Genomic DNA, 48,005 nt, shown 5'->3' on the forward strand with positions numbered 1-48,005 from the left:
TAGACTAGCTTTCCGCTTTTTTAATAGTGTTAGTGAAGTCTCAATCGTATGAGGATGGAGTCGAACGTCCGCATCGATAAACAAAAGATAATCACCTGTGGCACTTTGACTAAGCTGGTGACAGGCATGAACTTTACCAGCCCAACCGGCAGGAAGGTTCTTTCCTTGAAGAACAGTAAAACGGCTATCGTTATCAATGTGCTTCAACAGCAAGTTATAGGTTTCATCATCTGAATGATCATCCAATATGGTAAAAGATATAGGACGATGAGTCAGTCCTTTTAAAGTGCTAACAAGACCAGCTACGTTATTCTCTTCATTACGCATCGGTACAAAAACAGCAACCCTCTCTGAATGAGTAGCCCGTAAAGAGGGCTTTTTTAGAGAGGGTAAAAAGAGACTATTTAATAGGGTTGCCGCTAAAAAGAGAATGGCAGCTGCAATAAATAAGAGAACCATCATTATCACCTTTTCCCCGGGCTATAAGCTATACTGCGATTTAGAGAAAGTGGTTTATTGTTAATGCGATATAAACTCAACAAGACGATACTAGCGAGAGTCACACCGATTGAAGCTAGATACAGCTCTGATGTTAATCCTAGTACCACAAACATGCTCGTGACCATTAAAAACACAGCGACCGTACGAGAATGCCAATAAGGATGCGGAGTGGTTGCTGTTTTTTTTGTAATGTTCAATCCTGTAACTAAAACGATATGAAAGAAGCTAGCCAAAAGAAACCAGCCAACAAAATTCTGCAACGGTATTCCGTAATACATCCCTGAGCCATCCCAGAACCAGTAACCTTTAACAAGGTAAGCGACAGGATCGATAATCCCATCCATGACAACAGCGATGAGACCACCTGTAACGACATAGAGTGGAACTTTTATCGCTGTTTGACCTTTATATGGATTAACGATTCCACCAGCAATCGCGTGTGAGACAGCGATAATCATCACCCACGCGAATCCGATGGCAACAGGAACACCTAACCATTGTAAACCGAGCTGATCGCTATAATTATAGTGACCGAAAATCAGGCCGGTTTTGACGCCGATACTTTCAGCTACGATGCTTCCAAACAGAACGAATAAAGCAAAAATAGCGCCAAAATTTCCGTAAGTTCGGTAAAAATAAAACCCTCCGAGTATACCACATGCGATTAGAAACACGCTGTTTGCCCACTCCAGAGAAGGAGGAAGAATATCAAAAACAAGAAGTATTAATCCTACGCTGTACCAAAAGATAAAGAACCGAAAAAGTACTTTATCGATGGTGCCATGCTGCTGTGCTGGTTGCAATATTACCCGATCTCCTTTGAAACATTTTTTAAATCTTCCCCTATTAAATCAGCTGTCAGCTGTCCAGATAGTGTTACCATTGGAACGCCTCCGCCAGGGTGTGTAGAACCGCCTACGAAATATAGATTTGTAAACTGATTGCTTCTGCTCGGAATCTTAAATCCGCCGTTCATCTTACGGTCTGTTCGAATGCCGTAGATAGATCCTCCGTTCGGTCCGTACAGTTCTTTTAAAGTGTCAGGTGTAAACGTGTATTCCCACTCCACGTGCTGGCGTAGGTCTTTAGCTCCCATGCGCTCAAGTTTGTTCAAGACAAGCTCACGATAGCTTTCAAGGTTGCTTTCCCACGTTTCGCCTTCTTTAAGAGGTGGTACATGCGTTAGGACGAACCAGTTATCTTTACCTTCAGGTGCTTGAGTCGGATCCGTTTTTGATGAGATTCCCACATAGACTGTAGGGTCATCTGCAAGAATACCAGTATTAAAGATTTGATCAAATTCTCTTTCCCCACTTTGAGAGAAGAAGAAGTTGTGATGCGCAAATTCATCATACTTTTTATCGACTCCAAGCAATAAGACGAGACCTGAAACAGTAGGTTCGTATTTACTTAGATCTTCTGCTGCTTTTTTAGCTTGCGGATGATTTGAGAGAAGTGTCTTGTATGCTGGTATCGCTTCTAAGTTAGAAACAACGATATCTGCATACATCTCTTCGCCGTTCTCAAGCTTTACTCCTTTAGCCGTAGTGCCTTCTGTTAAGATACCTACTACTTTTTGATTCGTTCGAACATCAACGTTATATTCGTTTAAAACACTTAAGATCGATTCAGCAATTTTGTACATTCCGCCTTCCACATAATAAATACCAAGGCCGAGCTGAACGTGTATCAACTGAGAGAGAACAGCTGGTGCCTGATAAGGGGAGGAACCGATATACATGATGAAGAAATTAAATAGTTGTTGAAGGTGTTTGTCTTTAATGAACTTTTTCGTTGCTTGGTCCATTGATTTTACAGGATCCATCGCAAGAAGCTCTTTAAAGCTGTGAAGAGTGCGCAGATCGTTTAATCCAGTTAAACTTTTCTTATAAAAACTCTTCATGCTAAGTTCGTACATTTGGCTGCAATAATCCAGATATTTAAAGAACGAAGCAGCATCTTGCGGATTTACTTTACTGATTTCTTTCAGCATCTCTGGCAGGTCGCTCGTCACATCAATTACCGTGCCATCTTCAAAGAACGTTCTCCACTGTGGCTCGATACGCTGAATGTTTATGTAATCGTGGATGTTCTTTCCAGCAGATTCAAATAGCTGTTCAAGCACCCATGGCATGGTTAAGATGGAAGGCCCTGTATCAAAGGTATAGCCTTTTCCAGAACGCTGATTCAATTTGCCGCCAATACGTTCATTTTTTTCGAGTACAGTTACCTCGTGTCCATCAGCTGCTAATCGAAGAGCTGCTGATAGTCCTCCAAGTCCGCCGCCTACAACTAACACTTTTTTCTTCATCAAAATCCTCCTCGGTATTGGGAATGAAAGGTTAAGGTTGTTTCTTAGCTGTTGCTGTACGACTGTTCCTCTGTATTGTATAGTTTATGTACAACCATTGTAAAATTATTGAACGCTTTTTCAACATATTCAGAAAGTCATTCTTTATTTTCAGTTCTTGACTGAATATAAAAACTCCTCTTTTTTTAAGAATTGTTTGAAAAAAGAATACAAAGCCCAAGCTGTAACTACAACTTATTTTCTAAAGGAGACAGTCGACATGCTTTCTACCATTTTGTATCTATCAATCATGTGGCTTTGTGGATGGTTCATGCTATGGAATATTCGCACTCTAAGTGATAAAACTCCTTATGAACCACACTCTGTTTCAGTTATTATTCCCGCAAGGAATGAGGAAGCAAACTTAAAAAATTTATTGCCCACGTTGAGTAACCAAAGTATGAAACTTCATGAAGTAATTGTTGTTAACGATGATTCTGATGATCGAACAGAAGAAGTCGCTCGGGAATTCGGTGTAACTGTTGTGAAACCAGAGCGTCTTCCGATCGGTTGGCTTGGAAAACCATGGGCATGCTGGAATGGAGCAAAACATGCAACAGGTTCTCTATTGTTATTTTTAGATGCAGATTTAGAAATTGAGAGAGACGGAATAGAACGCTTATGTGGAGAATGGGAAAGAAACAGGGGAATGATCAGTGTCCAGCCTTTTCATCAGATGAAGAGTGCACGAGAAAAATTATCTTCTCTATTTAACATTATCGTAATGGCGGCCATGCAATGTTTTACACTATTTCGTAAAAAACCTGCTGGTGCGTTTGGTCCGTGCTTAATGATCGATAGAAAAACCTATACAGAGATCGGTGGCCATGAAGGGATTAAGCACCAAGTTCTTGAACATATGGAAATGGGAAGAGTGGCTATGAATCAAGATGTAAACGTTACTTGTTTCTCAGGATACAAGGCGGTTTATTTCAGAATGTATTCAGAAGGTCTAACAGCACTATTTTTCGGATGGTGTAAAAGTTTTGCACTTGGTTCTGCCAAAACGCCTCTCCTGCCCTTAGTGCTGACAGTAGCATGGATAACAGGCGGAATAAGTCTAGCCATTCAGCTTCCTTTCTTGTTGGTTCAAGAAATCAACGAAGTTTTGATGTGGGGAATCTTCTATCTGCTTTTTGCGATTCAGATTAAGACCTTAATGAAGAAAATAGGAACGAATTCAATACTGTCAGCTCTATCACACCCGTTTCACTTCTTGTTTTTTTCTTTAGTGTACATCTGGTCTTTTATTTTGAGTATGATCAAAAAAGAAGTAAAGTGGAAAGGTAGAGAAATCTCGGTTTCTGAAAAAGGAGATGCGTAAATGCTGATTGAACTTTCTCCGTTTTGGACGGTAACGATCAATATTCTTGCCTGGCTCATCTTTCATTTAACTGTAGCTTATATCATTCATCGAATTCCTTTTTCTTCCTTCACGAAAGAGAGTAGATGGGATACGGCTTTTGGCTGGGAAAACAGTGGAGGATGGTATGAAAAAATAGGAATACGCAAATGGAAAACGATACTGCCTGATGGTGGAGATTTTTATCGGGGAGGTTTCGCTAAGAAAACACTGGAGGGGGATTCCCTAGAGTATCTAGCCCGTTTTTTAGCAGAAACACGTCGTGCAGAACTAACGCATTGGCTTTCCATGCCACCAGCTTTGTTGTTTTTCTTATGGAACCCTGTTTGGATCGGCAACATCATGATTCTGTATGCCGTTCTGTTCAATCTTCCTTTTATATTTATCCAGAGATATAACAGGTTCAGGCTGATTCGAATCCTGAACCTTAAGAACAAAACGCTTGAACGAAAGAGGAGGAAAGTTGTTGGATATTTCGAAGGACCTTACGGAAAAGCGGAAAACTGAACATATTAGAATTAGCTTGAATGAAGATGTGGAAGGTAAGAACATTACGACAGGGCTTGAAAGCTATCGGTTCGTACCCAACGCACTGCCTGAATTATCATTCGATGAAATTACGCTTTCAACTACATTTTTAAATAAATCGATGCGGACGCCTTTTTTGATTTCTTCCATGACTGGTGGAACAGATACCGCCTATCAAATCAATCAACATTTAGCAATGGCTGCCGAAGAAAAGGGATGGGCGATCGGCCTCGGTTCAATGAGAGCAGCGGTAGAGAACGAGGATCTTGCCTATACGTTTCAGATTCGAAAGTATGCTCCTAATATTCCGATTATCGCGAACATCGGAGCGGTTCAGCTGAATTATGACTTTGGGGCAGTTCAATGTAAAAAAGCGGTGGAGATGGCTGAAGCAGATATGCTTGTACTGCACTTAAACACGTTACAGGAAGTGTTTCAGCCAGAAGGAGATACGAATTTCTCGAAATTGCTTTCTAAAATTGAAGAAATCGCAAATTCTCTTCATGTGCCGGTCGGTGTGAAAGAAGTAGGAATGGGTATCGATGATAAAACGGCAGATCGCCTTACTTCCGCTGGTATTCAGTTCATTGATGTAGCTGGAGCAGGTGGAACGTCATGGATACAAGTAGAAAGTTATCGTTCAAACGACAGCATTCGAAAAGAAGCTGCTGAAGCTTTTCTAGATTGGGGACTGCCGACTGCTGAAAGTATTCTTGCTGTGAGAAAGAACAATTTTGATATTCCCTTGATCGCAAGTGGAGGACTAAAAAACGGTGTTGATGCTGCAAAAACGATTGCTCTAGGTGCTAATCTTGCTGGTTTTGGAAGGCTGCTACTGCCATCAGCTGTAGAAAATGATGTTGAAGCGTTGCTCATACAGATGGAACGAATCGAATTTGAGATGCGTGCGGCTATGTTTGGTATAGGTGCTAGTCGTATAGAAGAACTTGCACATTCAGATCGACTCATAAAGAAAATTTAAAAAAGCGCTCCTGAGTAGTCAGGAACGCTTTTGTTTGTATTTATTTTAATTCATCAAGTGTTTCTTCCATGTCATCAAATTGGTTTTGAACCTTTTTAGATGGATTTTTCGTTAATAAGCTTACAATAATAATGGCGATTAAGCTTAAGAAGAATCCAGGGATCATTTCATACACTTGTTCTTTTAGATCAGGGAACTGAACCCAAGTAAGAACTGTTACAGCACCAACGATAATACCTGCTAGAGCTCCCCACTTCGTCATCTTCTTCCAGAACAGGCTTAATAGGACGAGTGGTCCAAATGCTGAACCAAATCCTGCCCATGCATAGCCTACAAGGCTAAGAATAGTATCACTAGGGTTCAAGGACAACAATACTGCAATTACAGCTACAATTAGTACCGCAATACGTCCGATCATAACAAGTTCCTTCTGAGAAGCATTCTTCTTTAAGAATTGCTTGTAAAAGTCTTCTGTCACAGAAGACGAAGTTACTAACAGCTGAGATGAGATGGTACTCATGATTGCAGCTAGTATGGCAGCTAATAAGAAACCAGTAATAAGCGGATGGAATAACAGATTCGCAAATTCGATAAATACTGTTTCAGGATCAGCAAGTTCTCTTCCTTCTCTAGCAAACCAAGCTACACCAATCAATCCTGTAAGAGAAGCACCGATAAGAGAGATGATCATCCAGCTCATACCGATTCTTCTTGCTGTTTTAATGTCTTTAACAGATGTGATAGCCATAAAACGAACAATAATATGTGGTTGACCGAAGTAACCTAATCCCCAAGCTAGTAAAGAGATTAATCCAAGAGTGGTCAATCCTTTTGATACTTGAAGAAGGGATGGATCAACACCGCGAATTGTGTCAATTACTGTTTGTGAGTCACCAATGTCTGTAAATGCAACGATTGGCACTAAGATTAAAGCGATGAACATGATACAGCCTTGAACGAAATCCGTCCAACTTACTGCAAGGAATCCACCAAATAGTGTATAAGCTACAACTACCCCAACCGTAATTAACATACCAGTTAGATAAGTTGTACCGAATGCACTTTCAAACAGCTTACCACCAGAAACAAGTCCGGCAGATGCATAAAGTGTGAAGAAGATAATGATAACGAGCCCTGAAACGATACGTAGAATTTTCTGTGTATCATTAAAGCGATTCTCAAGATAATCAGGAATCGTAATGGAATCATCCGCAACTTCTGTATACGTACGAAGACGGGGTGCTACTAGAAGATAGTTTAAATATGCACCAATCGTGAGTCCAACAGCGATCCAAATACTGCTTATTCCGTCAGTGAACATCGCACCCGGAATACCCATCATCATCCAACCACTCATATCAGATGCGCCAGCTGAAAGTGCAGTAACAGCAGGACCTAGTCCTCGTCCACCTAACATGTAGTCATTTAAATCAGATGTTTTTTTGTAAGCCCAGTACCCGATATAAAGCATACCGGCCATGTAAATAACTAAAGAAATAATAACTCCTGTTTGCATGTAAAAATTTCTCTCCTTTTCTTTTTTCATGAAATGGGTCATGTTAGTTTGCTCAACGGATGACTTGTTTATGAAAAAGTTGGCAGGTTGTTTCTTAGAGCTTTTTATTTGCAAAAAGAGCTTGCGGGGAATAGCAGAAAAAAACTTGAAGTCAAAAGCGCGGTCGAAAAACGCATTTAAAAAACTTGCTGGATTAAATAAACCCAGCATCAACTACAAGAAAAAAGCAAAGCCGATGTGTGAATTGAAAATAGGTGGCATCCGTTTTGAGCAAAAAACGTGCCCACTTCTTTTCAGAACATGTTTATCACTATAACAAAAATTCCGAAAAGAATGCAAATCATAACCGAGAGATGCTATTCTGACACGGTTAAGATACAATAGATAACAAAGACATTAGCCTAAGGAATGATATGGTTTTGAGTATTTTATTAGTTGAAAATTTATATAAAACATATGGTGAAAAAACGCTGTTCGACGATATTACTTTTTCGATAAGCGACAAGCAAAGAATCGGACTCATCGGACCGAATGGAACAGGTAAGTCCTCATTATTGAAAGCAATAGCAGGATTCGAGCCAGCTGAGCGAGGTACGCTGTCACATGCGAATTCATTTCAGATCGAATATGTGGCCCAAGAGCCAGAACTTGATGAAGAGTTATCCGTTTTAGACCAGATTTATTATGGAGATTCTCTCATCATGAAGACGATGCGTGAATATGAGCAAGCCTTACTCGATCTGGAATCGGATCCGTCCAACGAAAAGAAGCTGAAGCGTTTAATGTACAGTCAGCAAAAGATGGATGAAAATGAGGCATGGGAAGCAAACACCATCGCGAAAACAGTGCTTACTAAGCTTGGTCTTCGTGATTTTTCTCGTCAATTGAAGCATTTAAGCGGTGGACAAAAGAAGCGAGTAGCGATTGCAAAAGCACTCATTCAACCTGCTGATTTGCTCATTTTGGACGAGCCAACAAATCATCTTGATAACGAAACAGTTGAATGGCTAGAAACATTCTTAGGAAACTATAAAGGCGCCTTACTGATGGTTACCCATGACCGGTATTTTTTAAACCGCGTAACTAACAATATCTTCGAGCTCGATAATGGGAAGCTATATGTATATGAGGGAAATTACGAAACATACTTGGAGAAAAAAGCTGAACGAGAAGAAATCGCTCTGCAGAACGAAGATAAGCGGCAAAATACTCTACGCCGCGAATTAGCCTGGTTGCGCCGTGGTGCAAAAGCACGAACGACAAAACAAAAAGCTAGAATTCAACGTGTAGAGAGTTTGCAGGAAGAAACTGGTCCAGCAGTTAAGGGCTCTGTTGAATTTGCGATCGGGTCTCAACGACTTGGTAAAAAAGTGATTGAAGTTGAAGGGTTGAGTAAAAGTTTAGATGGAAAAGAGCTAGTTAAAAACCTCGACTATCTGATCGTTCCGGGTGAACGACTTGGAATTATCGGACCGAATGGAAGCGGGAAAACTACTTTGTTAAATATGTTAGCAGGTAGAATGACTCCTGATTTTGGTTCTGTTCAAGTAGGGGAAACGGTTAAGATTGGCTACTACACACAAGATCACGAAGAACTCGACGGCAACTTGCGGGTTGTCGATTATATCAAAGAAACCGCACAGGTTATCACGACAGTAGATGGCCAGTCGATTACAGCTGAACAGATGCTCGAACGTTTCCTGTTTCCTCGCTATATGCAATATACGTATATTCGGAAGTTATCAGGTGGAGAGAAACGCCGCTTATACATGCTCAAAGTGTTAATGGAAGAGCCGAACGTTCTGTTTTTGGATGAACCAACAAACGATTTGGACATTCAAACTTTAGGGATCTTAGAAGAGTATTTAGAAAATTTTCCTGGTGTAGTGTTGACGGTTTCCCATGACCGCTACTTTTTAGACCGGGTTGTCGATCATCTTCTCGCATTCGAAGGGAACGCAGAGGTTGAAAGATTTCAAGGCAGCTATACGGACTATATGGATGAGAAAAAAGAGCGTGATGAAATGGCTGCTGCGGTGAAGAAAGAAGCCTCTGAAAAACCGACGGAAACAGTTGGACAGCATCGTAAGGAAAAGAAGAAAAAGCTGTCGTACAAAGATCAACAAGATTGGGATACGATTGAAGAACGAATCATGAACTTAGAAGAGAAAAAAGAGCAGATTGAATCTGAGATCGTCGCTGCTGGCAGCGATTTTGGCAAGATCAGCGAGCTTATGGCAGAGCAGAAAAAAGTGGAGAGCGAGCTTGAAGCCGCAATGGAGCGATGGGAAGAGCTTTCTCTGTTAGTGGAAGAGTTGGATAGTTGATTGGGTGGGCACCTCTTGCTGTTAGCAGGAGGTGTTTTTTTGTGGGAAGGGGCGGCGGTTGGCGTTATTTGTCGAAAAGCCTATAAATGATTTTGAAGGCCTATAAAATTACTTGAAGGACCATAAAATTTTTTGAAGGCCCATAAATAGAAAATTACGGCCTATAAAACCAAATTTAGGGCCTATAAAAATATCTATTACTAAAAAAGGATTCTACACCATAGTTAGCGAATCAACTGTTCATGTCCAAGTATAAGAGGGAGAGATAAATTGATTAAAAAACCTAGAACGAAACCGCTTAAACTATTAAAATTTGAAGTTTTACTAGAAAGAATTCTCCCAAGTCAAACGCAGAAGCAACTGATTGAGACCAACTATAGAAAATACCTAGCAGGCTTTAGAGGAGAGTTAACGCTAGATTATTTCCTTTCTGAATTACCACATGATGATTACCACATTTTCCACGATTTGCGAATCCCCAGATACGATAACAACCAACTTTATTTCCAACTAGACGCATTAATTCTCCACCCAAGATTTTGTATCATAATTGAAATTAAGAACTTAATAGGAAATTTGTATTTTGATCATCAATATGATCAGATTGTACGTACTAGAGAAGGGATAGATGAAACCTTCCCAGACCCTATAAATCAAGTTGAAATACAAAAGAAACATTTGTCTAAATGGCTATTCAGACACAAATTTCCTCTAATGCCGATTCATACCCTAGTTGTAATCACGAATCCAAAATCTTATATTCGAATTTCTCCAAAGTACGGATCAAACGCAAAAAAAATTATAAGAGGTAGGACCTTACCTAACAAAATAAAAGAAATTGAAAAGTTAGAATCTGAAGTTATTCTTCAAAAGCGAGATATAAAAAGAATTTCTTCTCTGCTCTTAAGAGAACATACTTCGCATAATCCTGACATTCTAAAATTGTTCAATATTTATCGCCATGAAATTTTAACAGGCGTTTTTTGTCCGAACTGTACGCAGGTCGCATTAATTAGAATAAAAAGAAACTGGTTGTGTACAAGGTGTTCCAAAACTTATATGGATGCTCATAAAAAAGCAATCATTGATTATGCACTTTTGTTTAGTCCTGTGGTCAAAAACAAAGATCTACGCTCGTTTCTACACATGGAATCACAATCATCCGTAAAAAAACTCCTGTATAGTATGAAACTGAAGCCCAACGGCTCAAGAAAAGCCGCAACCTATACCATCCCTCTGCCCAAATAATCTACATAATAAAAACCCCCACCAATGTGAGGGTCTCAGAATTAAAATACTTTTGTAGTCCAGCTTTCACAGTTCCAGACGTCATTAGCCACTTCTTTATAAAATTCAGGTTCATGGGAAATCAACAGCACACTGCCTTTGAAAGCTCTCAGTGCACGCATTAACTCGTCTTTCGCTTCTACGTCTAGATGGTTTGTCGGCTCATCGAGAACGAGAACATTGTTTTCATGGTTGATGAGCTTACAGAGACGAACCTTCGCTTTTTCTCCACCGCTCAGCACTTCTACTTTACTCTCGATGTGTTTTGTCGTTAGACCACACTTCGCAAGAGCAGCACGAACTTCATGATGAGAGAAGCCAGGAAACTCGCTCCAGATTTCATCAATACATGTGTTGTAGTTCGCTGACTTTACTTCTTGCTCGAAGTAACCGATCTCCAGGTTTTCACCGCGCTCAACGGAACCTGAAACAGGCGTGATCTCACCAAGAATGCTTTTTAGCAATGTCGTTTTACCGATACCGTTCGCACCGACTAAAGCAATTTTTTGACCGCGTTCCATACGAAGGTTCAACGGTTTAGAAAGTGGCTCGTCATAACCGATAACAAGATCTTTCGTTTCAAAGATCAGTTTGCTTGGCGTGCGAGCTTCTTTAAAGTTGAACTCTGGCTTTGGCTTTTCTTTGGCTAGTTCAATAACATCCATTTTATCGAGTTTCTTCTGTCGAGACATTGCCATGTTTCGAGTGGAAACACGTGCTTTATTACGTGCAACGAAATCCTTCAATCCGGCAATCTCTTGCTGTTGACGCTTAAATGCTGCTTCCAACTGAGATTTTTTCATCTCATGAACGGATTTGAAGTGATCGTAATCTCCTACATAACGGTTTAATTCCTGATTTTCCATGTGATAGATCAAGTTGATTACGCTGTTTAAGAAAGGAATATCATGCGAAATTAAGATGAACGCATTTTCGTACTCCTGCAAATAACGCTTCAGCCACTCGATATGCTGTTCATCCAGATAGTTTGTTGGCTCATCCAGCAATAGAATCTCTGGCTTTTCTAATAAAAGCTTAGCAAGCAATACTTTCGTACGCTGTCCACCACTTAAATCATGTACGTCACGATCTAAACCGATATCATCAAGACCAAGTCCGCGCGCGATCTCTTCAACTTTTGCATCGATCACGTAAAAGTCGTTGTTTGTTAATGTATCTTGAATGACACCAACATCTTCAAGCATCTTTTCAAGCTCTTCAGGTGTTGCTTCACCCATTTTTTCGTACATGCTGTTCATTTCGTTTTCCATGTCGAGCAAGTATTGGAATGCACTTTTCAATACATCGCGAATCGACATGCCTTTTTGAAGGACCGTGTGCTGATCAAGATAGCCTACACGTACTTTTTTTGCCCACTCTACTTTACCTTCATCAGGCTTTAATTTACCTGTAATAATATTCATAAACGTTGATTTACCTTCACCGTTCGCACCAATCAATCCGATGTGCTCACCTTTAAGCAGGCGGAAGGAAACATCATTAAATATGGCACGATCGCCGAAACCATGGCTTAAGCCTTGCACCGTTAAAATACTCATCTATATAACACCTTTTCTGTCAGTAATTTGTACCCTCTTGATTATAGTATTGAATGGGGAAGGAACTCAATAGGTGCATGCGTAATCTTATAAAAGAAAAAGCACCCATGGAAGATTTTCCAAGAGTGCCATGATGCGATCTATTCTTGTTCACCAGTTCGGTTCTTGAATGCTTCTTTTGTTGCAAGGTTTACTGAATCTGTTTCATCAGACTTTTCAACCAGGCGATTTTGAAGGGTGTTATCAGGAAACCTTCCTGGATGACCTTGTTTTTTATGTTCAAACGATTTTCCGCGTGCCATATTTTTCACTCCTCATCTCTTTAGAGAATATTTTGCCCATGAAGAGGTGTGTTTATGAATGAAATAAAGCACGCGAAGATATTACATTTAGCACCAAGTCATAAGAATTTGTTACAAAAACAAGCATATCTTAGTTTTAAGTTGAATATATCTGAATCACAACTAAATATTTCACCTGTGACTAAAGCATAAACACACTAATGACTCGCTTACTTTTATTAAAGCTTGTCATTTTTTGTTTGAGGAGGTGGCTGCTAAAAATATCCTGCTCGTAATCCCTACTTGACAGATAGGTTTTATTGTATTAATTTAATTTAGTTAACTAAAGGGGGGCTTGTAGGTGACTACTGGTTTAGTTTTATCGAATATTGCAATTATGCTTATACTATTGGGTGTTTTGTATTACATGCAAAAAAAGCACGTTTCTTTCTCTAAGCGTGTTTTTACGGGGCTAGGTCTAGGGATTTTGTTCGGACTCGGACTTCAGTACGGATATGGAGCAGACTCTGAGGTTGCTGCTAAATCGACTGACTGGTTCAATCTAGTCGGTGGCGGTTATGTAACGTTCTTAAAAATGATCGTTGTACCACTTGTATTTATTTCAATCCTTTCAGCGTTTACGCGTCTGAACTTAAAAGGAAATATCGGAAAACTTAGTGGATTGATCATAGGAATCTTGATAGGTACGACTGCAATTGCCGCTGTTGTCGGAATTGCAACTTCGACGGTTTTTGATCTTGAAGCTGTGCAGATCGAGCAAGGAGATGCAGAAACGGCTCGTGGTGAGCAGATGGAAGGTACGTTTGCAGAGGTAAAAGATCTGACGCTTCCGCAACAAGTTCTATCATTATTACCAGCTAATCCATTCTTAGATTTCACAGGAGCTCGTCCGACTTCGACCATCGCTGTAGTTATCTTTGCTGCATTCCTGGGCGTTGCTTATTTAGGGGTAAAACGTAAGCAAGAGGAGCATGCAGAGCTTTTTGCTAAGATTGTTGATGCGTTTTATGCGGTTATCATGAGAGTAGTAACGTTGATTCTGCGTCTAACTCCGTATGGGGTTCTCGCGCTCATGACGAAAACAGTTGCACTGAGTGATATGGATGCAATCGCAAAGCTAGGTAAGTTCGTTATTGCTTCATATGTAGCTTTGTTGATCATGTTCGGCATTCACTTATTGCTTTTAACGTTTGCAGGATTAAACCCGATTACTTATATGAAAAAATCTTTCCCGGTACTATCCTTTGCTTTCACTTCTCGTACGAGTGCAGGAGCACTTCCGTTAAATATTCGTACGCAAAAGAGCATGGGTGTGCCTGACGGAATCGCAAACTTCTCAGGTTCATTCGGTCTTTCTATCGGACAAAACGGATGTGCTGGAATTTATCCAGCGATGCTAGCCGTTATGATCGCTCCGACAGTTGGAATCGATCCGTTGTCTCCATCGTTCTTGTTGACGCTTGTAGTAGTCGTAGCACTAAGTTCGTTCGGTGTAGCAGGTGTTGGTGGTGGAGCAACGTTCGCGGCCATACTTGTACTTTCCGCAATGGATCTTCCTATCGCTTTAGCAGGTCTATTGATCTCAGTTGAGCCATTAATCGACATGGGCCGTACCGCTGTTAACGTAAGTGGTTCGATGACATCAGGATTATTAACAAGTAAGGTGCAAAATCAGCTTGATACAAATGTTTACAATGACACCGAAAATCAAGTTGAAGTAAGTGCATAAGATATAAAAAAATGAGCGATCTTGTCTATATAGGCAAGGTCGTTTTTTAATTGAAAAATTTACATAGGCAGGTGTACGTTGGTGGAATTTAGGGTAAAAAGTAAAAACTGAACTTTTAAAAAGCTCATGAGTCTTTACCAATGAAAGAAGTCTCTTCCAAAATCGTGAACATTCTATGTCGAAACTGTGATAAAGTTGTGAGCTTTATTTGAAGTAATCGTGACATTTGTTGTGGATAGAGTCACTTTTATTAGGATTCTGGTACTATGAAAGCAAAGGTTTTTGTCATTTAAATTTTTGCCTATGTTTTACATTGTGATTTAATTCACAATGCTCTATAATCACTCTTGGTTCGTTTTTTATTAGGCAAAAGTAAATGCTTGTAAATAGAGAAAGGAAGGTGGACCTGGTGATGCGACGGTTGAAGCCGTTTTTTACATTCGGGTTATTGATGGCCGTATTTATGCTTAGCGGCTGCAGCGATATGATTGTTTTAGATCCAAAAGGACCTGTAGGAGCAGAACAGAGGGATCTGATCATGTATTCCATCTGGTTTATGTTATTTATCCTAATAGTTGTTTACGCACTTACTGCTTTTATTGTTTATAAATATCGTGATCGCAAAAACCATAAAGGCTATGATCCAGATAATGAAGGAAGTCATCTTCTTGAAACGATTTGGTGGATCATTCCTATCATCATCGTTATTGCATTAGCGATTCCAACGGTAAAGAGTATCTATTCTCTTGAAGGACCTCCTGAAGAATCGAAAGATCAAAAGCCGTTGGTGATTCATGCAACATCTGTAAACTGGAAATGGGTATTCTCTTATCCAGAGCAAGATATTGAAACAGTTAACTATCTTCATATTCCTGAAGATCGGCCTGTTTTGTTCAAGCTGACTTCTGCCGATTCAATGGCATCATTCTGGGTACCTCAATTAGGTGGTCAGAAATATGCGATGGCTGGCATGGAGACAGAGCTTTATCTGCAAGCTGACGAGCAAGGGACGTATGAAGGACGTAACTCCAACTTTACAGGAGAAGGATTCACTAATCATACGTTTGATGTGATGGCTATGTCTGATGCAGAGTTTGAAAAATGGGCGAGTGAAACGAAGGCTGATGCTCCTGAACTTTCAAAGGGGCAGTATGACAAGCTGATGCTTCCTGGTCACGTGAAAGAAATGACTTTCTCTTCTACTCACTTAGATTGGGTAGACCATGCTACAAACGCTGAGTACGCGCTAGATGCTCGCGAACGTTTAGGTTATGAAGAGAAGATTCCTCACTCAAGAGCAGCGAAGGAAGAAAAGAAAAAGCGTGAAGAAGAGATGAAGAAGCTAGAAGAATCAGAATCAGAGTCTCATGGGGATTCTCATGCCCATTAACAGAGGAGGCATTTCAATATGAAATGGGATGAATTTTTCGTAACAGGCGACCCGATGATATATGGTGCTGACGTATCCATCGTATTAACGATGGTGGGTATCCTGTTCTATCTTACTAAATATAAAAAGTGGAAATGGTTGTGGGACGAATGGCTTACAACAGTTGACCATAAAAAACTTGGTATCATGTATATCGTTTCCGCTGTATTAATGTTGTTCCGCGGTGGGGTAGATGCCCTCTTAATGCGTACACAGCTTGCAGTTCCAGAGGCTAAGTTCCTCGATTCGCAGCACTATAACGAAATCTTTACAACACACGGTACGATCATGATCATCTTCATGGCGATGCCGTTCTTGATTGGTTTGATTAACGTTGTTGTTCCATTGCAAATTGGAGCACGTGACGTAGCTTATCCTTATTTAAACGCAGTTAGTTTCTGGACGTTCTTTATTGGTGCGATGTTGTTCAACATCTCATTCGTTATTGGTGGATCTCCATCAGCAGGTTGGACGAGTTACATGCCGCTTGCGAGTAACGAGCTCAGTCCAGGACCTGGGCAGAACTACTATCTGCTCGGTCTGCAGATTGCAGGTATTGGTACGCTCTTAACAGGGATTAACTTCTTAGTTACGATCCTTAAGATGCGTGCACCGGGAATGACGTTGTTCCGTATGCCGATGTTCACTTGGTCATCACTTGTAACAATGGTAATCATTATTTTCGCTTTCCCGATCCTTACTGTAGCACTAGCACTTATGACATTTGACCGTTTATTCGGCAGCCATTTCTTCACTCTGCAAGGAGCGGGAATGGATATGCTTTGGGCGAACCTTTTCTGGCTATGGGGCCACCCAGAGGTATATATCGTAATTCTACCGGCGTTTGGTATGTTCTCAGAGATCATCTCTACGTTCTCTAGAAAAACGCTATTTGGTTACAAAGCCATGATCTGGTCTATGCTTTTAATCGCAGGATACAGTTTCTTGGTTTGGGTCCATCACTTCTTTACGATGGGTTCAGGAGCACTTGTTAACTCTGTATTCTCCATCACAACGATGGCGATTGGTATACCGACTGGGGTTAAGATCTTTAACTGGTTGTTTACGATGTACAGAGGTAAGATTCAGTTTACGACCCCGATGCTTTGGTCACTCGGATTTATCGTGAACTTCGTAATCGGTGGTGTTACAGGTGTCATGCTAGCTATGGCTGCTGCTGACTATCAGTACCACAACACATACTTCCTAGTATCTCACTTCCACTATGTGTTGATCGCAGGTACAGTATTTGCTTGTTTCGCTGGTTTAATCTACTGGTATCCGAAGATGTTTGGTTACAAACTGAACGAACGTATCGGTAAATGGGTATTCTGGGTATTCACAATCGGATTTAACGTATGTTTCTTTCCACAATACTTCCTTGGTCTAGACGGTATGCCTCGTCGTGTTTACACGTACAGCGAAGAGTCTGGCTGGGGTCCATTGAACATGGTATCTACAATCGGTGGATTCATGATGGGAATTGCGTTCTTAATCCTTGTTTACAACATGTACTACAGCTTCCGTTACGCGAAGCGTGAAACAACTGGAGATGCTTGGGATGGCCGTACTTTAGAATGGTCTACTCCAACAGCAATGCCTCCATTCTATAACTTTGCTAAGATTCCTGAAGTAACAGGTCTTGATCACTTCTGGAGACAGAAGCAAGCTGGAAAAGTTGAGAAGTTAAAAGCTGAAGATATTAAACCGATTCATATGCCAAGTAACTCTGGTGTTCCATTCATCATGGCATCCTTCTTCTTTGTTGCCGGCTTCGGAATGGTATTCGACTGGATGTGGATGGCGATCGCCGGAATGATTGGTGTATTTGCAACATTGATCTATCGTTCATTTGAGTATAATGATGGTTATTATGTAAGTGTTGAAGAAGTAATCGAAACAGAAAAGATTTCTAAATAAGGAGGCGTGAAAAAATGGCACATGCAGAAACACACGACCCCAACACGCCTTTAGAGTATCGTTCGGAGACTGGGCGTTTAAATATTCTCGGTTTCTGGATTTTCCTCGGGGCAGAAATTGCGTTGTTCGCAACATTATTTGCAACTTATATGGTTTTAGAACATCGTATCGCTGATGGTCCATCACCAGGTGAATTATTCGAAGTAAAGAGTTTGTTGATCCAAACTTTCTTGCTCTTAACAAGTAGTTTTACCTGTGGACTTGCGGTTCATGAGATGCGTCGTCAAAATGTAAAAGGTTTGATCACTTGGATGGCCATCACTTTAGGTCTTGGTCTTGGATTCCTTTACTTTGAGATTGAAGAGTTCTTACACTTCATTCATGAAGGTGCTAATATTGGTACAAGTGCAGCATGGTCAGGATTCTTCGTTCTTGTCGGTACTCACGGTGCCCACGTAACGTTCGGTATCTTCTGGGTAACGATGGTCTTGATTCAAGTAGCGAAGCGCGGTTTAACGCCAGCTACATCTGCAAAAGTTTTCATCACCAGTCTATACTGGCATTTCTTAGACGTAGTGTGGATCTTTATCTTCACAGCCGTTTATCTGATGGGGATGGTGATGCATAATGGCTAGTAAAACTGCAGCTAATGAACACCACGGTTTTCCGTGGAAACATTTAATCGGTTTTGTGTTATCCATCGTGCTAACATTATTCGCACTATGGATTGCGCTTGAAACAGATCTTTCGATGACTTGGATTTTAATTATCATTTTTGGTTTTGCGTTCCTACAAGCTGCTCTTCAGCTCTTGATGTTCATGCACGTAACAGAGAACTCTACGAAGAGTAACCTTACAAGCCGCGTACAGATCGGTAACATCCTCTTTGCAGCATTCGTTGCGATTGTTATCGTAATCGGTTCTGTTTGGGTTATGACAGCAGGTCACGCGAAGCACGATAAGCATCAGCACGCACCGAACACTGAGAATCATGAAGATCACGGTTCTCATGGTGGCGGAAGTGAACATGATTCTGGTGATCACGGTGATCATGGGAGTCATTAATAAGAATTTGTATGTTAAAGCCTCTTGCTAAGGGATTGATCTTTTAGCAAGAGGTTTTTTGTGTTTATTGGTTCTTGGACGTGTTTGTATTAAGTAAATTGTCGATTTGTGAGCGATTCGAGAAGTTTGTGAGCATTTTGAGAAGTTTGTGAGCGATTCGAGAGTTTTATGAGCGATTCGAGAGTTTTATGAGCGATTCGAGAGGTTTATGAGCGATTCGAGAGGTTTATGAGCGATTCGAGAAGTTTGTGAGCGATTCGAGAAGTTTGTGAGTGATTCGAGAATTTTGTGAGCGATTCGAGAAGTTTCTGAGCGATTCGAGAAGTTTGTGAGCGATTCAGGAAGTTTATAAGCGATTCGAGAAGTTTATGAGCGATTCAGGAAGTTTATAAGCAATTCGAGAAGTTTATGAGCGATTCGAGAAGTTTGTGAGCGATTCGAGAAGTTTGTGAGCGATTCGAGAAGTTTATGAGCGATTCGAGAAGTTTATGAGCGATTCCAGAAGTTTATGAGCGATTCGAGAAGTTTGTGAGCGATTCGAGAAGTTTATGAGCGATTCCAGAAGTTTGTGAGCGATTTAAAAAGTTTGTCATCGACTCATGAATAATCTCAATACGGATCAGGTAGTGTGTAAACTCTCCCTTTCTTTCCACCAGTATGAGGTAAGTTCATTTCATTAAGTAGTCGCTTCCCTGTATGTCTGGATGAAAGACACAGAAACTCACATAACTTTTTATTAGTGATGTTTTTCCCAAACAAAAGTACATAATCAGAAAGTGAAGAAAGGTGAAGGTCTTTACTTTTATTCAAACATTTAGGACAAAGCCAAACAGCTTTTTTTCGCACCACAGGCAAATAAAAACACTCCGTACAATAAACACCCTTGATAATATCTTTGTCTTCAATACCATACCTTTTTAAAAGATCAGGGTTTTCAGGGACATGATGTCGAACAAGCATATTGGAGAGTTTAGTGACTTCTTTTATCGTCAGCTTCTCGTCCGTATACATCTTATCAATCACTTTAATTTTCTCCTGCAAATAGGGACTATGGGTAATATAATGAAGTACATCTTTATTTGAGGGTGGTGCTTTAATAATGGTTCTCGGATTGCTCATGACTACTAGCGAGCGAACGGGAATGGGAGGAATACGGTTCTTTGTCATCCATTCAATAAGGTGAGATTGTTGGCGCTTTACTTGGAAAATAGGGTTTCGAAAAGCTTCTTCGGATCCATCATCCTTTACTCTGATGACTTGGTTGAGATGGTCAAAAACCAAGGTTCCGGTAATGAATTTCACTTCGAGGTTTAAGAGATAACGAGGGGAGAGAAGCAGGGTGTCGATCTGAAAATAACTTTCGTGCGCTGTAAGCCTCAGGTCGTGCATAACGGAAAAGTCCCGGAAAGGTTTTAAAAAGTAGTCATTTGACTGCTCGCCAAAATGTCCGGCTAACCTACCGCTTAATTCATCTTCCATGGTTAAATATTTGGGATGAAGCTTAATCACTCTTCGTTGCATAACTTCAAGCTTTCTTATCCTTATAGACTTTCCGCGATCTTTAACTAACATATAAGACCTCCTTTTTAAAAACATTCTCTGACCACCCTAACTTTACCTTCTTTATTTCTACAAAAACACACAAAAAACAGCCCCCAAAAAAGGGACTGCTCACATAAAAATTATCTAACCTGCCCGTCACCAGTCATACGATATTTAATCGTCGTTAGTGCTGGTAGACCCATTGGACCACGAGCATGTAATTTTTGCGTGGAAATACCGATCTCAGCACCGAACCCAAGCGCTGACCCATCAGTAAAGCGGGTAGACGCGTTATGGTAAACAGCAGCTGCGTCAACACTGTTTAAGAAAGCAACGGCATTCTCTGCATTTTCTGTCACGATCGCTTCTGAATGCTTTGTGCCATAACGTTCAATATGAGAGACAGCTTCTTCGACAGAACTAACTACTTTAACTGCTACAGCCAAACTTAAATACTCTTCAGCCCAATCCTTTTCATTGGCTGGTATCACATCCGGTAATAACTCTGCAGCTTTTTCATCACCATGCACTTCAATACCGTACTTTTCAAAAAGAGCAGTAACTTGTTCCGCATGCTCATTCAGCCATGCTTCATGAAAAATGAACGTCTCTGCAGCGTTACAAACTGCTGGTCGATCTGTTTTAGCATTCTCCATGATTGCGAGAGCTTTATTAACATCAGCGAACTGATCAATATAAATGTGGCAATTGCCGACACCTGTCTCTAAGACGGGCACTGTAGCATTCTCGACAACTGTTTTAATCAGATTACCGCCACCACGAGGAATTAAAACATCGATATGCTCCTTCATCGTAAACAATTGACCCGCCGCTTCGCGATCTGTAGAAGCAATAAATTGAACAGCATCATCTGGGATTTTTGTTGCTGTTAATGCTTTATGAATGACAGATACAATCGCTGAGTTTGAGTGTATAGCGTTTGAACCGCCTTTTAGTACGATGGCGTTTCCAGACTTTAATGCAAGTCCAGTCGCATCAACTGTTACATTTGGTCGTGCCTCATAAATCATACCAATTACACCTAAAGGTACACGAACTTGCTCTACGTTTAATCCGTTTTCTAGTGTCCAGTCAGACAAGATTTCACCTACAGGATCCTTTAACTTCACAACCTCGCGTAGTCCGTTTGCAAACTCTTTAACGCGATCTTCTGTTAAACGCAAGCGATCCATCAAGGCTTCTGAAAAATTATTTTCCTTCCCGTTAACTAAATCTTTCTCATTCTCTTCTAAGATGTAATCTGTTTCTCTTTCTAACGTATCTGCAATCACAAATAATGCTTCGTTCTTTTCTTTTTCACTAAGCAGTGCGAGCTTTTTTGAAGCTTCCTGTGCTAACTTTGCTTGGCCTTTCACATCGATATTTTTGGTTGTACTTTTAAAAGTACTCATCCAACGCCTCCTTGTATTTTTAAATCACATTTTCGTAACGATATATTAGTGAATGGGAACTGCCAAACGAGTATGGCAGACTAAATCATTGTTATTGATGGCTTCTTCAGGTCCTACATCAGCTAGCTCGTCTCGAGAGATACCTTTAATCTTGATTAACTGTTTAGAAGAATAATTTGAAACACCAAGACCAACTTCATTTCCATCTAAATCTTTAATACGAACCACAGACCCTTTTTTAAAATGACCACTTACGTAACGAATGCCTGTAGGATAAAGGCTTTTGAGCTCATCAATGCCTTGTTTAGCTTTATTTGAGACCACAATTTCACCTTCTGGACCAGAATGGAAAGCAATCCATTGACGCTTCGTATCCAGGTTGAATTCATTTTTACCAGGGACAAAGTATGTTCCTCTAGCATTGCCGATGACTGCTTTGTGAATGATATCTGGTGATGTTGCATTCCCAAGGAAAGATGAAATGCCAGATGCCATCGCAATTTTAACTGCATCGATCTTTGAACGCATGCCGCCTGTACCCACTGCACTTCCGGGTTCTCCTGCAGATTCCTCAATTTCTGGTGTGATTTCACTAACTTTTGTTAGGAGTTTTGCATCAGGATTTTTTCGAGGATCATCCGTGTACAGGCCATCGATATCAGAGAGAATGATGAGCTGATCGGCATCCACAAGTCCTGCCACTTTAGCAGAAAGGGTGTCGTTGTCACCGAACTTAAGTCGTTCTACTGTAACTGTGTCATTTTCATTGACGATTGGTATGATTCCGCGATCTAAAAGAACGTTGATTGTATTTCGAGCGTTATGATACCGATCACGATCAGAAAAGTCGCTTCTCGTAATTAAGATCTGTGAAGCGGTATAACCGTGAGAGATAAAGCGTTCAGAGTAAGATTCCATTAATAAACCTTGTCCTATTGATGCAGCCGCTTGTTTTTCGGCTAGGGAAGTCGGACGGTTCAAACAACCTAAACGTCTATACCCTGCGGCAACTGCGCCGGAAGATACGAGCAACACCTCGTGTCCTTCATCTTTCAATTTCACGACCTCATCAACAAGTCGCTCTAATTTATGTCTACTAATATCACCAAGTCTACTCGTTAAAGAACTAGATCCAATTTTAATAACAATTCGTTTGTTTTTTGATTCATTTAATATCATATGTGTTAAAAATCACTCCTGTTTTGTAAGTTATATCAACTTTTTCCGATCAAAATTTCAACGGTAACGAGTATAACATGGTGAGATTTAAACACAACAGGTATTGATGAGATAGTGTAGAAAACAAGCAAAAAGTGAAGAAAACAGAAGAAAAACGGGATATATAGGTTATAGGAGATGAGGGGGTACTAGACAGTGGTAGGAAAGAGTATATCAGGATATTTGAATGAGAAAAAATACCAATAAATGCAAAAACCCCTCTAAAAAGAGGGGATTAAAATTTAAATTAATATTTAGCTTTTTCCATCTTGCGCTTCGCCAAATATGGACGGCCCCATACGATGTATGCTGCATAATGAGCAAAAACAACGTTTGCGATGAATACGGTTATGAAGAAACTGTGAACGAATAAGCTTAAGCTATCATTAGCCATGAATAACACAACGTAAGTCCATAAAAGGGCGATGAACGGCGTTTGCCATAAGGCTAACTTACGACTATCATTCCATAAGAATAATGGCGTGGCAGTCGCTACGAATAAGTAAACCATAAAAACATCCATTACTAATCAACCCCTTGAAGTATTGTTCGCGCTTACAATTTTGACGAATTAGCGTCTAAATTGTGAACGATTTGTTACAATTAGTATACCACAATATCAGGAAAATGCTACATGGATTTGTACATTTTTTTGAAAATTCAAGTATTAATACTAAAAAAAGAACCCGTAGCCTAGGTAGGACAGCGGGTTCTTAGTCTATGAATTTAAAAGGGATAACGCCAGAATCTTTCATTTTTTACCCAAGCCAACATGGCAGGATCTTTATCAACGCTATCAACAAGCCATTGTGTTTGAGATCGATGCGCTTTGATGCAGTTCATTTTTTCTTCAAAAACATCAGAGATATCAGTCACTACATGTGGAGCACCTAGGTCCGCCTCAGAGTTTTTTGCAAAAGCGACACATAATAGTTCCGGACGATCCATCTCAGGCAAGCTTCCTACCGCACGCACAACAGCTCTTGCTGTCGCCTCATGGTCAGGGTGCACGCTATATCCTGGATAAAATGTGATGATACGCGTTGGTTTAACCTCATCAATGACAGCTAAGAACTGATCAGCTAAAAACTTCTCATCTTCAAATTCTACTGTTTTGTCACGGAACCCGAATTGTCGCAGATCTTGAATGCCTACTGCGGCACATGCATCCTCAAGCTCTTTTTGGCGGATAAGAGGAAGCGATTCACGAGTAGCGAATGGTGGATTTCCCATATTTCTACCCATCTGACCGAGCGTTAAGCAGATATAAGTAACGGGTAAGCCTTTCTTTGTATGTTGTGCAATCGTCCCGGACACCCCGAATGCTTCATCATCTGGGTGGGGAAAGATCACGAGTAAATGATCATCCAATTATATAACCTCCTTATACGTCAAATGGGGAAGAACTGAGTTGAAGAGCTACTGCAAGTCGACCTTCAGCATCGTGACCTGCCATTAGTAATCTTCCCTCTGAGTCGATTTCCCAATGTGTTAACCCTTCTGCATAAATCCAACCTAGCTCAATCTTCAAGCCAACACGGTATGGACCGCTCCCCATGATTTTTCCTGATAATGGTGTGACTTTACCGTTTCGAATATATGCGTTAACGGTTAGAACACTTTCGTTATTATGATTGGCATATGCGCCATTGGTTGTTTCTAAATGTAGATAAAGTTCTTTTCCAATAAGCTGATCCAGTGTTTCCTGGACTTCGTTGGTTTGTATGAGCTGCATATCTTCACACTCCAGTGCAGAATAGATGTACTTATTATAATTCAAATTCTTAAATAACGTGTATGATATGCCTATCATTTTAAAAGCGGATCGTAAAACTGTGAAAGTAGTTGATTTCTGCTCCAGGTGCTTCGCTTTCCGCGGGGCGTATGGTGAGCCCCCTTGCCGCTCTGCGCCCTAAGGGGTCTCACCTGTCTAGTTGCAGTGGCTAGCCCCTCGAGGTCAAAAGTTAAATGGTAATGAAGGCAAAAAGCGCCTTCCTAGCCCATTCACCTTTTGCTTGTCGGGGCTGAACGAGCCACTTCCACTTTTCGGTCTGACCGCTCGTCCCGCAGGAGTCTCGCTCCTTGCGCTCCAATCACTTTGGCATTGAAGCAAAAAACATAAAATCATTAAGTTAGTTTGTTTTAAAGACTTGAACAACGTTAGTGGGTCCACACATGATGTCGAATCCGATTAGCAGTCCCAAAATATTTATAGAATAAAAAAAGACCAATCTAAAACGATCAGTCTTCACTAAATAATTATTTGTTTAATTTATCACGGTAAGCACCATGCCATGTTGGTCCTACATATTGGTTGATTTCGAACCCTGCTGCGATGGCTTCTGTAATGAAATCTTTTGCTGTTAAGATAGCTTCTCGGACTGGCTTTCCTTTAGCAAGTTCTGCCGTAATCGCTGCTGAGAATGTGCATCCTGCGCCATGCGTCCACGTTGTTTCAATTCTTTCAGATTCTAAAACTTCAAATTCTTGTCCATCATAAAGAACGTCAACGGCATTTTCGTGTTCTAATTTAGCGCCGCCTTTAACGATTACATACTTTGCGCCATTTGCTTGAATCTTATGAGCAGCTTCCATCATCTGTTCAACAGTTGTGATTGGTTCCATACCAGCAAGTTGTGCAGCTTCAAATAGGTTTGGCGTTACAACCGTCGCTTTAGGTACCAATACATTTTGAAGTGTGCTAGCGAGTTCAGGGTGAAGGGGTTCTGCACCTTTACAAACCATAACAGGGTCCACTACAACGTTTTGAAGATCGTGTTTTTCGATCAGATCCGCAGTTATCTCGATAGCTTCAATTGAAGCAAGCATGCCTGTTTTAAGTGCGTCAACACCGATTCCGGAAACAACCGTTTCTAATTGTGCTTTAAAAAGATCGTTAGGAAGCAAGAATACTTCATGAAACCATTCACGATGTGGGTCTTGTGCGACCACAACATTTAGAGCAGTCATTCCGTATACGCCTAGCTCTTGAAATGTTTTTAAATCTGCTTGAATACCAGCTCCACCGCTTGTATCGGATCCTGCAATCGTAAGTGCTTTTTTAGGTGACATCATAAAATCTCCTTTATTCTCGTTTCTCTATATGTAACAGATTATAGCAAAAAATAAGGAGAAAAGAAAAAGTAGCTTACAACGGTAAATTCCACCAAGTAATCGAAGTGATTGACATATTTGTATATACAGGTTAAATTATTTTTGTGAGATGTATATACAAGTTTAGTTTTTATGAAAACGCTTAGACACATTAAAGAAGTGAACAAGTTTTCATTGAATGCTAATTAAGGGTATAGAGGTATATCACTTTTTTTAAAATGAAATGGAAACGGTTTCTAGGAGGGAACAGAATGAGTAAAATACGCGAATCAGCTGAACAAATCGTCGAAGCTCTCGGCGGTAAAGAAAATATATCAGCAGCTACTCACTGCGTGACGCGCCTTCGTCTTGCTCTTAAGGATGAAGGAAAAGTAGACGAGAAAGCTCTGGAGAATATTGATCTCGTTAAAGGTTCTTTCTCAACAAACGGCCAATATCAAGTCGTCATTGGGCAAGGAACAGTAGACAAAGTGTACAACGAGTTCATTGATATTACGGGTACAGGGCGCGCGTCTAAAGAAGACATTAAGGATGAAGCGAGTAAGAAGCTTAATCCACTTCAACGCGCGATAAAAGCGTTAGCAGATATTTTTATCCCGATTCTTCCTGCAATCGTAACGGCAGGTCTATTGATGGGGATTAACAATATTCTGACTGGTCCAGGTATTTTTTATGATAAGAAATCATTCATTGATGTTCACCAGAACTGGGCTGATCTTGCTGGAATGATTAACTTGATCGCCAATACTGCTTTCGTGTTCTTACCAGGTCTGATCGGGTGGTCCGCTGTTAAAAAGTTTGGAGGAAGTCCATTACTTGGTATCGTTCTTGGACTGATGCTTGTCCATCCAGATCTTTTAAACGCATGGGATTATGGAAAGACAAAGGATATCCCAACATGGAATTTATTCGGTCTACCGATTGAAAAAGTAGGTTATCAAGGTCAAGTGTTGCCCGTTCTGATCGCATCATATTTTTTAGCAAAAATAGAGCTATTCTTGAAAAAACGTATTCCTGATGCCTTGCAGTTATTATTGGTAGCACCGATCACATTATTAGTAACAGGATTTTTAGCGTTTATCGTTATCGGACCGATCACGTTTACGATCGGTAATAGCATTACGGACTTTTTCGTATCAATCTTTGATAACTTTGCATGGCTAGGCGGGTTGATCTATGGTGGTTTCTACTCATTGCTTGTTGTTACTGGTATGCATCATACGTTCTTAGCAGTCGACCTGCAGCTTATTTCTAATACAGGTGGTACTTTTCTGTGGCCGATGCTTGCACTATCAAACATTGCACAAGGTTCTGCAGCACTTGCGATGTTTATGGCAACACGTGATGAAAAGCTTAAAGGGCTTGCTGGAACGTCAGCATTATCAGCATATCTGGGAATCACTGAGCCAGCGATGTTTGGAGTGAACTTACGCTTCCGTTATCCGTTCATCTTCGCGATGATTGGTTCTGCAATTGCTGGAATCGTGATTACAGTTGCGGGCGTTCGTGCGTCATCTATTGGCGTTGGAGGTATACCTGGTTTCCTTTCAATCTTACCAGGAAGCTGGGGATCATTCTTTTTCGGTATGGGAATCGCACTTGTCGTACCATTTGTATTAACGTACCTTTATGCAAAAGTAAAAAAATCTAAGTAAGACAATTAAACAAAAACGACCGGGATAGCAACATTTTATTTCCGGTTGTTTTCATTACTAAAACATATATGGCGGTGAAAGTATGAAGAAGGAACCATGGTGGAAGCGATCTGTTGTGTATCAGATCTACCCAAAGAGCTTTAACGATACGACAGGAAACGGAACAGGAGATATCGACGGAATCATTGAGAAGTTAGATTATCTAAAAGAATTAGGAGTAGACGTATTATGGCTAACTCCGATCTATGACTCTCCTCAACGAGACAACGGCTATGACATTCGAGACTATTATAAAATCTTTGAAGATTATGGGACGATGGAAGACTTTGATCGTCTGCTTCAAGAGGCACATCAAAGAGATTTGAAGATCATTATGGATATCGTAGTGAACCATACAAGTACAGAGCATGAATGGTTTCAACAATCACGCTCATCAAAAGACAATCCTTACCGTGACTTTTATATTTGGAAAGATTCTGTTGAAGGTGGAGAACCATCTAATTGGATTTCAAAATTTGGTGGATCGGCTTGGAAGCTTGATGAGGAAACAGGTCAATACTATCTCCACTTATTCGATGTGACACAAGCGGATTTGAACTGGGAAAACACAGAAGTTCGTCAAAGAGTCTATGAGATGATGAACTATTGGTTTGAAAAAGGCGTGGATGGCTTCCGCTTAGATGTAATCAACCTTATTTCAAAAAACCAAGATTTCCCTAACGATGATGGCTCCATAGCACCAGGAGATGGACGGAGATTCTACACAGATGGCCCTCGCGTGCATGAATACATGCAAGAGATGAACAAGGAAGTGTTCTCAAAATATGATGTCCTCACAGTAGGTGAGATGTCATCCACAACGATAGATAACTGCATCAAGTATACGAATCCTGACCGAAACGAATTAAGCATGACATTCAACTTTCATCATTTAAAGGTAGATTATCCGAATGGTGAGAAATGGAGTATAGCTGATTTTGATTTTCTTAAATTAAAAGAAATTCTTTCGACATGGCAAGTTGAGATGCATAAAGGCGGTGGGTGGAACGCGTTATTCTGGTGCAACCACGATCAGCCACGAATCGTTTCACGTTACGGTGATGATGGTGAATACCGTGTACAATCAGCCAAGATGCTTGCGACTGCGATTCATATGATGCAAGGAACGCCTTATATCTATCAAGGTGAAGAGTTCGGGATGACAAACCCTAAATTCACGAAGATCGATCAGTATCGTGATGTTGAGTCGTTAAACATGTTTAACCTATTAAAAGAAGAAGGCAATAGTGAAGAAGAAGTACTAGAGATTCTTAAACATAAATCACGTGATAATTCTCGTACTCCTGTTCAATGGAATGATAGTGAAAATGCTGGGTTCACGACAGGAGAACCTTGGATACCGGTTGCGTCTAGCTATAATGAAATCAATGCCGAAGCAGCTGTAAATGATGAGAACTCTATTTTCTATCATTATCAGAAGCTCAATCATTTAAGGAAAGAACTAGATATAGTAACATACGGGGATTATGAGTTAATCCTAGAGAATCATCCTGATATTTTTGCGTATGTTCGTAACGCAGAGAATGGTGAAAAACTTCTTGTCGTGAATAACTTCTATCGTAAGAGCACAGATTTTGAATTGCCAAAATCCATTGATCTTACAGGTCTATCTGCGGAAGTGTTGATCAGTAACTATGAAGGAACACACAAAGATCTTTCTTCATTTTCATTACGGCCGTACGAATCTATCGTTTTTCACTTGAAAAAATAATGCTACACTAATTATGGTGAATAATGATGAGAAAAAATAAATTTCAAGAAATCTATCAGGAAATATCTGATCAAATTCAAGAGGGTGTCTTAAAAGCCAATACTCAGCTTCCCTCCGAGCACGATCTAGCAGACCAATATGAAACATCGAGGGAAACTGTAAGAAAGGCACTAAATCTTTTATCACAAAATGGCTTTATACAAAAAATCCGTGGTAGAGGATCAATCGTTCTAGAAACAAATAAGTTTAGCTTTCCTGTTTCAGGATTGGTAAGTTTTCAAGAGTTGTCAGAGTCCATGGGGAAAAACAGTGTAACGACTGTTCATGAATTTGACTTGATAGAGCCTGATGCGTTTCTTCAGCAGCAGCTTCAAACAGAGTCTGAAGAGCTAACATGGAAAGTCATTCGATCACGACAGCTTGATGGAGAGCGCATCATTTTGGACAAGGATTACTTCTTGAAAAAATACGTACCCAAGCTCACGAAAGAAATTGCTGAACAGTCCATTTACGCTTATTTAGAGCATGAGTTGGGACTGAAAATCAGTTTTGCAAAAAAGGAAATTGTCGTCGTAGATTGTACAGAAGAAGATAAGAAATTGTTGGATCTTGGTACTTTCGAGCATATTGTCGTTGTAAAAAACTATGTGTACCTGGAAGATGCGAGTCTGTTTCAATACACAGAATCTCGCCATCGCCTAGATCGCTTCCGATTTGTCGATTTTGCGAGGCGGGGAAGATGAATGATAGCAGGAGAATCACACAAAAAACCGCAGAGAAATTAAAATCCTCTGCGGTTTTTTTGTGACTAAAATCCATTAGGACCATCACCGCTATTCCAATGACTGCCAACTTCACCTTGTCGTACACGAGGATCAACGTTATTGGTATGTTTATCATTTCTTTTCTTTCTTCTATAATCTATGATAAATGCTAATGCTAAAATTCCGATGATGAATAGTAGCAACCACCACAAAGTAATACCCCCTTTTATTAAAGTGATTTTACCTTAGAATTAATTTATATCGCCAACATAAGTAGGTCCGTTGTATTTTGAAAAGCTCTTTTCCTGAATCAATGGAATGATTTCATGGGGATAATAATTATACTCTAAGAGCCGGTCGATCGGCAGCCACTTGATGGCTAATTGAGTAGAATCTGGAGAAAGCGGCTGAAAACGTGATGGAACCTTTTCTAAGAAAGCTTCAAAGATATGTTCTACAATATGTATTCGGTCCTCCTCTTTTTGATTCACGACGTGATTTTTGCTAATGAATTCCCGAACCCACAACAATGGACCAACTTCTACTTTTACACCTAGTTCTTCTAAGCATTCTCGAATCACAGCGTCTGATAAAGATTCATTAAAATCCTGTCCACCACCTGGTATAACATATTTTGCTTCATATTCGTTTCCTTTTTTAATCGTTAAGACATGATGATCATGAATGATTAATGCTTTCACTGAACTTCTAATTCTGTTCATATTGTCAGGCCTCCGTAAATATGTCTTCTTTAATTTACCATGTCTGTAATGTTGACAGCATCTGTAAAGTTCGTTAGTATTATAACAGTTACCAACACGCTTCAACGCGTAAAAGCGTTTAAGTAAATAAGCGTAAGAAGATGAACGGAGAGATTTTCATGAAAAAACAAATGAAGCTACCGGTGGCTCTTGGATTATTCACAATGATTTTTGCTGTGATGTTCACGAGTCTCGTGTATATAAAAGTTGAACCACATATACCATTGTTAGCCTGCTTGATCTTATTGGGAGCAGTAGGCGTTGTCTTTGGCGCACCATGGAAGACGATAGAAAAAGGAATATTGAACGGAATCATTGCCGGTTTGCAGCCGATCATGATTCTGTTAACAGTAGGACTTGTTATAGCAAGTTGGATGTTAAGTGGAACAGTGCCTACGTTACTGTTTTATGGGATGGATATCATTCAGCCTGAATGGTTTGCAGTAAGTGCGCTCATCATTACTGTTATTGTTTCGTCTTTTACTGGAAGTTCGTTTACAACCGTTGGTACGGTTGGTGTAGCCTTAATGGGTATTAGTCACGTGCTTGGAGTGAACCCAGCATTAGCTGCAGGAGCTATTGTCTCCGGAGCATGTTTCGGAGACAAGATGTCACCACTGTCTGATTCAACAAACTTTGCACCAGGAGTCGTTGGGGTAAATATGTTTGAGCACATTCGACACATGATGTGGACAACGGTTCCGGCATTCATTCTGACTGCTATTGCCTTTTTCATACTTGGTGGAAGTGGAGGCAACGCGAATCTTCAAGAAATCAAAGAAATACAATCTGTACTTTCGAGCGAATTCCCAATCCATCTTTTAACTTTGATATCACCAGTCGTTGTACTGGTTTTGGCATTTCGTAAATTGCCTATCATACCTATTCTTTTAGCTGGGGTAACGGTGTCGATCATCGTTGGATTTTTCTTAGTACCAGACCTGACGCTACAAAAAGTGATCAATGTTATGCAGAATGGTTTACAAACACAGACTGGTAATGAAACAGTAGATACCATCGTAAACAAAGGTGGATTAATGTCTATGATGTGGTCGATCTCACTTGTACTAATTGCATTAGGTTTAGGTGGTGTGATTCAAGCGTTAGGAATGTTTGATCTATTGTTTGGAGCTGTGAAAAACACGACTCAAAAAGCAAGCAAGTTAATCGCGACTACCCTAGCTTCTTCAGTAGGAATCAATTTACTTGCAGGAGAGATGTACCTTTCCATCCTGTTACCGGGACAGGCATTAAAAGATGCATACATTAAGTCCGGCGTCCCGTTAAAAAACTTATCTAGAACGGTAGAAGATGGAGGAACACTTGTAAATCCACTCGTTCCTTGGAGTGTGAGTGGTGCATTCTTTGCATCAACATTAGGTGTATCAGTTATAGAATACATTCCATATGCATTATTCTTATGGCTGTCTCCAATGTTTACATTATTACTCGCTTATACAGGTTGGAGTATCGGACAAAAAAAAACTAATCAAATAGATAATGATCATACAGCAGCATAACAAATAATGAGAAGCATCTTGAGGGATGCTTCTTTTTCATTGACAATAAAGAGGTTTATTATTATCATTATCGATAACAATAATAAAAAAAGGATGATTCTGTATCATGCAAAGCAAAGCAGATTTTATCTTACATCCTGTTCGAATGAAAATTATACAGCAGCTTTCTAAAGGTCCTGCTACCGTAATGGAATTAAAAGAATGGGTGTCTGAAGTTCCTCAAGCGACGTTATACAGACATTTAAATCTACTTAGTAAAAATGAGATCATATATGTTGTTGAAGAAAGAAAAGTACGAGGTGCGGTCGAGCGTACGTATGCTCTGGACCAGAATTCAGCATATATATCTGCTGAAGAAGCTGCTAACTTATCAAAAGAAGAACATATGAAAATGTTTATGACGTTTGTATCCAATGTTACGGGCGAAGTGGAAGCTTATTTAAACGGCAATACAAATCTTAAAACAGACATTTTTGGATATAACCAGTTGGATCTTTATTTAAATGATGAAGAGTGGGAAGAACTTAATCAGGGAATGCAGGAACTAATCGGCAAATATGTGCCAAACAGACCTTCGAAGCATAATAAAAGGGTTAAGCTCGTTCAGATGTTGGTACCTGAGCCTAAAAAGAGTATGTAAGAAGATGAAACGCTGATATATTTAGCAGTATGCATTATACTGTATTCATATCAAAAAATACCAAATGAATACCGTTATTAATAATGATAACATTCCATAAAATTAAAAGTTAGGTGATAGAGCATGAACATGACTAGATTTTACAGAAATTTATTTGAACTGAATGGCCACCCAGTCGTGGCACGTTCATTAAAAAAATTCGCACAATCAAAAGCAAGCAAACCTTTCATTCCTTCATTCGTGAAACTATATAAAATAAACATTAACGAAGCCACTCGTGAGCTAAAAGAGTATCATTCTCTTCATGATGTTTTTATCCGTGATTTAAAAGCTGATGCTCGTCCAGTTCCAACAGATGCTCATGCATTTGTAAGTCCTTGTGATGCTGTGTTATCAGTAGTAGATCATCTTACTGAAGAGAGCCGTTTTACTGTAAAGGGACAGGAATATACGGTGGCTGAGTTATTAGGTTCTGAATCAGAAGCAAAGAAATACAGTGGGGGACAAGTATTTGTTTTCTATTTAAGTCCTACGGATTACCATCAAGTCCATGTACCTGTGGATGCTGAAGTTGAGTCCGTATACACACTAGGAAGAGAAGCTGCCCCGGTCAACGAGCTTGGATTACGTCATGGACTACGACCGTTAACACGGAATTACAGATTAGTTACTAGAATGAATGCAGGTGGTCAACCTCTTGCACATGTTATGGTCGGTGCTTTGAATGTAAATACGATTGAACGTACGAATTATGAGCCTGCTGTAAAAAGAGGAGATTCATTTGGGTACTTTTCATTCGGCTCTACCGTAGTATTATGTATTCCACAAGGTGCTTTGAAGTTTACAGGGAAAAAAGGAAAAGTTAAGATGGGTGAGCTTCTTGGTGAATGGATTCCGAGAGAGGTTTAAAATAAAATCTTTGCTCTTGCGAGTAGTTTGATTTCCGCTCCAGGTTGCTCGCTTTCCATGGGGCGACCGGTGAGCCTCCTGCCTAGTTGCAGTGACTAGCCCCTCGAGGTCAAAAGTTAAACGGTCAAGAAGGCAAAGTGCGCCTTCCTAGCCCATTCACCTTTTGCTTGTCGGGGCTGAACGAGCCACTTCCACTTTTCGGTCTGACCGCTCGTCCCATAGGAGTCTCGCACCTTGCGCTACAATCAACTTGCATATGAATAGAAAAACATAAAAACAACCTTTTGCTAAACCTCTACTTGATAACGGAACGGTTTTAGGATGAGTATATTGATTTAGTTAATAAAACATCACATAAGAAAAAGGATAAAACTTCTCGTCATGGCGAGTTAGTTTTATCCTTTTTCTGTTTCAATTTTCCCCCTCACATCACGCTGCGAGTTCTTTTTTGTCTTCTTGAACTTCTTTTTTTAGAATACCCGCGATAAAAGCGGTAACGATTGAACCGATCAGAATCGCTAATACATATAACAACGGATTTCCGTTTACGATTGGGATAACGAACGCGCCTCCATGTGGAGCGGGAAGTCCGATGCCGAATACCATAGACAATGCACCAGCTACAGCGGATCCTATAACGGCGGCCGGGATTACACGACCAGGATCGGCAGCGGCGAATGGTATAGCACCTTCTGTAATAAAAGAAGCTCCCATAATGTAATTTGTTTTCCCTGCTTCTCGCTCTGCTTTTGTATATTTCTTTTTAAACAATGTTGTTGATAGTGCGAGACCAAGTGGTGGCACCATACCACCAGCCATAATGGCTGCATGTGGGGCAAAGTTACCTGCATCGATCATCGCGATACCGAATGTGAATGCCGCTTTATTGATAGGTCCCCCCATATCGACAGCCATCATTCCGCCTAGAATTAAACCTAAGAATACAAGATTTCCGGTTCCCATCCCTTTTAACCACAACGTTAATGCGTCGTTCAATGCTTTCACGGGTTCAATCACAATGAACATCATGATCAGACCGGTGAGAAGGATACCGAATAAAGGATAAAGAAGAACAGGTTTGATTCCTTCTAGTGATTGAGGCAAGCTGCTAAACAACTTTTTTAATCCAAGAACTAAATATCCTGCTAAGAAACCAGCGATCAGCCCGCCAAGGAAACCAGCTCCGCCTGTTGCGGCCATAAATCCTCCGACCATACCAGGCGCAAATCCTGGACGATCTGCGATACTCATCGCAATAAAACCTGCTAATACAGGAATCATTAAAGCAAACGCGTTACCGCCACCTATCGTGCTCAGTGCTTCAGCGATCGGATGATAAGAAGGATCTTTAGGATCAGCTGCGTTAATGCCGAAAATAAACGAGATCGCGATTAAGATTCCTCCACCAACAACGAAGGGAAGCATGTTGGAGACACCGCTCATCAAGTGTTTATAAAAACCAGATCTTCCTCCTGGTGAAGCAGCTTTCTTATTATCAACACCCTTGGTTTCTCCGTTACTTTTATAAACGGGTGCATCTTGATCTAACGCTTGCTGAATGAGCTGTTGAGGCTTTCGAATTCCTTGAGCAACTGGGACTTGAATTACGTGCTTGCCGTTGAAACGCTCCATCTCAACTTGTTTGTCTGCAGCGACAATAATCGCATGAGCTTCATCAATATCTTCTTTCGTAAGTGCGTTTTTAATTCCGCTCGAACCATTTGTTTCTACTTTTAAGTAGACGTCCATTTCCTTCGCTTTTGCTTTTAGCGCATCAGCGGCCATATACGTATGAGCAATTCCTGTAGGACAGGCTGTAACGGCTAGTATTTTTTGTTTTGATGAAGAAGAGGTCGGAGCATCTTCTTTCTCCATCTCTTTTTCTTTAGCATCAATCGCATCTAAGATCTCTTTTTCTGTTGTAGCAGATTGGAGTTTCGATCTGAAATTAGGGTCCATCAAAAAGCTTGAGAGTCTAGAGAGTGTTGCTAAATGGTCATTGTTAGCGCCTTCATATGCAGCAATCATAAAAAACAGATGCGCGTTTTGACCATCCAAAGATTCATAATCGATGCCGTCTGTTGAACGGCCGAAAGCGATAGCAGGCTCGCTTACAGCATTTGTTTTTGCATGAGGTATGGCGATTCCTTCACCAATACCTGTTGTACTTTGGCTTTCTCTGGCTAAGATTGCTTCTTTATATCCTTTTTTATCACTTAGTTTTCCAGCTGTATGCAGTTTCTCAATTAATTCATCGATTACTGCTTCTTTGGATTGAGACTGTAAGTTTAATAAGATTGTATCTTTTGTTAATAAATCCGTGATTTTCATCATCATTCCTCCTCGTTATCGTGTTACTTCTTCTATAACGATCTGTTTGCGTAACGATTCTACCTGTTCTAGCGTGCACAAGTCTTCTGAAAAAGCAGTGGCACTTCCTGCAGCGACTCCGTATTGAAACGCGGTTGAGAGGTCACGCTCTTGGATGATCTGAGATAGGAATCCTGCTACAACCGAATCACCAGCACCTACTGAATTTTTAACGGTTCCAACGGGTACGTTTGATATTAGGACAGTATCTTTGTTAAGAAAGATTGCGCCATCTCCAGCCATAGAAACGATGACATTCTGTACACCAGCTTCTAACAGCTTTTTGCCGTAAAAAATAGCATCTTCTTTACTGTTAACGTTTGTTTGAAAAAGTTCTCCCAGTTCATGGTGGTTTGGTTTGATTAAAAAGGGCTGAAACGATAACGTCTTCCGCAGTGCTTCTCCAGCCGTATCAATGACCGCGTGAATGCCTTGGTCTTTACACTTTTTTGCGATCTCTGCATAAAAATCCTCTGAGATCGATGGTGGAATGCTTCCAGCAAGAAGGAGGAAATCACCTTCGCTCATGTGGTCGATCTTTTGAAGTAAATCATGTTGTTTTTCTATAGAGATAGAAGGTCCAAGACCATTAATCTCTGTTTCCTTATGAGACTTGAGCTTCACATTAATTCTCGTAACTTCTGAAACATTTATAAAATCATGAAGAATTTGCTCTTCTGTTAAAAAGTCTTTTAAAAAAGCACCAGTAAAGCCACCGGTGTATCCAAGTGCAGTACTGTCTATTCCAAGATGCTTTAGGACGCGTGAAACGTTGATGCCTTTTCCACCGGGGTATACAAATGTGTCTGATGTGCGGTTTAAATGTCCTTCTTTAAAATCTTCCACTCGAGCTATATAATCGATGGATGGATTGAGTGTGCAAGTATAAATCATGGTGTCACAACCCTTATCTCTGTCTTGTCTTGAAAGTCATAGATGACGTCATCATCAATTTCGTTCGTAATAATAATAGCCTCACTTAAGTCTGCTACTTTTGAGAACGAAGTCTCATGAAACTTCGTATGATCAGCTAATATGAATGCTTTTTGTGAAAGAGAGATTGCTAAACCTTTTACTGCGGCCTCTTCCGGATCTGGCGTAGTGAAGCCTGCCTCCATATGAATGCCGTTCATCCCAAGAAACACCTTGTCAAATCGATAGGAACTCAAACTCTTAATCGCACTGCTCCCAACCAGTGCTTTCGTTTTAGACTTTACGAGTCCACCTATCAAGTACGTCTTAATCTCGTGCTCACTTAACGCATCGAGGTGTGAGATGGCATTCGTTACAACCGTAATCTCTCTATCCTTTAGATGAGGAATCATCTTTAGTGTTGTCGTACCTGCATCGAGATAGATACAATCTCCAGTCTCAACTAAGTCGCATGCATACTGTGCAATTTTTTGTTTTTCTACAGCGTTTCTCTCGGATTTTTCATAAACGCTCAATTCCTCACTTTTTTGGTGAGTAAGTGATGCTCCCCCATGTACGCGTTTTAATTTCTTTTCTTTCTGCAACTGACTTAAATCTCTGCGTATCGTAGACTCAGAGGACGCTGTTGCTTCTACGAGTTCTTGTATGGTTACTACTGACTTTTCGCCTAAAACTTCAATAATCTTACGATGTCTTTCAGGTGTAAGCATCCTGACACCTCCAAATGTTCTTTATCTTTGACATCATTTTAACGTAAGCCCTTACATTTTTCAATCATAAACAATCAAAAATAATCAAAATCAGCCATAGCCAAAGTATTCCATTTCTTTTGGTATAATGAGGGTACATAAAAAGCTGAAGGTTGTGAGAAGTGTGAGTAGTATAGAATTACATACAGATTATCCAAAAACGAGGGTGACTTTAGCAGAGGATCTTAGATTATTAGGATTAAAAAAAGGAATGACTGTTATCGTTCACTCTAGCTTGAAGTCGCTAGGTTGGGTTGTAGGAGGACCTGTTGCAGTTGTGCAAGCGTTAATGGACGTTATTACAGAAGAAGGAACATTGGTTATGCCTACACACACGGCTCATTATTCTGATCCGGCAGGGTGGCTGAATCCACCAGTTCCAAAGGATTGGTGGCCAACAATCATAGAAGAGATGCCTGCGTTTGATCCAGCTGTAACACCGACCTATTTTATGGGAGCGATTGTAGAAGCATTTCGCACGTTTCCGGGTGTCTTAAGAAGCAATCATCCAACAGAATCTTTTGCTGCATGGGGCAAAAATAAAGAAACGATCATAAACGATCATTCAGTTGATTTCGGTTTAGGCGAACAGTCACCTCTTGGAAGAGTTTACGAACTTCAAGGTCATATTCTTTTATTAGGTGTAGACTATGATTCGAATACCTCCATGCACTTAGCAGAACATCGCGTACCGTCACCCAAAACAGAACAAAATGCTAGCCCGTTTTTTAGCGATGGAAAAAGAGTTTGGAAGTCGTTCACTCAGATTTCTTATCGAGAAGAATTGTTTGAAGAGATTGGAGAGGTTTACGAGCAAAATAGTTATCCAGTCAAGAAAGGAAAAGTTGGGATGGCTGATTGTCGACTGATTCCACAGAAAGAACTCGTAGACTTTACGGAGAATTGGCTAAGCCAGTATGACCAAAGTAATAAACCGATTGAGCATGCTTAATGTTGTGAAAAGAAGGGTATGTTTAGTAGCAAATCCAATGAAATGAGGGAATTGCGATGAGGCGTTCCGTTCCAGCCACAATTATTTCATTCATAGTCGGTATCATTCAGCTTATCTTAATTTTACGTTTTATTTTCCAGCTGTTTAATGCAAATGAAGGAGCAGCTTTCGCACAGCTAATATACGGTCTGAGCCAACCGCTTCTATTACCATTTGCAGCGATTTTTCCAAACGTCGAACTAGCCAATGGATTTCTGATCGAATTGTCTACGATTGTTGCAATCATTGTGTATGGCGTAGTGGGCATGCTGCTAAAAAGGCTTTTCTCAGTAAGAAAAGCAGATCACGTTCATCGTGAAACGGTGATTAGAGAAGAACCCGTTATCCGAGACGAGGCAACGACTAGAGAAAAGAGAATCATACGAGAAGAAAAAAGATAGAACTAAAAAAGCGTACACCGGCAAATTAGGTGTACGCTTTTTTATGTCACATTAATTAGAAGAAAAACGAAGATGGGAAGTAGATAATCTTCTTTTTTGTTCGAGGATTGTTGCCCTTAAATTTTTTTCTTCACTTCATTGCAAGTTGATTGGAGTGGAAGGTGCGAGACTCCTGCGGGACAGGTGGGCAGGTGAGACATTTAGTGGCGCAAAGCGGCAAGTGGCTCACCGCCTGCCCCGCGGAAAGCGAGCAACCTGGAGCGGAAATCAACCACATTCAATCCCAACATCGAGTGCGTAAAAAATACCTTGAATCACTTATATATTATGCAATCGTAATCACTTCATATGTAGCAGAAAGCTCTACAAAGTGTGCCATTCCTGAAATTTCCCCAGCCGCAAGCTCATTTTCAACGTTATAGTGGTCAACACATGTCTTGCAGGCGAATACTTTAACACCTTTTTCTTCAATTTCCTTAAGATGCAGCGAACATAGAGACTGTTCTGTGAGACAATATACGCCGCGATTCATGAAAAAGATAGCAGCTGGAAGATCAGATTGCTGTTTTAAAACAGTAAAATACGTTTCCATTACATTTTCTCCAAGAGCAGGATCATTGCCAGTACCAAATGAGTCAGTTGTTACAAGAATGATTTTGTTTTGCACGTCTAATCACGCCTCTCTCTTATTCTTTTAGCAATAGTCATTATCTTTGTGTGAATTATACCACGCTTTGTTTAAACAAAGTCAGAGTTTGTTATGCTAGGAAGAGGAGGATGATGGTTATGAATGAATCTCTTTTTACCGTTATTGAAAAAGAAGAAGGACGTCGAGCGACATTTGAAGTCCTTGAATATAAGCAGTTGCCTGTAACAAGTGCAGGTTCAAGTTCCTCATATTATGCCAAAGAAACCGGGATATCGTTAAAACAAGTTCGTATCACATTGCGCCAAGGAGCTGTTCAAGCTGAGGCGGGAGCATTGCAGTTTATGAAAGGTGATCTAGGACTGAAAAGTAATGCAGGTGGAGTTGGAGGATTCATGAAGAAGATGGCTTCCAATATTTTAACGGAAGAATCTTTGTTTAAACCATTGTATGAAGGAACGGGAGAAATCTACTTAGAGCCGTCGTATGGTCACTATTTGTTGTTGAACTTAAATGACGAAGAAGTAGTTGCTGATCGCGGAATGTTTTATGCGGCAGAACCATCCGTTCAATTAGGTGTAGCCAGACAAAAACTAACTTCTTCTATAAAAGGAGAAGACGGGCTGTTTCAAACGAGATTAAGAGGCTCTGGCTTTTGCGTGCTTCAAAGTCCTGTTCCGCTTCAACAGATTATGAAGGTACAGCTTCATGATGAAAAACTTCAAGTGGATGGTAACTTTGCACTTTTAAGAAAAGGGGATATCGATTTTTCTGTTAAACGAGCTTCCTCTTCTATCATCGGTTCGGCGACAAGTGGAGAGGGTTACCTGCACGTTTTTGAAGGGACCGGCGAGGTGTGGATAGCACCGACACTAGGAAGATAAAAGAAAAAGCTGACATGAAAGGTTGAATGCCTCATCCTTTCGTATCAGCATTTTTTTTGTTGGGATCTAAAGCCTCAACACACATCAAGTCACAAGAAGTACATCTTGAAATGAGATCTAAAAGCTGCACCTACTATTCAAACTGCCCGTTGTCAGTTGTTTGATTCGTTGTGTTATTAGCGTTCATGCTGTTCTCAGCAACTGTACCGCTGGTCTCGTTTGAATTTACTTGTATGGGTACGGTCGGATTCATCACTTCTCCGCCATTTTTGTTAACGGAAATGGTTAAGATCCCATTCGTATATTGAGCGTTTACATCTTCGTTTCTAAACATAAAAGGCAATTGTACGAACCGCTCCGTTCGTTTCATGGACTTTCTTTGTTGAAAATGTCCTGTTCTTTTATTTTTTGTGGATCGGATTTCTTCTCGTTGTGCCTTTATTTGAAGTCCTTGATTGAGGATTTCAATCTGAAGATCTTCTGGGTTATAGTCTTTTAGATTTGCACGAATCTTGTAGTCGTCCGCTGTTTCTTCTGTATCCACTTCAAAAGACATCTGGTCTGCAAATTTCTCAAACTGAGTGAGTCCTTTGTTGACATATTGGTCAAAAGATTTTAGCCAGTCATCCATAGAACGGTTATTAAAAAAAGGCATGATTGGACCTTTGCCTAACATCCTTATACCCCCTAAGCATTGCCGGCATTATTTGAATCAAAGATATCAGGATCTAATGTGTTTGTTGCGTTAACCACATTGGTTGTTTGTATAAAATTCCCTGTGTTTCCTCCGCCAGAGCCGTTGTATCCTTTGCCTGTTGATTTGGGATTGATGACGAGGGTATCGCCAAAATTCACAACCCCTTCTGCCGCATTAATATTGATAGGAGCTACAATTAAACAGGGCACTTTTAGCACCTCCCTTTGTCTAAGAAATAACGATTGTGACGTCGTCCTTTACAGATAAGTTATGTAGGTAGAAGCCTAATGGTGAATGGGAAGGTTTAGGCACAAAAGATTGGGCGGATGCATATTATGTGAGAAGTACTTGAAAGTGGGGATGAACGTATATGCCAGCAATTGTGGGATCTGTATCAGTAAACTCCATATCGAGCGGCAGCGTTTTTCATGTAGGAGACGTCCAGACCATATGCCCAGTAAGTTATGCGAAAACGTATGCCGGGGCAGGATCGTTCAATACAGGGGATAATCTTCGTCTAGAGAACGGCTATAATGTTACGTTTACGCAAGACCCTGATGTAAATGATAGTAACGCAGCAGCAAATTTTTAAACAACAAGCAAATTCCTTAGGTAGAAGGCATACATCTAACTAAGGAGCTGATTGTATGAATGAAGAGAGCAACTATTACTTGAGCAAGCTTCAACAGATGATTCTCGATCAGAATGATAAGATAAGAGACTTAGAAGACCAGATAAAAGCATTAAAGAAACAAGTGAGCGATCTATCGTCCCAACCTCAAAATGTAGAATATAAGTTTGATCAGTTAAAGATAGAAAAACTCGAAGGCACTCTGCACATTGGACTTGGGCATTCAGATGATAGCAAAGACTTGATCGAACAGTTCAATATTGGTCAGAATACACTTCAGATGCCAGGAAAGATGGAACGAAGTACGATTGAAAATCCAAACTACCGTGAGATGATTCAAGTGATGGATGGTTTTTTTGAGAAAGAAGCTCCTGTCTATTTAAAATCACTTGAAAGTAAAATGAATATTCCTTTAGATGAACCTTATCGAATCTTCATATTAGAAGATGTTCAGCGACAAGTTCCAGGAAGAATCAAGCACTATCTGACTAAATATGAGCCTAAGGATGAGCGGGGAAGAAGAGATATCATTCAAAAAACAAAAGAGGACATCTATCGTGGAATCGAAACTTTTATCGTGCATTTGAGAGATTCTAAGTCTACTGGAGGGGATGAAAGTGAAATTTTGCGTAACCAATCATGAGTTGTTTGTGGGAGAGATTAACATCATCGGCGTGGGGCTGTCATCGGTCGTATTAATCGGAGATACAGATTGTATCAGCTTGGGTTCTGCCTTTGACACACCTCCTGAATCATTGGTTTTAGGTACATCACTCGTTCCCCTATAAGAGGTGCACTATGTATCGAACATCTGTCGTAGACTGTGTCATCCTAAATTCACTTGCTAATTCAGGTGTCCTACAAACAGGAGATACTGACAAGATCAATAGTTTTTCTGCAGCTCTTGCTATCCAGAGAGAAAGTACAAAGTTTGGAACCTTCAATGTTCCATACAGCAAATACAAAGTTTTTTCACAGCCGGTATTAGTTCCAGTTTGTCCGGTGTATAAGATTAAACAAACGTATCATGCGAACCCATATATCAGAGTTGGAAAAATAGATATTCTTGGGGTGTCCAGTTCATCGATCCTTCATATCGGATCAGTCCATGATATAAAGCTTCAATCTCGTGTTAAGCATGTTCGTAATTTCTTAACTAATCCTAATCCGGAAAGTGAGGAGGAGGAATCATGAACCTTTTTGTTAGTCAGACGATCGTTATTCAGCAGATAAGAGTGGATGGCATACAAAACTCATCTGTGCTCCAAATAGGAAGCGCCGGGGTTATACAGCCGATATCGCAATTATTTAACACAGGCGGTTTTACAGGTCCTGCCCCTCAGATTCCGGATCCAGATACTCCTTCTGTTCCTTTAGGGCCGCCTTCATAAGAGGTGATTGAATTGGACACTTGGAAACAAATGATGGACTGGAAAAGGATGGCCGAAGAATACTTTGGTGATCAGTTCTTTACGCCGAATCAGAATCAAAGGTCGAATGCTAATCAAAATAACGAAAGTCCGCTTTGTAACATCTATGACACACCACAGGAAATATGCTGTGTGTTGGCACTTCCCGGTTTGAATCGCACAGAGGATGTTGAAGTGATGGTCGACCCGTTTAAGCTGACCGTACAAGGCAAGTTATCATTGACGCTAGATTCCTATCACTTAAGTTCAGAGGAATTTCAACTTGGTACTTTTAATCGAGAGATTCATTTACCTGAAAAAGTTCTTCAGGAGCCTGTTCAAGCTTTTTATCGAAAAGGGTTGTTGTTTATTCGGTTATTAAAAGATACACGACCTGGAGCTAATCAACGAAAGGTCAATCTGAACTGGGTGCAGGAGTAGTGAGTGTAAGCTTGACGAACAGCTATGAGCTCGCTTACAATTTAGGAAAACAACGGAAGGAACAGGTGTATACGTCCAATGCGCAATTAATCTGATTTTAGCCATTTACTTAAATAAAAAGTAGAACGCTAGATAGGATTTCTCTGCCCATTTTTAGGACTTCATTACAGGCCTGTTTTTTGTTTGCAAAAAAACACACTACTACGTTTTTTTTGTGATATCTATTTTGGCTTGGGCAGACCTCTCTAGTTAATAGGGGAGGTTTTTTTATGCTTTTATTAGAAGCAAAGCATCTAGAAAAATCGTATGATGGAAAATTAATTTTAAAGCAAACAGAACCGCTACAACTTTTTGCTAACGACCGAGTGGGTTTAGTTGGTTTGAACGGTACTGGAAAGTCAACGTTTCTCAAATTACTGGCAGAAACGGAGGAAAGAGATGCTGGAACCGTCCAGCATTACGGAACCCTAGCGATCGTGAGTCAATTTGAACAAGGAGAGCAAAGTATTACTTCAAAAAGTGAGGCAGCATGGAATCTGCAGGGCAAAAGTTATGACACGATGAGTGGTGGTGAAAGAACGCGTACTCAAATTGCTGCTGCCCTAGAACAAAATCCAGATATCCTCATCTTAGATGAACCTACTTCTCATCTCGATGTTGAAGGAATGGATCAGCTCGCAGAAGTTCTTCAACATTTTAAAGGAGCGCTATTACTCGTCTCTCATGACCGGGTATTTTTAGATATGGTATGTACAAAGATAATTGATTTGGATCAACAAACATTCACAACGTACCCTGGCAACTATTCAGATTATCTGATCCAAAAAGATCAGCAGCTAAAGAGAAAGCATTTTGAATATGAACAATATGTAAAAGAAAAAACAAGGCTAGAGAAAACGGCTATTGAAAAAGCGGTTAAAGCGAAAGACATGAAGAACAAACCATCACGCATGTCTTATAGTGAAGCAAAGTTAGGAAAAGGAAAACTTCAAAATGCAAAGCGTTCACTTGAGAAAAAATCAAAAGTAATCGAAAAAAGAATTGAAATGCTCGATAAGAAAGAAAAGCCAAAGAAACAGCGAAATGTTGAATTCGATATACAGCGATTCTCTAGAGTTCATGGTAAGCAAGTGTTAGCAGTTAAAGATCTCACTCTAGGATTTAATGGGAAGCAGCTGATTAAAAATCTTACGTTCTCTGTAAAACCGGGGATGAAGATCGTTTTGACAGGCAAGAACGGAACCGGGAAATCCACCTTGCTTCAAGAAATCTATAACGGAAATGAAACGATCGTAAAGTCCAATCAGCTCAAAGTAGGCTACTTCCACCAGCATCTAAATATTTTAGATCCACTAAAAAGTATTCTTGAGAACGTGATGGAACATAGTCTTTACGATGAAACATGGGTGAGAACAGTCTTAGCTAGAATGTTGTTTAAACGTGAGGATGTTTTTAAACCAGTAGAAGTATTAAGTGGCGGCGAAAAGATGAAAACCGCTTTAGCGAAACTATTCTTGAGTGACTACAATGTATTGTTGTTAGATGAACCTTCCAATTACTTGGATTTGTTTACAAGAGAAGCGTTAGAAGAAGTCTTGGTAGCCTATCCCGGTACGTTCATCTTGGCCACACACGATAGACGTCTAATGGAAAAGACAGCTACACACATTTTAGAGCTAGAGCCACCAAAAGCATTTTGGTTCGAAGGAAATTATGCAGAGTATAATAAACGAAACGAAAATCAGAACGACGGTGATCAGGAGGATGCCGATAAGTTGCTCAAGCTGCAGTTTGAGATGACGGAACTGATCAGTCAGCTTTCCACATGTTTAGACGTAAGGGAAAAAGCAAATCTCGAACAGAGGTACAAAGAGGTTTTAAGCTTGATTAACAAGTTAAGGTCATAAAGAAAAGAGCCGTTCACATGAGCGGCTCTACTTGTTTTTATCTATTTTTACTGGTGGTTCTTCTTGCTCAGTTATTCCAGAATCATAGCCGATCTGATTCAAATCTTTTTTGTCAGCCACCGTACCACCGGCCATTCCTTCATTCATCATCCGGTCAACGTCTAGATATAAATCTTTTTTTCCTTCATTTTCTTTATCTTTTTTAGCCATGTTGATCAGCCTTTCTTTTTTGGACTAGTATTAGATTGTCCTATTTCGAAACTTATTTTCGGCAAACTCGTATAAAATAATTAGTGAAAAATCGAATACAAGAGATTCAAATATAGTAAACCCAAACGAAATGAGGAGATCATATGAAAAAAACACTATTGGCAGTTCTTTTATCATTCAGTGTTCTTACAGGTTGTTCAGCGGTGGAAGACGTAACGAACGGTATTAATTATGTACCAGAAGCAACTGAATACATTAACGATGTTCAACAATTTTCTAAAGAAATTCCTTCATTAGCTGAGAAAGCTGTCTCAGATCAGAATGCACGTGTTGAGTTAGAGAAGGCACTACAAGACATGAATACGACGATTGAAGAATTTAATGAACTATCCCCACCGTCTGTATTTGAAGATATTCATAATCAGGTGATGGAACAGAATCAAACGTTCCAAGATGGAATAGATAAATATTTAACTGCGGTAGAGAATGGAGAAATAACCCCTGATTTCTTGGAGAAGAGTGGTTTGCTAGAAGATGTGAAAGTGTACACTGACTTATTGAACGATATTAAGCAATTAGGCGAGTAATCCTTTTTCCTTACTTTTTCTCATTTATTTAAAATTTCATGTTACATTTCGACTAAATTCGGGAATATGACAATGAGATAATTGGTGAGGGTGGGTAAAAGAATGGATGACTATCATATCAAGATTGAAGATTATATGCAGCTATTGAAGAAAAGATACAAAAAAGGAAGGCTTCAGGCGAAACAATATCGAAAACGATTAGAGCTCATTCATCTCTGGCACATTCGAGGCGTGGTTAAAGTGCCAAAGGACTAACTTGAAAAATAACCAGTCTTTGACGATAAATGTATAAACACGACTAGTCTTGGCAGGTGCAACATGATTTTAATAAATAATACGTTCGAAAAAGCTAGGCATACAAAATATGATTACTTCTATCATATTGCGTTTGCCGTTCTTTTCTGTTTATACAGTTTCCTGATGCTTTTTTCCAGCAAACTGCTGGGTTTTTTGTTTTTTATTTATGGCTTACTCTTGTTAGGTCATACAGTTTGGAAGGGGATTCGCACGCTTTATTCCATTCCTTATATCTTGTTCGGACTAACCATACTTTTTTTTAGCAGATTGTTTTGGTTAGAGGCATTTTCCGTATTGCCTGTATTCTTTTATGAGATTTTTCAGATCGGATTTTTCCTTGGTATCGCCATTGGGATATGTTTACTTTATGGGCTAATGATTAAAGAAGCACCTCTAGCTAACAAACTTCAAACACACGGTGTTCATAGCATGTACTTTATTACAGGAAGCCTCTTACTTCCGTATACATGGATCTTTAGCTATGGAGCAGTCATGCAAGGAAATGATCGCAGCCTCATATGGGCATTGCTTATTCTCATCCTATGGGGGACATTATATTTCGTGCAGCTCGTTACTCATCGTAACAAAGTCATGCTAGCGGCATTATATGGAGTAAATCTAGGCATAGGATGCTGGACGATCTACAGATGGATAAACATACTGACGTAAGAAAAGAGAAGCCTTTTTG

51 protein-coding genes (1 of these 51 cut by a window edge) are annotated in these 48,005 nt (G+C 40.1%); 29 read left to right on the plus strand and 22 right to left on the minus strand.

Annotated features, from left to right (window positions below; all coding sequences use genetic code 11):
* The 3 genes in view from IHV10_RS17705 to IHV10_RS17715 are tightly spaced (at most 2 nt apart) and all read right to left on the minus strand, a layout consistent with a single transcriptional unit that may run on beyond the window.
* Positions 1 to 462, minus strand: the beginning of a protein-coding gene (locus tag IHV10_RS17705) for a glycosyltransferase (protein WP_370629675.1). The gene continues 648 nt to the left of window position 1, outside the view; 462 of the gene's 1,110 nt are visible here — the first part of the coding sequence; the start codon lies at positions 460 to 462; its stop codon lies off the left edge, out of view.
* 2 nt (positions 463 to 464) lie between these two features.
* Positions 465 to 1,304: a carotenoid biosynthesis protein gene (locus tag IHV10_RS17710; RefSeq protein ID WP_197132562.1), complete on the minus strand. Its 840-nt coding sequence runs from the start codon at positions 1,302 to 1,304 to the stop codon at positions 465 to 467.
* A gap of 2 nt (positions 1,305 to 1,306) precedes the next feature.
* A complete protein-coding gene (locus tag IHV10_RS17715; RefSeq protein ID WP_197132565.1) occupies positions 1,307 to 2,812 on the minus strand; it encodes a phytoene desaturase family protein in 1,506 nt (501 codons plus the stop codon).
* Between the two features lie 259 nt (positions 2,813 to 3,071).
* On the opposite strand from IHV10_RS17715, the gene IHV10_RS17720 reads away from it, so the two are divergent.
* Genes IHV10_RS17720 through fni form a run of 3 tightly spaced genes read left to right on the plus strand, consistent with a single transcriptional unit; the run spans position 3,072 to position 5,724 of the window.
* The gene (locus IHV10_RS17720; protein WP_197132568.1) at positions 3,072 to 4,175 is read left to right on the plus strand and encodes a glycosyltransferase; all 1,104 of its coding nucleotides are present in this window, start codon (positions 3,072 to 3,074) and stop codon (positions 4,173 to 4,175) included.
* Positions 4,176 to 4,721: a glycosyl-4,4'-diaponeurosporenoate acyltransferase gene (locus IHV10_RS17725; protein ID WP_197132571.1), complete on the plus strand. Its 546-nt coding sequence runs from the start codon at positions 4,176 to 4,178 to the stop codon at positions 4,719 to 4,721.
* Positions 4,681 to 5,724, plus strand: coding sequence for a type 2 isopentenyl-diphosphate Delta-isomerase (gene fni / locus IHV10_RS17730; RefSeq protein ID WP_370568986.1), 1,044 nt, complete (start codon positions 4,681 to 4,683; stop codon positions 5,722 to 5,724). Before IHV10_RS17725 ends, fni begins: the two co-directional genes overlap by 41 nt.
* A gap of 40 nt (positions 5,725 to 5,764) precedes the next feature.
* Here fni and putP read toward each other — a convergent pair whose 3' ends face one another.
* Positions 5,765 to 7,240, minus strand: coding sequence for a sodium/proline symporter PutP (gene putP, locus IHV10_RS17735; protein WP_197132578.1), 1,476 nt, complete (start codon positions 7,238 to 7,240; stop codon positions 5,765 to 5,767).
* Between the two features lie 419 nt (positions 7,241 to 7,659).
* Between putP and IHV10_RS17740 the strand changes: the two genes are divergently transcribed.
* Together IHV10_RS17740 and IHV10_RS17745 are read left to right on the plus strand one after the other, a co-directional pair.
* Positions 7,660 to 9,567, plus strand: coding sequence for an ABC-F family ATP-binding cassette domain-containing protein (locus tag IHV10_RS17740; protein WP_197132581.1), 1,908 nt, complete (start codon positions 7,660 to 7,662; stop codon positions 9,565 to 9,567).
* 270 nt (positions 9,568 to 9,837) lie between these two features.
* Positions 9,838 to 10,815, plus strand: coding sequence for a nuclease-related domain-containing protein (locus IHV10_RS17745; protein ID WP_197132584.1), 978 nt, complete (start codon positions 9,838 to 9,840; stop codon positions 10,813 to 10,815).
* A gap of 41 nt (positions 10,816 to 10,856) precedes the next feature.
* Here IHV10_RS17745 and IHV10_RS17750 read toward each other — a convergent pair whose 3' ends face one another.
* Positions 10,857 to 12,413, minus strand: coding sequence for an ABC-F family ATP-binding cassette domain-containing protein (locus IHV10_RS17750; RefSeq protein WP_197132586.1), 1,557 nt, complete (start codon positions 12,411 to 12,413; stop codon positions 10,857 to 10,859).
* Between the two features lie 140 nt (positions 12,414 to 12,553).
* Positions 12,554 to 12,715 carry a hypothetical protein gene (locus tag IHV10_RS17755; RefSeq protein WP_186320646.1) on the minus strand — a complete coding sequence of 54 codons (162 nt, stop codon included), beginning with the start codon at positions 12,713 to 12,715 and terminating at the stop codon, positions 12,554 to 12,556.
* Between the two features lie 376 nt (positions 12,716 to 13,091).
* Between IHV10_RS17755 and IHV10_RS17760 the strand changes: the two genes are divergently transcribed.
* The 5 genes from IHV10_RS17760 to qoxD all read left to right on the plus strand — a co-directional run bounded on the left by IHV10_RS17760 (position 13,092) and on the right by qoxD (position 18,858).
* Positions 13,092 to 14,444 (plus strand): L-cystine transporter, encoded by a 1,353-nt coding sequence (locus IHV10_RS17760; RefSeq protein WP_186320657.1) that lies wholly within the window; start codon positions 13,092 to 13,094, stop codon positions 14,442 to 14,444.
* Positions 14,445 to 14,853: 409 nt separating this feature from the next.
* Entirely contained in the window at positions 14,854 to 15,834 is a 981-nt protein-coding gene (gene qoxA, locus IHV10_RS17765) for a cytochrome aa3 quinol oxidase subunit II (RefSeq protein WP_370568713.1), read from the plus strand.
* 18 nt (positions 15,835 to 15,852) lie between these two features.
* Positions 15,853 to 17,793 (plus strand): cytochrome aa3 quinol oxidase subunit I, encoded by a 1,941-nt coding sequence (qoxB, locus tag IHV10_RS17770; protein ID WP_197132592.1) that lies wholly within the window; start codon positions 15,853 to 15,855, stop codon positions 17,791 to 17,793.
* Positions 17,794 to 17,807: 14 nt separating this feature from the next.
* Positions 17,808 to 18,428 (plus strand): cytochrome aa3 quinol oxidase subunit III, encoded by a 621-nt coding sequence (gene qoxC, locus IHV10_RS17775; RefSeq protein WP_144704062.1) that lies wholly within the window; start codon positions 17,808 to 17,810, stop codon positions 18,426 to 18,428.
* The gene (gene qoxD, locus IHV10_RS17780) at positions 18,421 to 18,858 is read left to right on the plus strand and encodes a cytochrome aa3 quinol oxidase subunit IV (protein WP_197132595.1); all 438 of its coding nucleotides are present in this window, start codon (positions 18,421 to 18,423) and stop codon (positions 18,856 to 18,858) included. The genes qoxC and qoxD overlap by 8 nt, the downstream gene beginning before the upstream one ends.
* A 609-nt stretch (positions 18,859 to 19,467) precedes the next feature.
* Here qoxD and IHV10_RS17785 read toward each other — a convergent pair.
* The 7 genes from IHV10_RS17785 to pdxK form a co-directional block, all read right to left on the minus strand.
* Positions 19,468 to 20,430, minus strand: a complete 963-nt coding sequence (locus IHV10_RS17785; RefSeq protein WP_197132598.1) for a nuclease-related domain-containing protein — start codon at positions 20,428 to 20,430, stop codon at positions 19,468 to 19,470.
* 110 nt (positions 20,431 to 20,540) lie between these two features.
* On the minus strand, positions 20,541 to 21,812 hold the full coding sequence (locus IHV10_RS17790) for a glutamate-5-semialdehyde dehydrogenase (RefSeq protein ID WP_197132601.1): 1,272 nt from the start codon (positions 21,810 to 21,812) through the stop codon (positions 20,541 to 20,543).
* A 45-nt stretch (positions 21,813 to 21,857) separates the two neighbouring features.
* Positions 21,858 to 22,991, minus strand: coding sequence for a glutamate 5-kinase (proB, locus tag IHV10_RS17795; RefSeq protein WP_197132604.1), 1,134 nt, complete (start codon positions 22,989 to 22,991; stop codon positions 21,858 to 21,860).
* A 286-nt stretch (positions 22,992 to 23,277) separates the two neighbouring features.
* The gene (locus IHV10_RS17800) at positions 23,278 to 23,553 is read right to left on the minus strand and encodes a spore morphogenesis/germination protein YwcE (protein ID WP_066243203.1); all 276 of its coding nucleotides are present in this window, start codon (positions 23,551 to 23,553) and stop codon (positions 23,278 to 23,280) included.
* Between the two features lie 203 nt (positions 23,554 to 23,756).
* Positions 23,757 to 24,401 (minus strand): bacillithiol biosynthesis deacetylase BshB2, encoded by a 645-nt coding sequence (gene bshB2, locus IHV10_RS17805; RefSeq protein WP_197132607.1) that lies wholly within the window; start codon positions 24,399 to 24,401, stop codon positions 23,757 to 23,759.
* 13 nt (positions 24,402 to 24,414) lie between these two features.
* Complete coding sequence (locus IHV10_RS17810; protein WP_197132610.1) at positions 24,415 to 24,765, minus strand: YojF family protein; 351 nt, start codon at positions 24,763 to 24,765, stop codon at positions 24,415 to 24,417.
* A 524-nt stretch (positions 24,766 to 25,289) separates the two neighbouring features.
* The gene (pdxK, locus tag IHV10_RS17815) at positions 25,290 to 26,102 is read right to left on the minus strand and encodes a pyridoxine/pyridoxal/pyridoxamine kinase (RefSeq protein ID WP_197132718.1); all 813 of its coding nucleotides are present in this window, start codon (positions 26,100 to 26,102) and stop codon (positions 25,290 to 25,292) included.
* A 293-nt stretch (positions 26,103 to 26,395) separates the two neighbouring features.
* Here pdxK and treP point away from each other — a divergent pair, with 293 nt between their 5' ends.
* From treP to treR, 3 genes are all read left to right on the plus strand, one after another.
* A complete protein-coding gene (treP, locus tag IHV10_RS17820; RefSeq protein WP_197132621.1) occupies positions 26,396 to 27,799 on the plus strand; it encodes a PTS system trehalose-specific EIIBC component in 1,404 nt (467 codons plus the stop codon).
* An 82-nt stretch (positions 27,800 to 27,881) separates the two neighbouring features.
* Positions 27,882 to 29,570, plus strand: coding sequence for an alpha,alpha-phosphotrehalase (gene treC / locus IHV10_RS17825; RefSeq protein ID WP_197132624.1), 1,689 nt, complete (start codon positions 27,882 to 27,884; stop codon positions 29,568 to 29,570).
* Between the two features lie 26 nt (positions 29,571 to 29,596).
* The gene (gene treR / locus IHV10_RS17830; RefSeq protein WP_197132625.1) at positions 29,597 to 30,313 is read left to right on the plus strand and encodes a trehalose operon repressor; all 717 of its coding nucleotides are present in this window, start codon (positions 29,597 to 29,599) and stop codon (positions 30,311 to 30,313) included.
* 65 nt (positions 30,314 to 30,378) lie between these two features.
* On the opposite strand, the gene IHV10_RS17835 is transcribed toward treR, so the two are convergent.
* Positions 30,379 to 30,546, minus strand: a complete 168-nt coding sequence (locus tag IHV10_RS17835; protein ID WP_197132627.1) for a hypothetical protein — start codon at positions 30,544 to 30,546, stop codon at positions 30,379 to 30,381.
* 39 nt (positions 30,547 to 30,585) lie between these two features.
* Positions 30,586 to 31,056 carry an NUDIX domain-containing protein gene (locus tag IHV10_RS17840; protein WP_197132628.1) on the minus strand — a complete coding sequence of 157 codons (471 nt, stop codon included), beginning with the start codon at positions 31,054 to 31,056 and terminating at the stop codon, positions 30,586 to 30,588.
* Between the two features lie 158 nt (positions 31,057 to 31,214).
* Here IHV10_RS17840 and nhaC point away from each other — a divergent pair, with 158 nt between their 5' ends.
* The 3 genes from nhaC (at position 31,215) to IHV10_RS17855 (ending at position 34,164) form a co-directional block, all read left to right on the plus strand.
* Positions 31,215 to 32,615 (plus strand): Na+/H+ antiporter NhaC, encoded by a 1,401-nt coding sequence (gene nhaC, locus IHV10_RS17845; RefSeq protein WP_197132629.1) that lies wholly within the window; start codon positions 31,215 to 31,217, stop codon positions 32,613 to 32,615.
* Positions 32,616 to 32,721: 106 nt separating this feature from the next.
* Complete coding sequence (locus IHV10_RS17850) at positions 32,722 to 33,255, plus strand: helix-turn-helix domain-containing protein (RefSeq protein ID WP_197132630.1); 534 nt, start codon at positions 32,722 to 32,724, stop codon at positions 33,253 to 33,255.
* 123 nt (positions 33,256 to 33,378) lie between these two features.
* Positions 33,379 to 34,164 carry a phosphatidylserine decarboxylase gene (locus IHV10_RS17855; protein ID WP_197132631.1) on the plus strand — a complete coding sequence of 262 codons (786 nt, stop codon included), beginning with the start codon at positions 33,379 to 33,381 and terminating at the stop codon, positions 34,162 to 34,164.
* Positions 34,165 to 34,593: 429 nt separating this feature from the next.
* Here the strand turns inward: IHV10_RS17855 and IHV10_RS17860 are convergent, their stop codons facing one another.
* From IHV10_RS17860 to IHV10_RS17870, 3 genes are read right to left on the minus strand one after another with little or no spacing between them, the layout of a single operon-like run.
* Positions 34,594 to 36,495 (minus strand): PTS fructose transporter subunit IIABC, encoded by a 1,902-nt coding sequence (locus tag IHV10_RS17860; protein WP_197132632.1) that lies wholly within the window; start codon positions 36,493 to 36,495, stop codon positions 34,594 to 34,596.
* Positions 36,496 to 36,510: 15 nt separating this feature from the next.
* On the minus strand, positions 36,511 to 37,428 hold the full coding sequence (pfkB, locus tag IHV10_RS17865; RefSeq protein ID WP_197132634.1) for a 1-phosphofructokinase: 918 nt from the start codon (positions 37,426 to 37,428) through the stop codon (positions 36,511 to 36,513).
* Positions 37,425 to 38,177, minus strand: coding sequence for a DeoR/GlpR family DNA-binding transcription regulator (locus tag IHV10_RS17870; protein WP_197132636.1), 753 nt, complete (start codon positions 38,175 to 38,177; stop codon positions 37,425 to 37,427). The genes pfkB and IHV10_RS17870 overlap by 4 nt, the downstream gene beginning before the upstream one ends.
* A gap of 163 nt (positions 38,178 to 38,340) precedes the next feature.
* Between IHV10_RS17870 and IHV10_RS17875 the strand changes: the two genes are divergently transcribed.
* Positions 38,341 to 39,168 (plus strand): aminoglycoside N(3)-acetyltransferase, encoded by an 828-nt coding sequence (locus IHV10_RS17875; protein ID WP_370629676.1) that lies wholly within the window; start codon positions 38,341 to 38,343, stop codon positions 39,166 to 39,168.
* Positions 39,169 to 39,224: 56 nt separating this feature from the next.
* Positions 39,225 to 39,608 carry a YggT family protein gene (locus IHV10_RS17880; RefSeq protein WP_197132642.1) on the plus strand — a complete coding sequence of 128 codons (384 nt, stop codon included), beginning with the start codon at positions 39,225 to 39,227 and terminating at the stop codon, positions 39,606 to 39,608.
* Between the two features lie 325 nt (positions 39,609 to 39,933).
* On the opposite strand, the gene IHV10_RS17885 is transcribed toward IHV10_RS17880, so the two are convergent.
* Positions 39,934 to 40,275 carry a DsrE family protein gene (locus IHV10_RS17885; RefSeq protein WP_197132644.1) on the minus strand — a complete coding sequence of 114 codons (342 nt, stop codon included), beginning with the start codon at positions 40,273 to 40,275 and terminating at the stop codon, positions 39,934 to 39,936.
* Positions 40,276 to 40,394: 119 nt separating this feature from the next.
* Here IHV10_RS17885 and IHV10_RS17890 point away from each other — a divergent pair, with 119 nt between their 5' ends.
* Positions 40,395 to 41,138, plus strand: coding sequence for an AIM24 family protein (locus IHV10_RS17890; protein WP_197132649.1), 744 nt, complete (start codon positions 40,395 to 40,397; stop codon positions 41,136 to 41,138).
* Positions 41,139 to 41,271: 133 nt separating this feature from the next.
* Here IHV10_RS17890 and IHV10_RS17895 read toward each other — a convergent pair whose 3' ends face one another.
* Both IHV10_RS17895 and IHV10_RS17900 read right to left on the minus strand, forming a co-directional pair.
* Positions 41,272 to 41,814, minus strand: coding sequence for an Hsp20/alpha crystallin family protein (locus IHV10_RS17895; RefSeq protein WP_197132652.1), 543 nt, complete (start codon positions 41,812 to 41,814; stop codon positions 41,272 to 41,274).
* Positions 41,815 to 41,825: 11 nt separating this feature from the next.
* On the minus strand, positions 41,826 to 42,044 hold the full coding sequence (locus tag IHV10_RS17900; RefSeq protein ID WP_066391061.1) for a spore germination protein: 219 nt from the start codon (positions 42,042 to 42,044) through the stop codon (positions 41,826 to 41,828).
* Positions 42,045 to 42,205: 161 nt separating this feature from the next.
* On the opposite strand from IHV10_RS17900, the gene IHV10_RS17905 reads away from it, so the two are divergent.
* From IHV10_RS17905 to abc-f, 7 genes are all read left to right on the plus strand, one after another.
* On the plus strand, positions 42,206 to 42,427 hold the full coding sequence (locus IHV10_RS17905) for a spore germination protein (protein WP_066391062.1): 222 nt from the start codon (positions 42,206 to 42,208) through the stop codon (positions 42,425 to 42,427).
* A gap of 55 nt (positions 42,428 to 42,482) precedes the next feature.
* Positions 42,483 to 43,109 (plus strand): spore germination protein GerPC, encoded by a 627-nt coding sequence (gene gerPC, locus IHV10_RS17910; RefSeq protein WP_197132655.1) that lies wholly within the window; start codon positions 42,483 to 42,485, stop codon positions 43,107 to 43,109.
* Positions 43,084 to 43,254, plus strand: a complete 171-nt coding sequence (locus IHV10_RS17915; protein ID WP_370568727.1) for a spore gernimation protein GerPD — start codon at positions 43,084 to 43,086, stop codon at positions 43,252 to 43,254. Before gerPC ends, IHV10_RS17915 begins: the two co-directional genes overlap by 26 nt.
* Positions 43,255 to 43,264: 10 nt before the next feature.
* The gene (locus tag IHV10_RS17920; protein WP_197132658.1) at positions 43,265 to 43,660 is read left to right on the plus strand and encodes a spore germination protein GerPE; all 396 of its coding nucleotides are present in this window, start codon (positions 43,265 to 43,267) and stop codon (positions 43,658 to 43,660) included.
* The gene (locus IHV10_RS17925) at positions 43,657 to 43,857 is read left to right on the plus strand and encodes a spore germination protein GerPB (RefSeq protein ID WP_197132661.1); all 201 of its coding nucleotides are present in this window, start codon (positions 43,657 to 43,659) and stop codon (positions 43,855 to 43,857) included. The genes IHV10_RS17920 and IHV10_RS17925 overlap by 4 nt, the downstream gene beginning before the upstream one ends.
* Before the next feature lie 12 nt (positions 43,858 to 43,869).
* Positions 43,870 to 44,316, plus strand: a complete 447-nt coding sequence (locus tag IHV10_RS17930; protein ID WP_197132664.1) for an Hsp20/alpha crystallin family protein — start codon at positions 43,870 to 43,872, stop codon at positions 44,314 to 44,316.
* Positions 44,317 to 44,585: 269 nt separating this feature from the next.
* Positions 44,586 to 46,223, plus strand: coding sequence for a ribosomal protection-like ABC-F family protein (gene abc-f, locus IHV10_RS17935; protein ID WP_197132667.1), 1,638 nt, complete (start codon positions 44,586 to 44,588; stop codon positions 46,221 to 46,223).
* Between the two features lie 27 nt (positions 46,224 to 46,250).
* Here the strand turns inward: abc-f and IHV10_RS17940 are convergent, their stop codons facing one another.
* On the minus strand, positions 46,251 to 46,433 hold the full coding sequence (locus tag IHV10_RS17940; protein WP_197132670.1) for a hypothetical protein: 183 nt from the start codon (positions 46,431 to 46,433) through the stop codon (positions 46,251 to 46,253).
* A gap of 143 nt (positions 46,434 to 46,576) precedes the next feature.
* On the opposite strand from IHV10_RS17940, the gene IHV10_RS17945 reads away from it, so the two are divergent.
* From IHV10_RS17945 to IHV10_RS17955, 3 genes are all read left to right on the plus strand, one after another.
* Positions 46,577 to 47,020 (plus strand): DUF6376 family protein, encoded by a 444-nt coding sequence (locus tag IHV10_RS17945; protein WP_197132673.1) that lies wholly within the window; start codon positions 46,577 to 46,579, stop codon positions 47,018 to 47,020.
* A gap of 102 nt (positions 47,021 to 47,122) precedes the next feature.
* Entirely contained in the window at positions 47,123 to 47,275 is a 153-nt protein-coding gene (locus IHV10_RS17950) for a hypothetical protein (RefSeq protein ID WP_191754565.1), read from the plus strand.
* A gap of 63 nt (positions 47,276 to 47,338) precedes the next feature.
* The gene (locus IHV10_RS17955) at positions 47,339 to 47,986 is read left to right on the plus strand and encodes a hypothetical protein (protein ID WP_197132676.1); all 648 of its coding nucleotides are present in this window, start codon (positions 47,339 to 47,341) and stop codon (positions 47,984 to 47,986) included.
* Positions 47,987 to 48,005 lie beyond the last annotated feature (19 nt).

Origin of the sequence: Fictibacillus sp. 5RED26, assembly GCF_015903895.1 — a bacterium.
GTDB lineage: Bacteria > Bacillota > Bacilli > Bacillales > Fictibacillaceae > Fictibacillus > Fictibacillus phosphorivorans.

Coding starts and splice junctions, on each gene's coding strand:
- IHV10_RS17785 (WP_197132598.1), bottom strand. CDS start 20,430: ATGTTAGTTAAAGATCGCGGAAAGTCTATAAGGATAAGAAAGCTTGAA.
- IHV10_RS17850 (WP_197132630.1), top strand. CDS start 32,722: ATGCAAAGCAAAGCAGATTTTATCTTACATCCTGTTCGAATGAAAATT.
- putP (WP_197132578.1), bottom strand. CDS start 7,240: ATGCAAACAGGAGTTATTATTTCTTTAGTTATTTACATGGCCGGTATG.
- abc-f (WP_197132667.1), top strand. CDS start 44,586: ATGCTTTTATTAGAAGCAAAGCATCTAGAAAAATCGTATGATGGAAAA.
- IHV10_RS17880 (WP_197132642.1), top strand. CDS start 39,225: ATGAGGCGTTCCGTTCCAGCCACAATTATTTCATTCATAGTCGGTATC.
- IHV10_RS17870 (WP_197132636.1), bottom strand. CDS start 38,177: ATGCTTACACCTGAAAGACATCGTAAGATTATTGAAGTTTTAGGCGAA.
- qoxB (WP_197132592.1), top strand. CDS start 15,853: ATGAAATGGGATGAATTTTTCGTAACAGGCGACCCGATGATATATGGT.
- IHV10_RS17760 (WP_186320657.1), top strand. CDS start 13,092: ATGCTTATACTATTGGGTGTTTTGTATTACATGCAAAAAAAGCACGTT.
- IHV10_RS17920 (WP_197132658.1), top strand. CDS start 43,265: ATGTATCGAACATCTGTCGTAGACTGTGTCATCCTAAATTCACTTGCT.
- IHV10_RS17800 (WP_066243203.1), bottom strand. CDS start 23,553: ATGGATGTTTTTATGGTTTACTTATTCGTAGCGACTGCCACGCCATTA.
- IHV10_RS17840 (WP_197132628.1), bottom strand. CDS start 31,056: ATGAACAGAATTAGAAGTTCAGTGAAAGCATTAATCATTCATGATCAT.
- IHV10_RS17810 (WP_197132610.1), bottom strand. CDS start 24,765: ATGCAGCTCATACAAACCAACGAAGTCCAGGAAACACTGGATCAGCTT.
- qoxC (WP_144704062.1), top strand. CDS start 17,808: ATGGCACATGCAGAAACACACGACCCCAACACGCCTTTAGAGTATCGT.
- treR (WP_197132625.1), top strand. CDS start 29,597: ATGAGAAAAAATAAATTTCAAGAAATCTATCAGGAAATATCTGATCAA.
- pdxK (WP_197132718.1), bottom strand. CDS start 26,102: ATGTCACCTAAAAAAGCACTTACGATTGCAGGATCCGATACAAGCGGT.
- IHV10_RS17925 (WP_197132661.1), top strand. CDS start 43,657: ATGAACCTTTTTGTTAGTCAGACGATCGTTATTCAGCAGATAAGAGTG.
- treC (WP_197132624.1), top strand. CDS start 27,882: ATGAAGAAGGAACCATGGTGGAAGCGATCTGTTGTGTATCAGATCTAC.
- IHV10_RS17905 (WP_066391062.1), top strand. CDS start 42,206: ATGCCAGCAATTGTGGGATCTGTATCAGTAAACTCCATATCGAGCGGC.
- IHV10_RS17950 (WP_191754565.1), top strand. CDS start 47,123: ATGGATGACTATCATATCAAGATTGAAGATTATATGCAGCTATTGAAG.
- pfkB (WP_197132634.1), bottom strand. CDS start 37,428: ATGATTTATACTTGCACACTCAATCCATCCATCGATTATATAGCTCGA.
- IHV10_RS17750 (WP_197132586.1), bottom strand. CDS start 12,413: ATGAGTATTTTAACGGTGCAAGGCTTAAGCCATGGTTTCGGCGATCGT.
- proB (WP_197132604.1), bottom strand. CDS start 22,991: ATGATATTAAATGAATCAAAAAACAAACGAATTGTTATTAAAATTGGA.
- IHV10_RS17895 (WP_197132652.1), bottom strand. CDS start 41,814: ATGTTAGGCAAAGGTCCAATCATGCCTTTTTTTAATAACCGTTCTATG.
- IHV10_RS17940 (WP_197132670.1), bottom strand. CDS start 46,433: ATGGCTAAAAAAGATAAAGAAAATGAAGGAAAAAAAGATTTATATCTA.
- IHV10_RS17715 (WP_197132565.1), bottom strand. CDS start 2,812: ATGAAGAAAAAAGTGTTAGTTGTAGGCGGCGGACTTGGAGGACTATCA.
- IHV10_RS17755 (WP_186320646.1), bottom strand. CDS start 12,715: ATGGCACGCGGAAAATCGTTTGAACATAAAAAACAAGGTCATCCAGGA.
- IHV10_RS17720 (WP_197132568.1), top strand. CDS start 3,072: ATGCTTTCTACCATTTTGTATCTATCAATCATGTGGCTTTGTGGATGG.
- IHV10_RS17855 (WP_197132631.1), top strand. CDS start 33,379: ATGAACATGACTAGATTTTACAGAAATTTATTTGAACTGAATGGCCAC.
- IHV10_RS17955 (WP_197132676.1), top strand. CDS start 47,339: ATGATTTTAATAAATAATACGTTCGAAAAAGCTAGGCATACAAAATAT.
- IHV10_RS17790 (WP_197132601.1), bottom strand. CDS start 21,812: ATGAGTACTTTTAAAAGTACAACCAAAAATATCGATGTGAAAGGCCAA.
- treP (WP_197132621.1), top strand. CDS start 26,396: ATGAGTAAAATACGCGAATCAGCTGAACAAATCGTCGAAGCTCTCGGC.
- IHV10_RS17725 (WP_197132571.1), top strand. CDS start 4,176: ATGCTGATTGAACTTTCTCCGTTTTGGACGGTAACGATCAATATTCTT.
- gerPC (WP_197132655.1), top strand. CDS start 42,483: ATGAATGAAGAGAGCAACTATTACTTGAGCAAGCTTCAACAGATGATT.
- IHV10_RS17945 (WP_197132673.1), top strand. CDS start 46,577: ATGAAAAAAACACTATTGGCAGTTCTTTTATCATTCAGTGTTCTTACA.
- IHV10_RS17890 (WP_197132649.1), top strand. CDS start 40,395: ATGAATGAATCTCTTTTTACCGTTATTGAAAAAGAAGAAGGACGTCGA.
- IHV10_RS17860 (WP_197132632.1), bottom strand. CDS start 36,495: ATGAAAATCACGGATTTATTAACAAAAGATACAATCTTATTAAACTTA.
- nhaC (WP_197132629.1), top strand. CDS start 31,215: ATGAAAAAACAAATGAAGCTACCGGTGGCTCTTGGATTATTCACAATG.
- qoxD (WP_197132595.1), top strand. CDS start 18,421: ATGGCTAGTAAAACTGCAGCTAATGAACACCACGGTTTTCCGTGGAAA.